The 42,637-nt window shown below is 41.2% G+C and carries 35 protein-coding genes, 1 rRNA gene and 2 riboswitches; of the genes, 30 read left to right on the top strand and 6 right to left on the bottom strand.

The features are described from left to right. Positions 1–92 (top strand): 5S ribosomal RNA (gene rrf, locus ACVBAX_RS24265); the annotation flags it as partial. Between the two features lie 600 nt (positions 93–692). On the opposite strand, the gene ACVBAX_RS24260 is transcribed toward rrf, so the two are convergent. Beyond that, positions 693–2,519, bottom strand: coding sequence for an APC family permease (locus ACVBAX_RS24260; RefSeq protein ID WP_447119447.1), 1,827 nt, complete (start codon positions 2,517–2,519; stop codon positions 693–695). Between the two features lie 114 nt (positions 2,520–2,633). After that, a riboswitch (cyclic di-AMP (ydaO/yuaA leader) is annotated at positions 2,634–2,762 on the bottom strand. Between the two features lie 158 nt (positions 2,763–2,920). On the opposite strand from ACVBAX_RS24260, the gene ACVBAX_RS24255 reads away from it, so the two are divergent. The 13 genes from ACVBAX_RS24255 (at position 2,921) to purD (ending at position 16,234) form a co-directional block, all read left to right on the top strand. After that, complete coding sequence (locus ACVBAX_RS24255) at positions 2,921–3,121, top strand: NETI motif-containing protein (protein ID WP_119706431.1); 201 nt, start codon at positions 2,921–2,923, stop codon at positions 3,119–3,121. An 85-nt stretch (positions 3,122–3,206) separates the two neighbouring features. Beyond that, positions 3,207–3,308, top strand: a riboswitch (purine riboswitch). 123 nt (positions 3,309–3,431) lie between these two features. Continuing rightward, a complete protein-coding gene (gene purE / locus ACVBAX_RS24250; RefSeq protein WP_447119444.1) occupies positions 3,432–3,920 on the top strand; it encodes a 5-(carboxyamino)imidazole ribonucleotide mutase in 489 nt (162 codons plus the stop codon). Then, complete coding sequence (gene purK / locus ACVBAX_RS24245) at positions 3,907–5,061, top strand: 5-(carboxyamino)imidazole ribonucleotide synthase (RefSeq protein ID WP_447119442.1); 1,155 nt, start codon at positions 3,907–3,909, stop codon at positions 5,059–5,061. Before purE ends, purK begins: the two co-directional genes overlap by 14 nt. Before the next feature lie 3 nt (positions 5,062–5,064). After that, positions 5,065–6,357 carry an adenylosuccinate lyase gene (purB, locus tag ACVBAX_RS24240; RefSeq protein WP_447119440.1) on the top strand — a complete coding sequence of 431 codons (1,293 nt, stop codon included), beginning with the start codon at positions 5,065–5,067 and terminating at the stop codon, positions 6,355–6,357. Positions 6,358–6,428: 71 nt separating this feature from the next. Beyond that, positions 6,429–7,148, top strand: coding sequence for a phosphoribosylaminoimidazolesuccinocarboxamide synthase (gene purC / locus ACVBAX_RS24235; RefSeq protein WP_447119451.1), 720 nt, complete (start codon positions 6,429–6,431; stop codon positions 7,146–7,148). Then, positions 7,141–7,395: a phosphoribosylformylglycinamidine synthase subunit PurS gene (gene purS / locus ACVBAX_RS24230; RefSeq protein WP_119706435.1), complete on the top strand. Its 255-nt coding sequence runs from the start codon at positions 7,141–7,143 to the stop codon at positions 7,393–7,395. Before purC ends, purS begins: the two co-directional genes overlap by 8 nt. Next, a complete protein-coding gene (gene purQ, locus ACVBAX_RS24225; protein ID WP_447119438.1) occupies positions 7,392–8,075 on the top strand; it encodes a phosphoribosylformylglycinamidine synthase subunit PurQ in 684 nt (227 codons plus the stop codon). The genes purS and purQ overlap by 4 nt, the downstream gene beginning before the upstream one ends. Next, a complete protein-coding gene (gene purL, locus ACVBAX_RS24220) occupies positions 8,059–10,278 on the top strand; it encodes a phosphoribosylformylglycinamidine synthase subunit PurL (protein ID WP_447119436.1) in 2,220 nt (739 codons plus the stop codon). Before purQ ends, purL begins: the two co-directional genes overlap by 17 nt. After that, positions 10,263–11,675: an amidophosphoribosyltransferase gene (gene purF, locus ACVBAX_RS24215; RefSeq protein WP_447119434.1), complete on the top strand. Its 1,413-nt coding sequence runs from the start codon at positions 10,263–10,265 to the stop codon at positions 11,673–11,675. Before purL ends, purF begins: the two co-directional genes overlap by 16 nt. A 104-nt stretch (positions 11,676–11,779) precedes the next feature. Then, complete coding sequence (gene purM, locus ACVBAX_RS24210; protein WP_447119432.1) at positions 11,780–12,805, top strand: phosphoribosylformylglycinamidine cyclo-ligase; 1,026 nt, start codon at positions 11,780–11,782, stop codon at positions 12,803–12,805. Positions 12,806–12,817: 12 nt separating this feature from the next. Then, positions 12,818–13,420, top strand: a complete 603-nt coding sequence (gene purN / locus ACVBAX_RS24205; RefSeq protein WP_447119430.1) for a phosphoribosylglycinamide formyltransferase — start codon at positions 12,818–12,820, stop codon at positions 13,418–13,420. Beyond that, on the top strand, positions 13,398–14,933 hold the full coding sequence (gene purH / locus ACVBAX_RS24200; protein WP_447119428.1) for a bifunctional phosphoribosylaminoimidazolecarboxamide formyltransferase/IMP cyclohydrolase: 1,536 nt from the start codon (positions 13,398–13,400) through the stop codon (positions 14,931–14,933). The genes purN and purH overlap by 23 nt, the downstream gene beginning before the upstream one ends. A gap of 23 nt (positions 14,934–14,956) precedes the next feature. Further along, the gene (gene purD, locus ACVBAX_RS24195) at positions 14,957–16,234 is read left to right on the top strand and encodes a phosphoribosylamine--glycine ligase (protein WP_447119426.1); all 1,278 of its coding nucleotides are present in this window, start codon (positions 14,957–14,959) and stop codon (positions 16,232–16,234) included. Here purD and ACVBAX_RS24190 read toward each other — a convergent pair. Both ACVBAX_RS24190 and ACVBAX_RS24185 read right to left on the bottom strand, forming a co-directional pair. After that, positions 16,206–16,292, bottom strand: coding sequence for an EYxxD motif small membrane protein (locus ACVBAX_RS24190; protein WP_377058742.1), 87 nt, complete (start codon positions 16,290–16,292; stop codon positions 16,206–16,208). The two genes, purD and ACVBAX_RS24190, sit on opposite strands and share 29 nt — an antisense overlap. 78 nt (positions 16,293–16,370) lie before the next feature. Further along, positions 16,371–16,652, bottom strand: coding sequence for a YgaP family membrane protein (locus ACVBAX_RS24185; RefSeq protein ID WP_430776334.1), 282 nt, complete (start codon positions 16,650–16,652; stop codon positions 16,371–16,373). A gap of 267 nt (positions 16,653–16,919) precedes the next feature. On the opposite strand from ACVBAX_RS24185, the gene ACVBAX_RS24180 reads away from it, so the two are divergent. The 16 genes from ACVBAX_RS24180 to gatB all read left to right on the top strand — a co-directional run bounded on the left by ACVBAX_RS24180 (position 16,920) and on the right by gatB (position 39,550). Beyond that, positions 16,920–18,662 carry an adenine deaminase C-terminal domain-containing protein gene (locus ACVBAX_RS24180; RefSeq protein WP_447119423.1) on the top strand — a complete coding sequence of 581 codons (1,743 nt, stop codon included), beginning with the start codon at positions 16,920–16,922 and terminating at the stop codon, positions 18,660–18,662. Positions 18,663–18,714: 52 nt separating this feature from the next. Next, positions 18,715–19,758 carry a DUF3048 domain-containing protein gene (locus tag ACVBAX_RS24175; RefSeq protein WP_447119421.1) on the top strand — a complete coding sequence of 348 codons (1,044 nt, stop codon included), beginning with the start codon at positions 18,715–18,717 and terminating at the stop codon, positions 19,756–19,758. 13 nt (positions 19,759–19,771) lie between these two features. After that, positions 19,772–20,086, top strand: coding sequence for a YerC/YecD family TrpR-related protein (locus tag ACVBAX_RS24170; protein ID WP_066057816.1), 315 nt, complete (start codon positions 19,772–19,774; stop codon positions 20,084–20,086). A gap of 461 nt (positions 20,087–20,547) precedes the next feature. Then, the gene (locus ACVBAX_RS24165; protein ID WP_447119419.1) at positions 20,548–21,240 is read left to right on the top strand and encodes a heptaprenylglyceryl phosphate synthase; all 693 of its coding nucleotides are present in this window, start codon (positions 20,548–20,550) and stop codon (positions 21,238–21,240) included. 52 nt (positions 21,241–21,292) lie between these two features. Beyond that, positions 21,293–23,515 (top strand): DNA helicase PcrA, encoded by a 2,223-nt coding sequence (gene pcrA, locus ACVBAX_RS24160; protein ID WP_447119417.1) that lies wholly within the window; start codon positions 21,293–21,295, stop codon positions 23,513–23,515. 311 nt (positions 23,516–23,826) lie between these two features. Then, positions 23,827–25,833, top strand: a complete 2,007-nt coding sequence (gene ligA, locus ACVBAX_RS24155; protein ID WP_447119415.1) for an NAD-dependent DNA ligase LigA — start codon at positions 23,827–23,829, stop codon at positions 25,831–25,833. Positions 25,834–25,843: 10 nt separating this feature from the next. Beyond that, positions 25,844–27,013: a CamS family sex pheromone protein gene (locus ACVBAX_RS24150; RefSeq protein ID WP_447119413.1), complete on the top strand. Its 1,170-nt coding sequence runs from the start codon at positions 25,844–25,846 to the stop codon at positions 27,011–27,013. A 299-nt stretch (positions 27,014–27,312) separates the two neighbouring features. Next, positions 27,313–28,860 carry an L-glutamate gamma-semialdehyde dehydrogenase gene (pruA, locus tag ACVBAX_RS24145; RefSeq protein ID WP_447119449.1) on the top strand — a complete coding sequence of 516 codons (1,548 nt, stop codon included), beginning with the start codon at positions 27,313–27,315 and terminating at the stop codon, positions 28,858–28,860. A 685-nt stretch (positions 28,861–29,545) separates the two neighbouring features. After that, the gene (gene putP / locus ACVBAX_RS24140) at positions 29,546–31,051 is read left to right on the top strand and encodes a sodium/proline symporter PutP (RefSeq protein WP_447119411.1); all 1,506 of its coding nucleotides are present in this window, start codon (positions 29,546–29,548) and stop codon (positions 31,049–31,051) included. Positions 31,052–31,316: 265 nt separating this feature from the next. After that, positions 31,317–32,717, top strand: coding sequence for an alkaline phosphatase (locus ACVBAX_RS24135; RefSeq protein WP_447119409.1), 1,401 nt, complete (start codon positions 31,317–31,319; stop codon positions 32,715–32,717). 63 nt (positions 32,718–32,780) lie between these two features. Further along, a complete protein-coding gene (locus tag ACVBAX_RS24130; RefSeq protein ID WP_447119407.1) occupies positions 32,781–33,446 on the top strand; it encodes a hypothetical protein in 666 nt (221 codons plus the stop codon). Between the two features lie 911 nt (positions 33,447–34,357). Continuing rightward, positions 34,358–35,641 (top strand): isocitrate lyase, encoded by a 1,284-nt coding sequence (gene aceA, locus ACVBAX_RS24125; RefSeq protein ID WP_447119405.1) that lies wholly within the window; start codon positions 34,358–34,360, stop codon positions 35,639–35,641. A gap of 163 nt (positions 35,642–35,804) precedes the next feature. Then, positions 35,805–36,230 carry a YueI family protein gene (locus tag ACVBAX_RS24120; RefSeq protein WP_447119403.1) on the top strand — a complete coding sequence of 142 codons (426 nt, stop codon included), beginning with the start codon at positions 35,805–35,807 and terminating at the stop codon, positions 36,228–36,230. Between the two features lie 121 nt (positions 36,231–36,351). Then, positions 36,352–36,642, top strand: coding sequence for an Asp-tRNA(Asn)/Glu-tRNA(Gln) amidotransferase subunit GatC (gene gatC / locus ACVBAX_RS24115; protein ID WP_251522473.1), 291 nt, complete (start codon positions 36,352–36,354; stop codon positions 36,640–36,642). Positions 36,643–36,653: 11 nt separating this feature from the next. Continuing rightward, entirely contained in the window at positions 36,654–38,111 is a 1,458-nt protein-coding gene (gene gatA / locus ACVBAX_RS24110; RefSeq protein ID WP_447119400.1) for an Asp-tRNA(Asn)/Glu-tRNA(Gln) amidotransferase subunit GatA, read from the top strand. An 11-nt stretch (positions 38,112–38,122) separates the two neighbouring features. Then, the gene (gene gatB / locus ACVBAX_RS24105; RefSeq protein WP_447119398.1) at positions 38,123–39,550 is read left to right on the top strand and encodes an Asp-tRNA(Asn)/Glu-tRNA(Gln) amidotransferase subunit GatB; all 1,428 of its coding nucleotides are present in this window, start codon (positions 38,123–38,125) and stop codon (positions 39,548–39,550) included. Positions 39,551–39,597: 47 nt separating this feature from the next. Here gatB and ACVBAX_RS24100 read toward each other — a convergent pair whose 3' ends face one another. From ACVBAX_RS24100 to putP (ACVBAX_RS24090), 3 genes are all read right to left on the bottom strand, one after another. Then, the gene (locus ACVBAX_RS24100) at positions 39,598–40,107 is read right to left on the bottom strand and encodes a DoxX family membrane protein (RefSeq protein WP_430776318.1); all 510 of its coding nucleotides are present in this window, start codon (positions 40,105–40,107) and stop codon (positions 39,598–39,600) included. Positions 40,108–40,254: 147 nt separating this feature from the next. After that, on the bottom strand, positions 40,255–40,767 hold the full coding sequence (locus tag ACVBAX_RS24095; protein WP_447119396.1) for a DoxX family protein: 513 nt from the start codon (positions 40,765–40,767) through the stop codon (positions 40,255–40,257). Between the two features lie 256 nt (positions 40,768–41,023). Continuing rightward, complete coding sequence (gene putP / locus ACVBAX_RS24090; protein ID WP_447119394.1) at positions 41,024–42,508, bottom strand: sodium/proline symporter PutP; 1,485 nt, start codon at positions 42,506–42,508, stop codon at positions 41,024–41,026. Positions 42,509–42,637: the final 129 nt, after the last annotated feature.

Genomic DNA, 42,637 nt, shown 5'->3' with positions numbered 1-42,637 from the left:
ACACCCGTTCCCATACCGAACACGGAAGTTAAGCTTTTCAGCGCCGATGGTAGTTGAGGGTTTCCCTCTGTGAGAGTAGGACGTCGCTAGGCAAAGAAAAAAGCACCTGAGTGGGTGCTTTTTTTTTTGTGTGTGTTACTAATTGACTGTATGCTCGTATTTTTTGTCTTTGAAGGTTAATTAGAAAGGCTCTATTTAACCTTAAGCAACTCTAGTTGCCTCAAATGGTCAATAGAAGGACTCTATCTGCCCGCTCTGTAATTATTTATTGAAAGGTAAGAGAAATAATAGGCGGAGTATTTCCGGCTAATGTATACAGAGGAAGCTTAAAAAGCAGAGATAAGCGGAGGAATTCCGGTTAACTGCTCTAAATAAGCCAAAATTCAAAGATTTGGATCAAATAAGCGAAAAAACTCCGCTTATTTTTAGGGAAATATGGGTATTTCCCAATTTAACCGGAATTTTTCCGGTTATTTATCAAACTCAGTAAAATCAACATCAGTTTTATAACAGTACAGTACTCTGGCCATAAAATGCTTTATTTATTAGGTGGTACTTTGTAATATTCTTACATAACAAAAAGTCCTGCATTTGGCAGGACAAAATGTATAACAAATATAAGTGGATTATCAAAATATTTTTATAAAAAGTGACAGGTATCTGAACCCGGGCTTTTTCCAACCCAACCTCACCTAATGCTTCAAATGATACGGCAGTGTCGAAACAATCACATTTTTTCTATAAAGCAAGAAGGAACGGATTAACAGGCTGGATTGGTTGTGAAGCATATTATGCCAGCCTTTTTTCGGGATGAACTGTGGGATTAACACCGTTACCCGGTAGTTGGACTCACTTGCTTTATGCTCGACAGTGTCGACAAATTTGGTGAGTGGGTGAATAATGCTTCTATAATGAGAATGTAAGGTGACCAATCGTACGTCAGGCTGCCACTTTTTCCATTTTTCCTCAAAGCGTTTTTCTTCTTCCCGGTCAAAGGCTACATACACCGCAATGACCTGGCTTGCTGATAGTGACTTAGCATAGTTAATGGAATTCTCCACTACATGAGTAATGCCAGCCACTGGTACGATGATGACATTTCCTTCGATAGGAAGTGCGGCTTCACAAGTGGTGACACGAAGCTGATCCGCAATGTTCTCATAGTGCTTATGAATTTTATGAAAGATCAGTACAATCACTGGAATAAAAACAAGTACCGGCCATACCTGGCTGAACTTTGTGATAAAGAACATTATGGTAACAACGAAACTTATTAGCGCGCCGGTTGTATTAATCGCGAGCTTTGCTATCCAGCCGGTTGGCTTTTCGCGAATCCATTTTACCATCATTCCAGTTTGAGAAAGGGTAAATGGGATAAAGACACCAACAGCATATAATGGAATTAAATTTTCAGTATGACCATGAAAAGTAATAATTAACAAGATAGATGCAAAACCTAAAATCATAATTCCATTTGAATAGCCCAATCGATCGCCTCGAAGTGTAAACATACGAGGAATAAATTTATCATTGGCTAAGTTTACAGCTAATAAAGGGAACGCTGAGTATCCTGTATTTGCTGCTAGTATTAAAATTAACGCAGTGGTCCCTTGAATGAAGAAATACATAAAGCTTCGACCAAAGGTTTGGCTAGCAATTTGTGAGACGACGGTTTCTTCTACTTTTGGTGTAATGCCGTAATAATAAGCTAAAAGGACAATCCCAGATAATAAAATCGCTAGCAATGTACCCATTAGTATGAGTGTCCTTGCTGCATTTTTTGGTGCAGGATCTTTAAAGTTTGGAATGGCATTTGATATGGCTTCGACACCTGTTAACGCAGAGCTACCTGATGCAAAGGCCTTAAGTAAAAGGAATAAGCTAATTCCTGCTACCGGTGTTCCAATGGGCGTATGCAGTTCAGGAGGTACCTGACCTGTCACCACCTTAAACAAACCCACTCCAATTAAGATAAATAAGGCTAGAACAAATAAATAAACGGGATAAGCAAGAATGGAGGCAGATTCGGTTACGCCTCTTAAGTTTAGAAGTGTTAAAAAGATAACAAATACAATCGCAATCTCCACATTATAGTCATGGAAAGCTGGGAAGGCTGAAGTAATTGCATCTGTACCTGCTGAAACACTTACAGCGACTGTTAATATATAGTCTACCAATAAGGACCCTCCGGCCACTAGCCCTGGGTTCACTCCCAGATTGGTTTTAGATACCACATATGCACCCCCACCGTGAGGGTAGGCATAAATGATTTGTCGGTAAGATAATATTAAGGCTGTTAATAAAAGAAGAACGCCAATTGCAATGGGAATAGAATACCAAAAAGCAATGGCTCCTATAGAAACGAGAACAATAAGGATTTGCTCTGGTCCATAGGCCACGGATGATAAAGCATCCGATGATAAAATCGCTAACGCTTTTGTTTTATTTAACTTTTGTTCACCTAACTGGTCAGACTTCAACGGTCTGCCAATAAGGAATCTCTTAATAGAAGAGATCATGTTTTACACCACCATCTAGCAAAATTTAATGAAAAAAATCCACAAAAAAAAGCCTACAAAGTCATCATGAAATAAGACTTGTAGACATTAGCAATTTTGCTCCACAAGCTCCACCTTCCTTCTCAAAAAACGCTTACGAGGTTAGCTGTCGGATTCGGGCCTCATGAGTAGCCCTACCTAAAAAAGGATTCACCCCAGGACGTTTTGGGTCCCCCGTACCAATGGTTTCAGCGATTTAAGAATATGAAACTTTGATTATCATACTCCCGCCATATAAAAATGTAAATAAAAATTTTGTTAACGATTTTTGTCCGCAGGTAAGCACAAAGTAGACTTCTAATCCAACGTTTAAATGGGTATAATAGGTTAACTATTAAAGGACATTGAAAGGACCATATAACATGACAAAACCAAAAAAAGCCATTTTCGAAGTTGAGGAAAACGAAACATTAAGCGATTGTCTTGAACGAATGGCGAAAGAAGGGTATACTCCTGTAAAGCGCACAGAAAAGCCAGTTTTTCAAGAGGTAAAAGAGGCTGGTGAGGTTTCTTATGAGCCGATCGCAAGGAAAATTGTATTCGAAGCACGGTTAATAGAGTAAAACACGAACATTAACTATACATAAATTATAAACGTTCGACAATTTCATTGACAGATTATATAACAGATTGTAATATAGACATGAGATTAAATTCAGAAATAGCCCTCGTATAATAATGGGAATATGGCCCATAAGTTTCTACCCGATTACCGTAAATGATCGGACTATGAGGAAATGTGATATGCCCGGAGTAAGAGGCGCTTCTTTTGTGTCTCTTCCATCTTGTATGAACAAGCCCGGACAGATTCCTTTCCTCATCATGGAAAGAATCTGTGTGGGCTTTTTATATTATTTAGCTAGGAGGGGTATAGTGGAAGCACAAGTTGGAATTATTATGGGAAGCAAATCTGATTGGGAAACTATGAAACTAGCGTGTACCGTGCTAGACGATTTAAATATACCGTACGAGAAAAAGGTGGTATCTGCCCATCGAACACCGGACTTGATGTTTGAATATGCAGAAACGGCTCGAGAACGCAGAATAAAGGTAATTATTGCAGGAGCAGGCGGAGCAGCACACCTTCCAGGAATGGTGGCAGCAAAAACGACTTTACCGGTTATTGGTGTTCCGGTTCAATCAAGGGCGTTGAACGGATTAGACTCCCTACTCTCGATTGTACAAATGCCAGGAGGAGTTCCAGTAGCAACCGTTGCAATCGGAACAGCTGGTGCGACAAATGCGGGCTTGCTTGCCGCTCAAATATTAGGAGCCTTTAACGAAGAGATAGCTTTAAAGCTTCATGAAAAAAGAGAAGAAACCAAACAAACCGTTTTGGAAAGTAGTGATGAGCTTGTCTAATCCAGTGATTTTGCCAGGACAAACGATTGGGATTATCGGTGGTGGACAGTTAGGAAAAATGATGGCCTTATCGGCAAAAGCTCAAGGATACCGAGTGGCGGTCCTTGATCCTGCAGAGGATTCACCTTGTGGCCAAGTATCAGATATGAGCATCGTGGCAGGGTATAACGATCTTGAGGCAATCAAAGAACTTGCGAGTGTGAGTGATGTCATCACGTATGAGTTTGAAAATATTGATGCAGAAGCTTTAAAATGGCTGGCAGAGCATGCGTATGTTCCACAAGGAACTCAATTGCTAGAGGTCACTCAAAATCGAATCACCGAAAAAGCGGCTATTGAAAAGGCTGGGGTGAAAGTGGCTCCTTATGCGGTCATTCTATCTGCACAAGACATTTATGATAATATAAAAAGGCTTGGATATCCTGCTGTTTTAAAGACAGCTACTGGTGGATACGATGGCAAAGGTCAACTGGTCATCAAGACAGAAAAAGATCTGCCATTGGCTGAGAAGTTACTAGAACATGGTTCATGTGTGTTAGAGAAGTGGATTCCTTTTGAAAAGGAAATTTCAGTAATTGTTGTTCGCAGTGCAAGTGGGCAGACTGAAGTGTTCCCAATTGGAGAGAATATACATCGAGACAATATTTTACATGAGACCATTGTTCCGGCTCGAATAAGTGGGGATGCAGCTGGAAAAGGATTAGAGCTTGCTGAAAAGCTAGCATCTGCCCTACAGTTGGTCGGAACTCTAGCGGTTGAGATGTTTCTTACAAAAGATGACGATATTTATATCAATGAGCTGGCACCAAGGCCTCATAATTCAGGTCATTACACGATTGAAGCTTGTGAAACGTCACAGTTTGAACAGCATGTGCGTGCGGTATGTAACTTGCCGTTAGGACGTACGACTCTCTTAAAACCAGCAGTGATGGTAAATATTTTAGGAGAACATCAGGAAGCTGTGCTTCAAGCCATTCCTTCCGTAACGGATTGGAAAATTCATCTTTATGGAAAGATTGAACCGAAGTTTAAGCGGAAAATGGGGCATATTACCTTGCTTCGTGAAAATGTAGAAGAAGCACTAGCAGAGATTGAAGACAGTGGGATCTGGAGTAAAACTGAAGAATTGATCGGAGGATAAAACATGATTGATCGTTACACACGCCCGGAAATGGGAGCTATTTGGACAGAGGAAAATCGCTTTAAGGCTTGGCTAGAAGTAGAAATCCTTGCATGTGAGGCATGGGTAGAGCTTGGTGACATTCCAAAAGAGGACGTTGAAAAAATCCGCCAAAATGCTTCTTTCAATATTGACCGTATTAATGAAATTGAACAAGAAACACGTCATGACGTAGTTGCTTTTACTAGAGCAGTTTCTGAAACGCTTGGAGAAGAGCGTAAGTGGGTACATTACGGACTAACTTCCACTGATGTGGTCGATACGGCACTATCATATATGCTTAAGCAAGCAAATGATATCCTTTTAAAAGACTTAGAGAACTTTGTGGAGATCTTAAAAAATAAAGCTCAGGAACATAAGCATACGGTTATGATGGGACGTACACACGGAGTACACGCAGAACCTACGACATTTGGTTTAAAGCTTGCTCTTTGGTACGAAGAGATGAAGCGTAATCTGGATCGCTTTAAGCAGGCAGCTGAAGGCATCGAATATGGGAAAATTTCTGGTGCAGTTGGAACGTATGCAAACATTGATCCGTTCGTTGAAAAATATGTTTGTGAAAAGCTTGGCATTAAGCCAGCTCCAATCTCTACTCAAACCTTGCAACGTGACCGTCATGCACATTATATGAGCACGATTGCTCTTATTGCCACTTCGATTGAAAAATTTGCAACTGAAGTTCGTGGATTACAAAAGAGTGAAACGCGTGAAGTGGAAGAATTTTTCGCAAAAGGTCAAAAAGGATCTTCGGCTATGCCGCATAAGAGAAACCCAATTGGGTCTGAAAATATGACAGGACTTGCTCGTGTGATTCGTGGATACATGATGACGGCTTACGAAAATGTTTCGCTTTGGCATGAAAGAGATATTTCACACTCATCTGCTGAAAGAGTCATTCTTCCAGATGCAACAATCGCACTCAACTACATGTTGAACCGTTTTGGAAATATTGTGAAGAACTTAACGGTCTTCCCTGAAAATATGAAGAGAAACATGGATCGTACACTTGGCTTGATTTACTCACAACGTGTTCTTCTTGCACTAATTGACAAAGGATTAACTCGTGAAGAAGCATACGATACGGTTCAGCCAAGAGCAATGGAAGCATGGGAAAAGCAAGTTCATTTCCGCTCACTTATCGAAAGTGACGAACTGATTACAAGCAAGCTAAGCCCAGCTGAAATCGATGATTGCTTCGACTACAACTACCATATCAAGTACGTAGATACCATTTTTGAAAGACTAGGTTTATAAGAAAGAAGCGTCCCCGCGGCGCTTCTACTCAAAAAATTGCCAATATTCCGATTCAGGAGGTACGATTGCTAATGGAAAAAGGTTCCTTATTATACGAAGGCAAGGCGAAACGGGTGTACAAAACGGATGATGAACAAATTGTTTGGATTGAGTACAAGGATTCAGCTACTGCTTTTAATGGTGAAAAAAAGGCAACGATTGATGGGAAAGGTCGCTTGAATAACGAGATTACTAGTTTGTTATTTTTAAAGCTTCATGACGCGGGTATACCTTCTCACTTTGTAAAGCGCCTTTCTGAGACTGAGCAGCTTGTTCAAAAGGTGGAGATTGTTCCTATTGAAGTAGTCGTTCGTAATGTGGCAGCTGGAAGCTTTTCAAAACGCCTTGGAGTAGAAGAAGGCAAGGAGCTGTCAAAGCCATTAGTGGAGTTTTATTTAAAGGATGATGCATTAGGTGATCCGCTTATCACAGATGATCATGTAGAAGAATTAAAGCTTGCCACTCCTGAAGAGGTAGCGCAATTAAAGGAAAAAGCACTGACTGTAAATGCGACTTTATCAAGCTTTTTCAAAGAGCTAGGAATTCGCTTAATCGATTTCAAACTAGAATTCGGGAAGAATGCTGCAGGAGAATTATTACTTGCTGATGAAATCTCGCCTGACACATGCCGCCTTTGGGATGCAGTCACAAATGAAAAGTTTGATAAGGATGTATTTCGCCGCGATTTAGGAAGTTTAACGGATGCATATGAAACAATTCTTGAAAAATTAGGAGGACCACAACATGTATAAAGTTAAAGTGTTTGTAACGTTAAGAGAGAGTGTATTAGACCCACAAGGAACAGCTGTTGTTCATTCACTACATTCGTTAAATTATCAGGCGGTATCAGATGTTCGTATCGGAAAATATATGGAATTAACAGTAGAAAAATCAGATCGTGATGTAGAAGAAGTAGTAAAAGAAGTATGTGAAAAAATCCTAGCTAACACGGTTATTGAAGACTATCGCTATGAGATTGAGGAGTGTGTTGCACAGTGAAATTTGCGGTAATCGTGTTTCCTGGCTCAAACTGTGATATCGATATGTATCACGCGATTAAGGATGAACTAGGAGAAGAAGTAGAATACGTATGGCATGACGCAACAAGCTTAGACGGATTTGATGCTATCCTTTTACCAGGTGGATTTTCTTACGGTGACTACCTTCGTACAGGTGCCATCGCTCGCTTCAGTAATGTGATGAAGGAAGTTGTGAAGGCAGCTGAAGCTGGGAAGCCAGTATTAGGCGTGTGTAACGGATTCCAGATTTTATTAGAAGCAGGTTTACTACCAGGAGCTATGCGTCGTAACGAAAGCTTAAAGTTCATTTGTAAAAATGTTGAACTTCGTGTGGAAAACAATGAAACGATGTTCTCTGGTAGCTATAAGCAAGGAGAAACCATCCAAATTCCTGTCGCTCATGGTGAAGGAAACTATTATTGTGATGAAGAAACATTAGCTAGATTAAAAGAAAACAAGCAGATCGTTTTCACATATACAAACAATCCAAACGGTAGCTTAGAGGATATCGCTGGAATTATGAACGAACAAGGAAATGTACTAGGAATGATGCCACACCCTGAAAGAGCTGTTGATGAGCTATTAGGTGGAGCAGACGGAGTAAAGCTATTCCAATCGATCGTTAAACAATGGAGGGACTCACATGTTGTTAAAGCTTGAGCCAAGTCCGGAGCAAATTAAACAAGAGAAAATCTATTCACAAATGGGCTTGTCTGACGAAGAATTTCAAATGGTAGAAGACATTCTTGGACGCACGCCGAACTACACAGAAACAGGTTTGTTCTCTGTTATGTGGTCAGAGCATTGTAGCTACAAGAACTCAAAGCCGGTTCTTCGCAAGTTCCCAACATCAGGTCCACGTGTTCTTCAAGGTCCTGGAGAAGGTGCAGGGATCGTGGATATCGGTGACGAACAAGCGGTAGTTTTTAAGATTGAAAGTCATAACCACCCATCAGCCATCGAGCCTTACCAGGGAGCAGCTACAGGGGTTGGCGGAATTATCCGTGACGTGTTCTCTATGGGTGCTAGACCAATCGCGTTGTTAAATTCACTACGTTTCGGTGAGTTAGATGCATCGAGCCGTGTTCAATATTTATTTAAAGAAGTGGTTGCAGGGATCGCGGGTTACGGAAACTGTATCGGTATTCCAACGGTAGGTGGAGAAATTCAGTTTGATGCTTGCTACGAAGGTAACCCACTAGTTAACGCTATGTGTGTCGGCTTAATTGACCATAAGGATATTAAAAAAGGTCAAGCGCATGGTGTTGGTAACACGGTTATGTATATAGGAGCAAAAACAGGTCGTGATGGAATTCATGGTGCTACGTTCGCATCAGAAGAACTAACGGAGACATCAGATGAGAAGCGTCCAGCCGTTCAAGTAGGAGATCCATTTATGGAGAAGCTGCTTTTAGAAGCTTGCCTTGAGTTGGTCAAATGTGATGCTCTTGTTGGGATTCAAGACATGGGGGCTGCGGGTCTTACTAGCTCATCAGCGGAGATGGCTAGTAAAGCGGGATCTGGTATCGAAATGAATATGGATCTTGTACCACAGCGTGAAAAAGGTATGACAGCTTACGAAATGATGCTTTCTGAATCTCAAGAGCGTATGCTTATCGTTGTTGAAAAGGGCCGCGAACAAGAAATTGTGGATATCGTTGCTAAGTACGATTTAGATGCAGTTGCGATCGGTGTTGTGACAGATGACAAAATGCTTCGTTTAATTCATAACGGTGAAGTGGTTGCGAATGTTCCTGCAGATGCTCTTGCAGAAGAAGCACCAGTTTACCACAAGCCATCAGCTGAACCTGCGTATTTCCGTGAGTTCCAAGCGATGGAGAACACAGTACCAGAAGTTAAAGATCATAACGAAACGTTAGTGAACCTTCTTAAGCAAGCGACGATCGCAAGCAAAGAATGGGTTTACGATCAATACGACTATATGGTTCGTACAAGTACGGTTGTAGCACCAGGAAGCGATGCAGCAGTCGTTCGTATTCGCGGAACTAGAAAAGCATTAGCCATGACAACGGACTGTAACTCTCGCTACATTTACTTGGATCCAGAAACAGGAGGAAAAATCGCAGTGGCTGAAGCGGCACGTAATATCGTTGCTTCTGGTGGGGTACCACTTGCGATCACGGACTGCTTAAACTTCGGAAATCCAGAGAAGCCAGAAATTTTCTGGCAGATTGAAAAATCGGTTGATGGAATGAGCGAAGCGTGTAACGTGTTAAGCACACCAGTAATCGGTGGGAACGTATCACTATACAATGAAAGAAGTGGAACGGCTGTTTACCCAACACCGGTTGTTGGAATGGTTGGATTAGTTGAAGATATCGATCATATTACGACACAGAGCTTTAAAGAAGCGGGAGACCTAATCTATTTAATAGGGGAAACGAAGCCAGAATTCGGTGGAAGTGAGCTGCAAAAGCTTACAAACGGCGAAATCTTTGGTAAAGCACCTGAACTGAACCTAGAAGTAGAAGAGAAGGCTCAAAAGCAAGTTCTTTCAGCGATTCGTGCAGGAGTAGTAGCATCTGCTCATGACGTGTCTGAAGGTGGAGTGGCAGTCGCACTTGCTGAAAGCTTAATGGGTAGCGAAAACCTAGGAGCAGAGGTGACCCTTCAAGGCGAAGCAACAACCGCACTATTTAGTGAGTCACAATCTCGCTTCGTATTAACAGTGAAAAAAGAACATCAAGCTCAATTTGAGAGCTTAGTAGATGCAACTTATATCGGTACAGTAACAAAGACTTCTGATTTAAAAATAACTTGTGGCGATGAATTGGTCGTTTCACAACCAGTTTCTACGCTAGAAAAGGCTTGGAAAGGGGCAATCCCATGCTTGCTGAGCTAAAGGGGTTAAATGAAGAGTGTGGTATCTTCGGTATTTGGGGCCATACGGACGCTGCACAACTCACGTATTACGGATTGCATAGCCTTCAACATCGTGGTCAGGAAGGAACGGGAATGGTCGTTTCTGATCAACAGAGATTGAAGGGCTTAAAAGGCGAAGGTCTTGTTGCGGAGATCTTTACGGCCAAGGCGATGGAAGAAATGACGGGAAATGCGGCAATTGGACATGTTCGTTATGCGACAGCTGGAGGAGGCGGTTATGAGAATGTTCAACCGCTTCTCTTCAACTCACAGACGGGCAGTCTTGCTCTTGCACACAATGGAAACCTTGTGAATGCGAATCAGCTGAAGCTTCAACTTGAGGGACAAGGAAGTATTTTTCAAACGAGTTCCGATACAGAAGTGCTTGCACATTTAATTCGTCGCGGTGGATTTTCATCCATTAGAGACCGTGTGAAAACGGCTTTAACGATGTTGAAAGGGGCATATGCCTTCTTAATCATGACGGAAAATGAATTAATGGTTGCCCTTGATCCGAACGGTATGCGACCATTATCCATTGCCAAATTGGGTGACGCGTATGTGGTTGCATCAGAGACTTGTGCTTTTGATGTAGTAGGTGCCGAGTTCGTTCGCGATGTATTGCCAGGTGAGTTAATTACGATTAATGCAAATGGCTTACATTCAGAAATGTATTCACATGCATCGAACCAAGCAATGTGTACGATGGAATATGTGTATTTTTCAAGACCGGATAGCAATATTCAAGGAATTAATGTGCATACGGCAAGAAAAGCAATGGGGAAAAAGCTTGCCTTAGAAGTGCCGATTGAAGCGGATGTCGTAACGGGTGTGCCTGATTCTAGTATTTCAGCCGCGATTGGATATGCAGAACAATCGGGTATTCCTTATGAAATGGGCTTAATTAAAAACCGTTATGTGGGCCGAACGTTTATTCAGCCATCACAAACTTTGCGTGAACAGGGAGTGAAGATGAAGCTTTCTCCTGTTCGTGGAGTGGTTGAGGGCAAGCGAGTCATTATGGTGGATGATTCGATTGTTAGAGGGACAACAAGCCGTAGAATCGTCACGATGTTGAAGGAAGCGGGAGCGAAGGAAGTACATGTGGTCATTAGTTCTCCTCCGATTCAAAATCCGTGTTTCTATGGAATTGATACATCTACAAAAGAAGAGTTAATTGCTTCTAAGCTTTCGCCTGAAGAAATTCGAGAGATGATTGGTGCGGATTCGCTCACATTCTTGAGTGTGGAGGGAATGCTTGGAGCGATCGGGAAGGATCCACGAGAGGATCAATGCGGACAGTGCTTAGCTTGCTTTACTGGTAAATACCCAACGGAAATTTATCCAACGGAACTAACACTAGAAACGGTCAAATAATGGCAGCAGCACATGCTGCCTTTTCTTTGGAACATATTTTTAATTCGAAACTAGCACCGGCGTCTAAATAAGACGCTTGCGCTTTTCTATGGAGGGTTTTTACAATGGCAAATGCTTATAAACAAGCTGGGGTAGATATTGAGGCTGGATACGAAGCTGTTTCCCGTATGAAAAAGCATGTAGAGCGTACCATTCGTCCAGGCGTGCTTGGAGGCTTAGGTGGGTTTGGCGGTATGTTCGATCTTTCGAGTCTAAACCTGAAGGAGCCGGTGCTCGTCTCTGGAACGGATGGCGTGGGAACGAAATTAATGCTTGCGTTCATGCTCGATAAGCATGACACAATTGGGATTGATGCTGTGGCCATGTGTGTGAACGATATTGTTGTTCAAGGGGCAGAGCCACTTTACTTTTTAGATTATATTGCTTGCGGAAAAGCAGAACCTAGTAAGATTGAAGCAATTGTTAAGGGAATTGCGGACGGTTGTGAACAAGCGGGTTGCGCACTTGTTGGTGGAGAAACAGCTGAAATGCCTGGTATGTACAGCGAAGAAGAATATGATCTTGCTGGATTCTCAGTCGGTGCTTGTGAAAAGTCGGCTTTGGTTAATGGAGCTTCGATTCAACCAGGTGACGTGCTAATTGGACTTGCATCAAGCGGTTTACACAGCAATGGCTTTTCGTTAGTTCGTAAAGTATTGTTAGAAAAAGCAGGACTTGACCTTACTCAGTACGTGGAAGAGCTTGGACGGACTCTTGGTGAGGAATTGCTACAGCCAACAAAAATTTATGTGAAGCCTCTACTAGCGGCATTGAAAAAGTTTGAACTTAAGGGAATGGCTCATATTACTGGCGGTGGTTTTGTAGAAAACGTCCCGCGTATGCTTCCAGAAGGATTAGGAGCAGACTTAGAAGAGTCAAACTGGACGGTACCAGCGATTTTTAATTTGCTTGAAAAGTATGGTGAGCTTGATCGCAAGGAAATGTATAATATTTTTAATATGGGTACGGGTATGGTAGTAGCAGTGAATAAGGAGATTGCAGATGACGTGATTCGTTTCTTTAACGAAAGTGGAGAAAAAGCTTATGCAATCGGAACGGTATCAAGCCAAGAGGGAATACACATTAGGTAAGCGAGGGACAGTATGAAAAATATTGCTGTATTTGCATCAGGCTCGGGCAGTAATTTTGGTGCGATTTTAGAAGCGGTTCAATGTGGCGAGCTCGTGGCAAAGGTGCAGCTGTTAGTATGTGACCAACCGAGTGCGTACGCCATTCAAAGAGCAGAAGAGGCAGGCGTTCCGACGTTTGTGTTTCGGGCGAAGGACTATCCTTCAAAGATGGAGTATGAGCAAGAGATTTGTGCTCTTCTTACAGAGAAAAACATTGATCTTGTGGTATTAGCGGGATATATGAGATTAATTGGTCCTACCTTGTTAACTGATTTTGAGGGAAAAATCATCAATATCCATCCATCGATGCTGCCAGCTTTTCCAGGTAAAGATGCGATCGGTCAAGCATTGGCAGCCAATGTGAAAGAGAGCGGAGTAACGGTACATTACGTGGATGCAGGGATGGATACGGGTCCTATTATCGCTCAGCAGGCAGTTGTTGTTGATGAGGGAGAAACAAAGGAAAGTTTACAGAAAAAAATACATGAGGTGGAGCACAAGCTCTATCCAGCAGTAATCAGCGAGCTTTTAAAGGGTGAAAGGAGAACGGAAAGTGAAAAAACGAGCATTAATTAGTGTATCTGATAAAACTGGGGTTGTTGAGTTTGCCCGTCATTTAAGTGAATTAGGATATGAATTGATTTCTACTGGAGGAACAAAGAATGCCTTACAGGCAGCGGGTGTTCCGGTTATTAGCGTAAGCGATGTAACAGGGTTTCCAGAGATTCTTGAGGGCCGGGTAAAAACACTTAACCCATACATTCACGGAGGCCTTTTAGCCAAGTTTTCAGATGAAAACCACCAAAAGCAACTAGCTGAGCATAAAATTGATCCAATCCAAATCGTATGTGTGAACCTTTATCCGTTCCAACAAACGATTGCAAAACCGGATGTAACAGTAGAAGATGCAATCGAAAACATTGATATCGGTGGACCAACGATGCTTCGTGCTTCAGCCAAAAATCATGAGTTTGTAACTGTAGTTGTTGACCCTACTGATTACGAAGTGGTACTAGAAGAGCTAAAAGCTTCTGGTGATGTAGAGAAAGCGACACGTCGTAAGCTTGCTGCCAAGGTATTTAGACATACAGCTGCATATGATGCGATGATCGCTGAATATATGACAGATCTTGCTGGTGAAGAAAATCCAGAAAAAATGACGGTTACTTATGAATTAAAGCAAAGCCTTCGTTATGGAGAGAATCCACATCAAAAGGCAGCTTTTTATCGTAAGCCACTTGGCTCTGTTTTCTCGATTGCTAATGCCACTCAGCTTCATGGCAAAGAGTTATCATATAACAATATTAATGATGCGGATGCAGCTCTACAAATCGTAAAAGAATTTACGGAGCCTGCAGCTGTTGCTGTTAAGCATATGAACCCTTGTGGTGTTGGAACAGGAACGGATGTTTATGATGCATTCACAAAGGCGTTTGCTGCTGACCCTGTATCGATCTTTGGTGGAATTATTGCCTTGAATCGTGAAGTGGATAAACAAACCGCTGAAAAGCTTCATGAAATCTTCTTAGAAATTATCATTGCTCCTTCTTATTCAAAGGAAGCTTTAGAGGTATTAACTAGCAAAAAGAATCTTCGCTTGTTAACGATTCCGTTTGATGAAAAAGTAAAGGTAGAAAACAAGCATGTGTCGATTGAAGGCGGATTACTTGTTCAAGATCAAGACCGTTTTACACTAGAAGATGCGACTGTATCGGTAGCAACGAAGCGTGAGCCAAGTGAAGAGGAATGGAAAGCACTTAAGCTTGGTTGGAAGGTTGTTAAGCATGTGAAATCAAATGCGATCGTGGTGAACGATGCTGACATGACCCTTGGAATTGGTGCTGGTCAGATGAACCGTGTAGGTGCAGCGAAAATTGCTTTAGAACAAGCAGGAGAAAAGGCAACAGGTGCGGTACTTGCTTCGGATGCATTCTTCCCAATGGATGACACCGTTGAAGCAGCGGCAAAGGCTGGAATCACAGCGATTATTCAACCGGGTGGATCGATTCGTGATGAAGATTCAGTGAAAAAAGCAGATGAGTACGGAATTGCGATGGTATTCACTGGAGTTAGACATTTCAAACACTAATTTTCAGGATGGGGGTACAAACTATGAACGTTCTAGTAGTAGGTCGTGGAGGACGAGAGCACGCTATTTGCTGGAAGGTAAGCCAAAGTCCTTCTGTAGAAAAAGTGTTCGTCGCTCCTGGGAATGTAGGAATGACAGACGTAGCTTTGCGTGTGGATATTTCTGAAGAGGAACAAGACAAGCTGATTGATTTTATAAAAAAAGAAAAGATCGGTCTCACGATCATTGGACCTGAAGCACCATTACAAGCGGGACTTGCTGATCGAATTCGTGCGGAAGGACTAGCCGTTTTTGGTCCAGACCAAAAAGCAGCAGTAATTGAAGGCAGCAAATCGTTTGCGAAAGAGCTAATGGAAAAGTACCAAATTCCAACAGCTGCTTATCAATCCTTCACAGATTTTGAAGAAGCGAAAGCGTATGTGGAGGAAAAAGGAGCTCCTATTGTCATCAAGGCGGATGGTCTTGCGGCAGGCAAAGGAGTGACCGTTGCTTTAACATTAGAAGAAGCGATTGACAGCCTGAAAGAAATGCTTGTGAACAGTAAGTTTGGTGCAGCTTCGGCGAAAGTTGTTATTGAGGAGTTTTTAGAGGGAGAAGAATTCTCTCTGATGGCATTTGTGAATGGTGACGTTGTGGTGCCAATGGAAATTGCTCAAGATCATAAGCGTGCGTATGATGGCGATCAAGGACCAAACACGGGTGGAATGGGGGCTTATTCTCCAGTTCCGCAAATCAGCAGTGAAGCTGTTCAAACAGCTGTTGAAACGGTGTTAAAGCCTGCAGCAAACGCGATGATAGAAGAAGGAAGAAGCTTCTGTGGAATTCTTTATGCGGGTCTGATTCAAACAACTGCTGGTCCAAAGGTCATTGAGTTCAATGCTCGATTCGGTGATCCAGAAACACAAGTGGTTCTTCCAAGAATGGAATCTGACTTAGTAGAGGTCATTCTTTCCGTGTTAAACGGAGAACAGCCAACTATCGAGTGGTCATCAAATGCCGTGGTGGGTGTCGTTTGCGCAGCAAAAGGCTACCCGGAACAGCCTGAAAAGGGCAGCGTCATCGAAGGACTTGATTCTGTGAAGGAAGCACTTGTCTTCCATGCAGGAACAGAGCAGAACGAAGATGGAAAAATTGTTACGGCAGGTGGACGTGTATTGCTTGCAGCTGCTAAGGCAGACACTCTTCAAGCAGCACAAGAGCGTGTGTATGCCGAGTTATCAAATGTGACGAGCGATGGACTTTTCTACAGAAAAGATATTGGACATAAAGCCATTACGTTTGCCGCTTGCCAGACTTCTTAATATAGACAAATAGAAGGGCAATAATACTTCCAATTAAAGCAATTAGAACGAAGGACATATCGCTCACATACTCCCAAAACATCATGTGATGCTCCTTTCTATAGTGATTCCCCCTCTCAGCGGAGGGGGAATTTTCTTATTGAGTGCTATACGGTAAAAACTGTTCCGGCATTGATTTTTCATTAGACGATTGATTTTGATTGCTTCTCAAATTTTGTTCTCTTTCATAAAGGGCAGTGACTGGACAAAAACGAACAATCCCCTCTGCCACCTTCATTGCACCTAAAATTCCAAGCAAAACATAAGAGTCTCTCCAAGGCATTTTTGTATGTTTCGCTGTACTCCATGCTAAGACGCTTAAACCAATGGTAATACGAACAAGGGCATTCACGATTCCAATATTGGGCTTTACATTCATGGAATTGTCACTCCTCTTACATATTTTTAAAAAATTTAGTACTTCTTTACTGCGTTAAACAGTGAAATATGATACTATAAAAACCAAACCTATAAAATGTAAGGGTTTTCATTTTGCGTTGATAGGGTTGTATTTCTAACAAGATATTTAAAAACAATGTGAAAGAATCTTACAAACTAATGGTAGATTTTTGATATTTCATCTATTGTTACCGGTAATATGACAAAATTTTTCTAAGATAACAACACTGCGTAAGGAGGGACATTCATGCTGGATCAGCGATATCGATGGAAAAATAAACATATTAGAGAACATATTTCCGTTCTAGATGGAAATGTTTCTCCCTCTATTTTATTAACAAATGCCAAGTACTTAAATCAAACGTTTCGTACTTGGATGACTGCAAATATATGGATATACGATGACCGTATTATTTACGTTGGCGACAAATATCCCGACAATGTCGAGCATTGTGAGATCGTGGATTGCACAGGTCTTTTATTGGTGCCAGGCTATATTGAGCCACATGCCCATCCCTTTCAAATATATAATCCCCATTCGCTTGCACACTATGCATCGCAGGGTGGAACGACCACACTCATAAATGACAATATGGTGCTTGCTTTGCAAATGGAAAAAAATAAAGCGTTCTCATTTATGAGGGAGATGCGTAAATCGCCCACCTCCATGTACTGGTGGTGCCGCTTTGATGCCCAAACAGAGATTCGAGACGAGGAACAAATTTTTTCACATAGCAATGTGAAATCCTGGCTCGAACACGATGCGGTCATTCAAGGAGGAGAGCTTACCGGTTGGCCGAAACTTCTTGATGGTGATGATATGATGCTTCATTGGATGCAAGAAGCCAAACGAATGAGAAAGAAAGTCGAAGGTCATTTTCCAGGCGCATCTGAAAAAACATTAGCGAAAATGATGTTATTTGGTGCGGACTGTGACCATGAAGCGATGACAGGAGAAGAAATTTATAATCGTCTGATGCAGGGGTATATGGTTTCTCTAAGACATTCATCTATTCGTCCGGATTTACCTGTCCTACTAGATGAAATTCATCAGCTAGGAATCACGATGTACGATAAATTTATGTTTACTACGGACGGGTCATCTGCTCACTTTTACGAAAATGGAATCATTGATGAAATGATTCGTATTGCCATTGAAAAAGGCGTACCAGTCATGGATGCCTACAATATGGGAACGATTAATGTTGCACGCTACTATAATGTAGAACATCTTCATGGAAATATCGCGACAGGAAGAGTAGCGAATATTAACTTTTTAACAGATGAACGTAATCCAACTCCTGTATCTGTTCTTGCCAAAGGACAGTGGGTAAAAAGAGACGGAGAAGACACCAATGCCTATGAGTCGCTCAATTGGGTGGACATGGGGTTTGAACCGTTAAAGTTAGACTGGGAACTAACTATGGATGATTTTCAGTTCTCGATGCCTTTTGGAATTAAAATGGAGAATGCGGTTATTACCAAGCCATATTCTGTATCTATTGATGCCAATTATGATGAGCTTTCATGTGATCATGATGAGTGCTTCTTCATGCTAATTGATAAACATGGCAAATGGAGAATCAACACGATGTTAAAGGGATTCTCTAACAAGGTGCAGGGCCTAGCTAGCTCGTACTCGACTACAGGAGATATTATTTTAATTGGAAAAAACAAATATGAAATGATGAACGCTTTTCATCGAATGGTCGAGTTAGGTGGAGGAATTGTCATCAGTGAGGAAAGAAGAATCGTGTTGGAAATTCCACTGCCATTAAGTGGCGTGATGAGTGATCACTCCATAGAGAGTCTGGTGGAGGAAGATAAGGAATTACTTGCTTATTTGAAAACAAAAGGATACGCGTACGCTGATCCATTTTATACCTTGCTTTTCTTCTCATCCACTCATCTGCCGTATATCCGAATCACACAGCAAGGGATGTACGATGTGATGAACAAAATGATACTCTTTCCAACGATAATGCGTTAAAATATAAAAGGACATTATAGAATGAACATATAAAAAGATTATTAGGGGTGTAATGATGCTTAGGAAATGGATAACAGTCGGGCTGGCATCTGCCTTATTAGTAACTGGCTGTAATAAAGTAGAAGAGGTTCAAAAGGAAAGTGAAAAACCAGTGGAAGAGGAAGATACAGTCGTAGAAGAAGTATCCCAAACTTTTGAAGCTCCTTTAACTGGTGTGGAACTATCAGAAGAACCAACTGGTCGAGCGTTTGGTGTGATGATCAACAATGATCCAAAAGCAAGACCGCAGTCCGCACTAAACCAGGCAGATATCGTTTACGAAGTGTTAGCAGAAGGCAATGTAACGAGATTTCTGGCCATTTTTCAAAGCGAACATCCTGAAAATATGGGTCCAGTAAGAAGTGCAAGGGATTATTATATCGACCTTGCCAGCGGGTATGATTCATTATATATCGCTCATGGGTACAGTCCTGAGGCACAGGAAATGCTTACGAGTGGTGTCATCGATAATTTAAATGGAATGCATTATGATGGTACGCTTTTTAAACGTGCAAGCTTTAGACAGGCACCACATAACAGCTATATTTCATACGAAAATATTGCAAAGGGAGCAGAACAAGTCGGTTATGACATGACAGAAGCTCCAGAGGCTTTACCTTTTTATGAGGAAGAAGAGTTAGCCAGTATCGCAGGTGACGCTGCTGAGCAGGTGACAGTTGCTTATTTAAAGAGTAATCTGTTTAAGGTCGACTACAAATACGATAACAGTAGCAAAAAATATGCTAGATATTCAAATGATGAACAAACGATAGATTTAGATTCAGAGGAGCCTGTTCTACTCGACAATATCTTTATTGCTGAGATGGAGCACACCGTATTAGATGACTCTGGAAGAAGAGAGATTGATTTAACCTCTGGTGGAAAAGGGTATTTATTGCAGCAAGGAAAGCTTCTTCAGGTAGAGTGGAAAAATGTAGATGGAAGAATCCTTCCTTTCTTAAATGGTGAAGAAGTCAAGTTTGTTCCAGGAAAAACATGGATCAACATCGTTCCAACAAATCCAGGATTGGAACAAACCGTTACGATACAATCATAAAGGAGTCTAGATCATGCAAATTGATAAATTAAGGGGCAAAGAGCTCGACCAGCTATTTAAGGCGGTTTTAACATTAAAGGATTTAGAAGAGTGCTATAAGTTTTTTGATGATTTATGTACGGTCAATGAAATCCAATCATTAGCTCAACGGTTAGAAGTAGCCCGTATGCTACGTGAAGGGAAAACCTATCATAAAATCGAAACAGAAACAGGTGCTAGTACTGCAACCATTTCACGTGTAAAGCGTTGCTTGAATTATGGCAACGATGCGTATGAAATGGCGCTAGAGCGCGTAAAGGAAGAAGAAGCTGGGACGATTTCGGAATAATAACTTTCGTGTATATAAAAGGATTAGAGATGCCAATATCTCTAATCCTTTTTTCTTTTACAAAAGGTAATAATACGAGTTTGAAAAATAAGCGGAGAAATTTCTCTTAATTAGGAAATTGCACTAAAAATAGCTTAGATAGACGGAGAGAATCCGTCTATTGACTCAAAAAACGAGAAAATGGTTAATTTTGCTTTGCTTAATCGGAAAATCTCCGCTTATATACCCCAAAACAAGCTGGATTCTGGAGTCTAACCGGAAAACCTCCGCTTATTACTGGTTCCTCAAAAAACGAGATGAACCTTATTTCAATTAAATTTGCCAAAATGACAATAAAAAACGCACTATGAATGATAACTTGAATTCAAGTGCTTTTTCATAAGAATTCTTCGGTTTTATTTTTTAGAAACTTTCGCTAGTGCTATAATGGTGTAATGTGATAGTAGATGGGAGGTTACAGCATGTACGATGCAAGAGAATGGCGTCATGCTTTTAAATTAGATCCTGATAAGGAAATCTCTGATGAAGCTCTAGAGAGAATATGTGAGTCAGGCACAGATGCCGTCATTGTTGGTGGGACGGATGGAGTAACGGATGAAAAGGTACTGGAATTGATGGCAAGAATTAGAAGATACACGGTGCCTTGTGTGCTGGAAATCTCAAACCTTGAGTCGATTACGCCCGGTTTTGATCTTTATTTTATCCCTACGGTCTTAAATAGTCCTGAAGCGAAATGGATTGTTGATTTACATCATCAAGCAGTGAAGGAATATGGGGAGATTATGAATTGGGATGAAATTCTTGTTGCAGGATATTGTATCTTGAACGAAAATTGTAAAGCAGCGAAACTAACCCATGCCCAAACATCTTTAACAAAGGAAGATGTGGTTGCTTATGCGCAAATTGCTGAAAAGATGTTTCATCTGCCTATTTTTTATTTAGAATACAGTGGAGCCTATGGGGACCCTGAGATCGTGAAGGCCGTTAGCCAAGCAACGCAGGAGACAACCGTGTTTTACGGTGGAGGTATTCATTCATTAGAGCAGGCGAAGGAAATGGCTGAACTAGCTGATGTGATTGTTGTGGGAAATGCAGTTTATGACAATTTAGAAGAAGCCCTTCAAACGGTCGAAATTAAATTGATAAAACGATAGTATAAAGGTAAAATAGAATAAGAACATATGTTTGTATGGTGGTGAAAATATAGTGCAATACTTAACAGATAAATTATTAAATGGTTTAAATCCTGAACAACAGCGAGCGGTGAAAACGACGGATGGTCCTCTGTTATTGATGGCTGGTGCGGGTAGTGGTAAGACGAGAGTACTAACGCATCGTATTGCCTATTTGATGGTAGAGAAACAAGTGAATCCGTACAATATTTTGGCGATCACGTTTACAAATAAAGCGGCGCGTGAAATGAAGGAACGTATTTACTCCATGATGGGTGGAGTGGCCGATGAAATCTGGGTATCTACCTTTCACTCGATGTGTGTACGTATTTTAAGAAGAGATATTGACCGATTAGGATACAATCGTAATTTTACGATTCTTGATACAACGGACCAACAATCCGTGGTAAAGACGATTTTAAAAGAGAAAAACCTTGATCCGAAAAAGTATGATCCACGTGCGATTCTTGGGGCTATAAGTTCAGCGAAAAACGAACTGATTGGTCCGGAAGAATTCGCGAAAAATGCGGGCGGTCATATGGATCAAATTGTTGCTGATGTGTACGAGCTATATCAGAAGCGACTGCGCAAAAATCAAGCCCTTGATTTTGATGATTTGATCATGACGACAATTCAGCTGTTTCAGCGTGTTCCAGAAGTACTAACTTTTTATCAACGAAAGTTTCAATACATTCATGTGGATGAGTACCAAGATACAAACCGTGCTCAATACATGCTGGTTAAACTTATGGCACAACGATTCCAAAATCTATGTGTCGTGGGTGACTCGGATCAATCGATTTATCGCTGGCGTGGGGCAGATATTGCCAATATCCTTTCTTTTGAAAAGGATTATCCGCGGTCAGAGGTTATTCTTCTAGAACAAAACTACCGCTCTACGAAGAGAATTCTTTTTGCCGCAAATGAAGTGATTAAAAACAATCTTAACCGTAGAGACAAGAATCTTTGGACCGAAAATGCAGAGGGAAATAAAATCTTCTATTATCGTGCGGACAGTGAGCAAAGTGAAGCACAGTTCGTAGCAGGGAAAATTAAGGAAGCTATTCAAAGCGGAAAACGAAAATACTCCGACTTTGCCATTCTGTATCGAACGAATGCCCAGTCCCGTGTAATGGAGGAAGTGTTACTAAAGTCGAACATTGAATACTCCATCGTCGGAGGGGTGAAGTTCTATGACAGAAAAGAAATCAAAGATACACTTGCTTACTTACGCTTGATTGCAAACCCTGATGATGATATCAGCTTAACACGTGTCATCAACGTTCCAAAAAGAGGGGTCGGGTCTAGCTCAGTTGATAAAATTGCCAACTTTGCGGACATGCATGATATGTCCATGTTCCAAGCACTTGGATCGATAGAGTTAATTGGCTTAAGCCCGAAAATCACAAAGGCTTGTCGCGAGTTTTACGATTTGATTAATAACTATACACATATGCAAGAGTATTTATCAGTAACAGAGCTTGTAGAAGAAGTGTTAGAGAAAACAGGCTATTATGAAATGTTAAAAGCAGAAAAATCGATTGAAGCACAAAGTCGACTAGAAAACTTGGATGAATTCTTGTCTGTTACAAAAAACTTTGAAGAAGGAAATGAAGATAAAAGTCTGATTGCCTTCTTGACGGATCTTGCCCTCGTTGCCGATATCGATAAGTTGGATGAAGATGGGAAGCAAGTCGATACGGTCGTGTTGATGACGTTGCACTCGGCAAAAGGTCTTGAATTTCCTGTCGTGTTCCTATTAGGACTAGAGGAAGGAGTTTTCCCTCATAGTCGATCTCTTATGGAAGAAGCGGAGATGGAGGAAGAGCGTCGCCTTGCTTATGTGGGAATCACAAGAGCGGAGGAAGAATTGTTTATCACGAATGCACAAATGAGGACCTTATTTGGGCGTACGAATATGAACCCGCCTTCTCGATTTATAGGAGAGATTCCAGCCGATCTGATCGATGGTCTAGAGCCAAGGAAGTCGCCACTACAATCACAGTCAGCTAGTCCTTTCGCCGCTAGACAAGCAGCCGCTGTACGCAAACCAGTACTCCGTCCAATGACGAACTCAACGGGTGGAGAAGAGCATGGATGGAAGGTCGGCGACAAAGCCGTTCACGGAAAATGGGGCACAGGAACAGTTGTTAGCGTAAAAGGCGAAGGAGAAGGAATCGAACTTGATATCGCATTCCCTAAACCAGTTGGGATCAAACGACTGTTAGCGAAGTTTGCTCCTATAACAAAAGGATAATAGAAATGCGTAAGCACCCGTTTAGCAACGTATGGACTCCTCGAAAAAGCATACGCTTTTCCTTCGTGCGATGCTAAGCTGACGAAGCCTTACTTGTGGAGAGGATCGAAGTACACTAGTTGCTGGGTGCTGGAGCTGGACAGTTTTCAAAGATAAATTTGTTATACTGATTTATCTTGAAAAAATCAATCAAACGATTGATTGAAATTGCTTGAAACCTTGATGCAAAAGGCGCGAAGGCAATTCAATCAAACGTTTGATTGAAAATGATATTTCTATTTTAAAATAATTCTGATGGAAGGGTTGAGTATATGGATCAACAAGCTGCGGAAAAAAGGGTACAAGAGCTGCATGTCCAGTTAAATCAGTTAAACTACGAATATCACGTATTAGACCAACCAACCGCTTCAGATGCTGAATATGATCGATTATTAAGAGAATTAATCAATTTGGAAGAAACGTTTCCTGAACTAAAAAGTCCGGACTCCCCTACACAACGCGTAGGTGGAGCCGTCTTAGATATGTTTGAAAAGGTACAGCATCAATCGCCAATGCTTAGTCTCGGCAATGCCTTTGGAGAACAGGATTTATTGGATTTTGACCGACGTGTACGCCAAGCGGTAGGAGACCATATTTCTTATGTGTGTGAATTGAAAATTGATGGCCTAGCGGTTTCGCTGCGCTACGAAAATGGTTTATTTATTCGAGGAGCGACTAGAGGAGATGGAACCATTGGAGAGGATATTACGTCTAATTTACGTACAATCAAATCCATTCCTCTAAGATTAAAAGAACCTGTCTCAATTGAAGTTCGTGGAGAAGTGTTCATGCCTCGGAAATCGTTTGAAGCATTAAACTTATTGAAGACAGAACGTGGGGAAGAGCTGGCAGCAAACCCTCGTAATGCAGCGGCTGGTTCACTCAGACAGCTAGATCCGCGAATAGCAGCTTCTCGAAATCTCGATATTTTTCTCTACAATATTGCGGATGTAGGGGAGACTGGTGTGGTTTCGCACAGTGCAGGTCTAGATTTGTTAGAAAGTCTAGGATTTAAGACGAATAAGGAAAGAAGAAAATGTGCTTCTATCGAGGAAGTCATTTCTTACGTCAATGAGTGGACGGAACAGCGCCCGAACCTCCCGTATGATATTGACGGTATCGTTATTAAGGTAGACTCTCTTTCACAGCAGGAGGAGCTTGGTACAACGGCCAAAAGTCCACGCTGGGCCATCGCATACAAATTTCCTGCTGAGGAAGTGGTCACGACATTAAAATCGATTGAATTAAGTGTAGGACGTACAGGGGTCGTTACACCAACGGCTATTTTAGAACCTGTCCGTGTAGCTGGAACAACCGTACAACGTGCCTCTTTACATAACGAAGATTTGATTCGTGAAAAAGATATCAAAATTGGCGATCAGGTGGTTGTCAAAAAAGCAGGAGATATTATTCCAGAGGTCGTAAATGTTCTCGTTGAGAAACGAACAGGAGCAGAGGAAGAATTCCGTATGCCAACACATTGTCCAGAATGTGAAAGCGAGCTGGTGAGGCTTGAAGAGGAAGTGGCGCTGCGTTGTATTAATCCAAAATGTCCGGCACAAATCAGAGAAGGATTGATTCACTTCGTATCTAGAACCGCTATGAATATTGATGGTCTTGGTGAAAAGGTGATCAGTCAGTTGTTTGCCGAACAATTGATTGAAGATGTGGCGGATATTTATAAACTTACGTTTGATCAGTTGATTCAATTAGAGAGAATGGGAGAAAAGTCCGTTAACAATCTGATTGATGCCATTGAAGCATCAAAAGCCAATTCTCTTGAAAAGTTGCTGTTCGGATTAGGCATTCGTCATGTGGGAGCCAAAGCGGCAAAAACTCTTGCTCAAGAATTTGAAACGATTGACCGATTAGCGTTGGCAACTGCTGAAGAATTAACAGCCATCAACGAAATCGGAGAAAAAATGGCCGAATCGGTGGTCGCTTATTTTGAGCTCGAAGAAGTGAAAGAGTTAATTGAAGAGCTAAAAGAAGCCGGAGTTAACACGATTTATAATGGACCGAAAAAGGTTGCTGTGGAAAACATTGATCATTTCTTTGCTGGAAAAACGATTGTCCTAACAGGTAAGCTAGAGCAGCTATCTCGTAATGAAGCGAAGGAAAGAATAGAAGCGTTTGGCGGGAAAGTCGCAGGAAGTGTAAGTAAAAAGACAGATTTAGTTATCGCTGGGGAAGAGGCTGGATCCAAATTAACTAAAGCAGAACAGCTTGGAATTGAAGTGTGGAATGAAGAGAGATTAGTGGAAGAATTGAAGAAATAGAGGTGATACCATGAGGAAGATTCTAATGGTTGCTCTTACCGTTCTCTTGAGTTTAACGGCCTGTGCTCCTAACCTTCAGAAGCAAGAAGAGGTGGTACAGGAAAACGATGATACAAAGGAAAAGGCCATTATCCCGAAGTATCAGATTTCTGATCAATACTATCGGACGATCCTACCTTTCGAGCCTTCGCAAGCAAGGGGATTAATCGTAAATAACTTAAACACAAGATACGATATTAGTGAGTTTGAAACAGGGTTAATGAGGCTTGCGCAAACGTCCTTTGGGCCAGATAAGTACCTTTTTAAGGAAGGGCAAAATCTTGACCGGGAAACGGTTGGTTTATGGCTGAACCGGAAAATGACGGAGACGCAGCTACAAGATGCTGGTTTAAAAGAAGAGGAAAACATTGGTTTGAATCCGCAAATTCCTGAAGGCGGAGATATAGCAGCGAATAATGAACAAAACCCGATTTATTTAGCGCATCTTTTAGAGCATAACTATCTTCTTAAAGATGAAGACGGTACGGTTCGTCTCGGAGGAGTGGTGATCGGACTGGCATTAAACTCTGTGCACTATTACCAAAAAGAAGCTTACGGTGCCACGTTTGAGTCTGAAATTTCACAAGCCAAACTTGAAGAAGAAGGAAAAAGAATCGCTGGTGAAGTACTGACTAGACTTCGTGGGATGAAGAGCTTAGCGAATGTCCCCATTACGATTGCACTTTTTAAACAGAAAAGTCGATCTTCTGTTGTTCCAGGGAATTTTATCGCTTACGCCTCAGCAGATAAAGGAAGTTCAAAATTGGGAGCTTGGCAAAGCGTAAACGAAAATTATTTCCTGTTTCCGTCCACAGAAGCGACAAATGCCCATCGTGACGATGTGACTTTCTTCTTGAATTTTAAACAGGATGTGGAAACGTATTTTCCGAACTTTAACGGTGTTATTGGTCAGGCATTTTATGTTGGAGATCAGCTTCAAGAGTTGAAAATCGATATCCCGATCCAGTTTTACGGAAAAGCAGAGGCAGTTGGCTTTACACAATACGTAACAGGGTTAGTGATGGAACATTTCCCTGACTATTATTCAGTAGAGGTGAACATCACTTCCGTCAATGGACAAGAAGGCCTCATCGTAAAAGAGGCGGGAGACAAAGAACCGTTTGTTCATATTTATCAATAATTAAGGTTCTTTTCTTAAACTTTGTTGCTTTTTGGAACATAATTGTGACGATTGTGCTAAGTTTCCGCAGAAAACAGCATTAATTAATAAGAAAAGAGCCTGCAAACTAAATTCTTAAGCGCAAAATAGCTATTTCCACGTTAAAATCGGCTTTAAGATTTTAACAACAATCTTTACCAAAACAGCCATAGTCTAAAGACAAGGTGGATGCCTTGTCTTTTTTCTGTTCATTTGAAGGTACGTTTGTTGTCGTGCTAAAATGGGATGTGGAACGTTTTCATCATAAGGAGGCGGAAGAATTGGTACAAAAGTATAAACATGAACCATTCACAGACTTTTCTAATGATCATGAACGCGAAGGATTTTTATTAGGCTTACAAACAGTAGAAGGATATCTTGGCCAAGACTATGACTTAATCATTGGTGGCGAGCGAATTTCAACAGAAGATAAAATAGTATCATACAATCCATCACATAAAATAGAAGTCGTTGGACGCGTCTCTAAGGCGAATCGTGAATTAGCAGAAAAAGCGATGCAAGCGGCAGTGGAGGCATTTAAGAACTGGAGAAAAGCAAAGCCAGAATTACGTGCAGATGTGCTCTTTAAAGCAGCTGCCATCATACGCCGTCGCAAGCACGAATTCTCCGCCTTGTTAACAAAAGAAGCGGGGAAACCTTGGAGAGAAGCAGATGCGGATACAGCAGAAGCGATCGACTTCTTAGAATATTACGCACGTCAAATGCTGTTGCTGAAGGACGGCGTGCCGGTAAATAGCCGACCAAATGAATTTAATCGTTATGACTATATTCCATTGGGAGTAGGAATAATTATCTCTCCTTGGAATTTTCCACTAGCCATCATGGCTGGAACAACCGTAGCCGCGATCGTAGCTGGAAATACGGTTCTTTTAAAACCAGCTTCCACCACTCCTGTTGTAGCAGCGAAGTTTGTGGAAGTAATGGAAGAAGCGGGATTACCGAAGGGTGTATTGAACTTTGTACCTGGTAGCGGAGGGGAAGTGGGTGACTACTTGGTAGATCACAAGGATACACGTTTTATCTCCTTTACAGGATCAAGAGATGTGGGACTTCGAATTTTCGAGCGTGCCTCTAAACTAAATGAAGGCCAAATCTGGTTAAAGCGTGTGATTGCGGAGATGGGTGGAAAAGACACGATCGTCGTTGATAAGGAAGCGGATCTTGAATTAGCGGCACAGTCCATTGTTGCCTCAGCATTTGGCTTCTCTGGTCAAAAATGTTCGGCATGCTCCCGTGCAGTCATCGTGGAGGATGTTTATGATACCGTATTAAAGCGAGTAGTGGAACTAACGAATCAGTTAACTCTTGGCAATCCTGAAGAGCAAAGTACGTATATGGGGCCAGTGATTGATCAAAGTGCTTTTAATAAAATCATGCGTTATATTGATATTGGAAAGCAGGAAGGTCGTCTAGTCGCTGGAGGAGGGGGAGATAACTCTAAAGGCTTTTTCATCAAACCTACCGTATTCGCTGATTTAGCTCCAAATGCTCGACTCATGCAAGAAGAAATCTTTGGCCCGGTTGTTGGTTTTACAAAAGCGAAGGACTTTACAGAAGCAATTGAGATAGCCAATAACACGGAATATGGATTAACAGGAGCGGTTATCACCACCAACCGTGAACATATGCAACAAGCCCGCGAAGACTTCCACGTAGGAAATCTATACTTTAACCGCGGCTGTACAGGAGCAATTGTCGGATACCAGCCATTCGGAGGCTTTAATATGTCAGGAACCGACTCAAAAGCGGGCGGCCCTGATTACTTATTGCTCCATTTGCAGGCAAAAACAACATCTGAATTGTATTAATTAGTTTGCAAGCACCACTCCAGGTTTGGGGTGGTGTTTTTTGGTGAGTTGAGTGCTCTGGAGCAAGGGGTGGTGGTGGTTATAACGCGAGAGTGAAGGTTGAAGGGAGGAGAGGAGTCATAAGCAGCGGTTTATGACGCGAGAGTGAAGGATGGAGTGTAGAGAGGAGTCATAAGCAGCAGGTTATGACGCGAGAATGAAGGTTGAAGGGAGGAGAGGAGTCATAAGAAGCAGTTTATGACGCGAGAGCGAAGGATGGAGGGAGGAGAGGAGTCATAAGAAGCCGGTTATGACATGAAAGCAAGGGGAAACGAGTGCAAGAAGTCATAAAATCAGAGTTATGACATCAGACCAAGGAAAACACAACTCGAGAAGTCATAACAACAAGAAAATGTAGGTGCTAGTTCACTAGAATTCACCCAAAAAAGCCCACTTTCCCAACTTAATTTTATAAATTTCAGTGTATACATATCAGTAAATGGAGGGTTGAGCCCTATAAACATATCAATACTATGAATATTTATAAATTAACAGGTTTATTTTCAGATAATTCAGTTAGATAGAACCCAGTATGTATGCTACGCTTGTTATGTTGGTTCGGTCACGGTAAGAAATCATGTGTATAATATTACAAATAAATTGTATGAGCCAATAAAATCGTTGAGAGGGGAAATGTGAAAAAAATATGGAAACTGCTACGTTAGTTACTTTTATTGTGTATCTAGTTGGCATGCTGATCATTGGTTTGATCTCATTTAAGCTAACTAGCAATCTATCGGATTATGTCTTAGGAGGAAGAAGTCTTGGACCAGGTGTAACAGCTTTAAGTGCTGGTGCCTCTGATATGAGTTCATGGCTGCTACTTGGATTACCTGGGCTTGCTTATGCCACTGGATTAGATTCCATTTGGATGTGTGTGGGTTTAATTATTGGTGCCTATTTAAACTGGAAATTTGTTGCATCAAGATTAAGATCGTACACTGAGGTGGCGAATGATTCGATTACGGTCCCCGATTTTTTTGAAAATCGCTTCAAAGATCAATCACGTTTACTACGAGTTATCTCCGCGTTAGTCATATTAATCTTTTTCACCTTTTACGCGTCCTCAGGTTTAGTAGGAGGAGCACTGTTATTCCAAGAAACGTTTGGAATGTCTTATAATACAGCTCTCTTTATCGGAGCCATTGTTATTATTTCGTATACTTTCTTAGGAGGCTACTTAGCGGTCAGTTGGACGGACTTTTTCCAAGGATTGTTAATGTTCTTAGCATTGGTGATTGTTCCGATTGTCGCTATATTTAAATTAGGTGGTTGGGGTGAATCGATGGACGCCATCCGCAGTATTGATCCTTCCTATCTCAATGCATTTGATTCAGTGACGGCAATGGGGACGATCTCATTACTTGCGTGGGGATTAGGCTACTTCGGTCAACCGCATATTATCACCCGCTTTATGGGCATTCGTTCCACGGAGGAAGTAAGAAAAGCCAGATGGATTGGGATGGGTTGGATGACCATTTCGGTAGTTGGAGCGATCATTGTTGGGTTGGTCGGAATCGCTTATTTTGCTGATAATCCATTAATTACAGCGGATGTAAATAATAGCGAGAAAGTGTTTATCTTTTTCTCAGACATCTTGTTTAATCCTTGGGTATCAGGAATTCTGCTTGCTGCCATTCTTTCGGCCATTATGAGTACCATTGATTCACAGCTATTAGTATCTTCCAGTGCGTTAGCCGAAGACTTTTACAAAGCGCTGTTCCGAAAGAATGCTAGTGATGCAGAATTGGTGTGGGTTGGTCGAGCAGGAGTCATCGTGATTGCTCTTGTTGCCATTGCACTTGCTTATACAGGCAATCCTGAAAATGGAGGAGCGTCTATATTAGACCTTGTTAGTTATGCTTGGGGTGGATTTGGAGCGGCATTCGGTCCGGTAATCATTCTGTCTCTTTATTGGAAGCGAATGAACCGAAATGGTGCTCTAGCGGGTATGATTACAGGTGCTGTTACCGTGGTTGTGTGGAAGCAGTTAACTGCGGCTGGCATTATCCCGTTTGAGTTATATGAAATTGTGCCTGGGTTTATCTTAGCGACGATTGCCATTATCGTGTTCAGCTTAACAGGAAACGAACCGCGAAAAATCATTAAAGAAGAATTTGTTGAAGCGGTTGAGAATGATAACGAGAAATAATAGAACGGCCACTCGCGAGTTTAGCGAGTGGTTTTTACATATATTAATAATTTGTAAAGGTTAAAAACCAGAGAATAGGGCGAATTTTAGGTCTGATGACACAGAAAAAGGAATATTTCGGTTAGTGAATTACTTTATTTGTCGAAAAATAGTACTATTTTACTGAAATTGTAAATTTACAAAACTAGAAAACTAGCTTAATGATAGCTTCATACTTTTTTCATAACATATTCCTTGTGAGAAAACGTTATGAGGGGGAAATTCAATGTTTAATAAATCTTTCAAAAAGAAGATCATTCCATTTGCAGCAGTCACAACATTGGCTTTAACCAGCTTAGTAGGATCATTCTCTACTACAGAGGTAGAAGCAAATTCTAGTAAAAGCAACAATGCAGAAATCAAAAATGTTATCTTCCTTATTGGAGATGGAATGGGAGTTTCCTATACTTCAGCCTACCGTTATATGACGGATAGTGATAACTCAAAATTCGTAGGGAAATCTGAATTTGATAATTACCTTGTTGGTCAACAAATGACCTATCCGGAAGACCCTGCTCAAAACGTAACAGACTCCGCGTCTGCAGCTACGGCAATGTCAGCTGGTATTAAAACGTACAACAATGCGATCGCAGTCGATAATGACGGTTCAGAAGTAAAAACGGTGTTAGAAGCAGCGAAAGAAAGAGGTAAAGCGACTGGATTAGTAGCAACTTCTGAAATTACGCATGCAACACCAGCATCATTCGGTTCACATGATGAAAGCAGAAAAAACATGAATGCCATCGCAGATGATTATTTTGATGATGTGATTAATGGCAAGCAAAAGGTAGACGTTCTACTTGGTGGTGGTACAAGCCTATTTGATCGTGCAGATCGTGATTTAACAGCAGAATTTCAGGAAGCTGGATATAGCTACGTAACAAATAAAGAAGATCTCTTAAATGATACAAATGATCGGATTCTAGGATTGTTTGCGGAAGGTGGGCTTCCAAAGATGATTGACCGCACGGAGGATGTTCCTTCATTAGAAGATATGACAAATACAGCAATTGATCGTTTATCAAAAGATAAAGATGGCTTCTTCTTAATGATTGAGGGTAGCCAAATTGACTGGGCTGGCCATGATAATGACATTGTTGGCGCCATGAGTGAAATGGAAGACTTTGAAAAGGCATTTAAAGCAGCTATTGAGTTTGCTAAGAAGGATAAGCACACGTTAGTCGTTGCTACAGCTGACCATTCAACGGGTGGATATTCAATTGGTGCGGATGGAGTCTATAACTGGTTCGGTGAGCCAATTAAAGCAGCAACGCGCACACCTGACTTTATGGCAGCTGAAATCGTAGCAGGAGCAAACGTAAGAGAGACACTAACCAAATATATCGACCAAAGTATCCTTGCCTTAACAGATGCTGAAATAGCTTCAGTAGAGGCAGTAGCTTCTAAGAAAGCTGTGGATATTGATAATGCCATTGAGGAAATTTTTAACGAGCGTTCTCACACTGGATGGACAACGGGTGGACATACAGGAGAAGACGTACCTGTATATGCATACGGTCCTGCTAGTGATCGTTTTGCTGGTCAAATCGACAACACCGATCATGCGAAAATCATCTTTGACTTATTAGAAAAAGGGAAAAATAAGACGGTTATTAATGATAAGTAAGAAGCAAGAAGAATCCCGTTGGAAAGCAGCGGGTTCTTTTTCTTAAAAGGAGGCTAACTAACTATGAAAAGAATGTCTATAGCACTTATTATCTTACTTTTATCTGTTGTTACAGCTTGCAATAACGAAGATAAGCTAAGCGGGGAAAAGGTATCAGGAACAGCAACAGCAACAGCTACTGCGAAAGAACCAACAAAAGGCACAACCGAGTATGTTCCAAACCCACAAGTACCAGATGATCGTGAACTGGATGAAGTAGGGGAGGTTCTTACTGATCGTAAAGGAGAAATTACGCTCCTTAGCCAGCTGACACCAAATGAAGTGGTAAAGCTTGGACCTATTCAATTGGTTGTAAAAGATGTAAAGACCATTCATCTACGTCCGGATTATGGAATGATTGATTATTTTCATATGTTAACTCATGATGAAGAATTTGATTTTGTTAAGGTGTATTTTGAAGTAACAAACACATCCAACGAAGAAGTGAACTTTGGTCCTGTTGCACTTGTTGAAACAAGTGAAGGAGAAAAGGTCACATGGGAAAAGGATATTTACTTAGACGGGTTGCACGGTGTGTATGCTCCTGGTGAAAAGAAGCAGGGGAATGTTGGATTTATTTTAGAGAACTCTAATATCCAATCAGTAAAAGTACTAACTAGTGATGTCTACGATGTGAACGAAAAGCTAATCCAAAAGGCTACGGAGCTTGAGTATATGTTTAGTGAATAATGATGTGTGTGCCACTCTTTGGAGTGGTTTTTTGTTGTTTAGGAGTAAAAGTGTCGGATCGCAAATAAAGTTTGAAAATCGCAAATAAGAGTGGCGGATCGCAAATAAAGTTTGAGAATCGCAAATAAAAGTGTCGGATCGCAAATAAAGTTTGAGAATCGCAAATAAAAGTGTCGGATCGCAAATAAAGTTTTAGAATCGCAAATAAGAGTGTCGGATCGCAAATAAAGTTTGAGAATCGCAAATAAAAGTGGCGGATCGCAAATAAAGTTTGAGAATCGCAAATAAGAGTGTCGGATCGCAAATAAAGTTTGAGAATCGCAAATAAAAGTGTCGGATCGCAAATAAAGTTTGAGAATCGCAAATAAAAATTCAGGATCGCAAATATATTTCTGGAATCGCAAATAAAAATTCAGAATCGCAAATATATCCTGGAAATCGTAGATAATCATCTAAAAAGAGAGCTCGATGGAAAATATTTTCTTCAAAATTGATCGAGTTTCGTTGAAATAACCTCTCGAGCATCAAAAAATGCTGGCCGAATGCTGATTCGGCCAGTTTTTTGTTGATTAACTTCCGATTTTGAATCACCTCCGATCCTATCCGCCTCCATTTTTGGAATCGTCTAGTTCCATCGGCTCGCCTTCCGCTTTGGGATTCGTCTAGCTCCAGCGGCTAGGGGCTCGGGGTCATAAGCCAAAGCCCTCCAGAGGTCAGGACCTCTTGCGGTCTTCGTCTTATACCTGTCGCCCCTGACCAAGCCGCTTCCGCTTTTGAAATTTGTCGAAAAAATAATCTGAAAATTTTAGAAAAAGTGGTTCCTATCTCCAAAACTCTGTTATATAATACAACATGTAAATATAACTGTATTATAACAACTGGGACAAAAAATGAAGGGAGAGGTTTTTACAATGACAAATGAAAGAGTAAGAGAGTTACAGGAAAGCTGGGAAATGGATGCGCGTTGGCAGGGGATTGAAAGACCGTATTCTGCCGAAGAGGTGATTAAATTAAGAGGTTCGATTGATATTGAACATACACTGGCTCGTCGGGGAGCAGAAAAACTGTGGAAGCTTGTGAAGGAAGAAGACTTCGTCAATGCACTTGGCGCATTAACGGGGAATCAAGCGGTTCAACAGGTGAAGGCAGGTTTGAAGGCGATATACTTAAGCGGCTGGCAGGTAGCAGCAGATGCTAACCTTTCTGGACATATGTATCCGGATCAAAGCTTGTATCCAGCAAACTCTGTACCAAGTGTGGTAAAGAGGATTAATCAAGCATTACAACGCGCGGACCAAATTACTTACTCGGAAGGGGACGACTCGATCGATTGGTTTGCACCGATTGTAGCGGATGCGGAGGCTGGATTTGGTGGCCAATTAAACTGTTTTGAATTGATGAAAGGTATGATTGAAGCGGGTGCTGCTGGTGTGCACTTCGAAGATCAACTGTCTTCAGAGAAAAAATGTGGTCATTTAGGTGGAAAAGTACTACTTCCAACGCAAACGGCTGTACGCAACTTAATTGCGGCACGTCTTGCTGCTGATGTAATGGGTGTTCCAACTGTACTAGTGGCAAGAACGGATGCCAATGCGGCTGACCTTATTACAAGTGATGTGGATCCGGTTGATGCTCCGTTTATAACAGGTGAAAGAACACCAGAAGGATTTTTCCGAACGAATGCTGGACTCGACCAAGCCATTGCTAGAGGGTTAGCATACGCACCATACGCCGATCTGATTTGGTGCGAAACCTCGGAGCCTAATATTGAAGAAGCACGTCGATTTGCCGAAGCGATCCATGAGAAGTTCCCTGGAAAGCTTTTAGCATATAATTGTTCTCCATCGTTTAACTGGAAAAAGAAGCTTGATGATGACACGATTGCAAAGTTCCAAATGGAGCTTGGTAAAATGGGTTACAAATTCCAGTTTGTCACTCTAGCTGGTTTCCATGCGCTAAACCACAGCATGTTTGAACTTGCTCGTGGTTATAAAGATCGTGGAATGGCAGCGTATTCAGAGCTTCAGCAAGCAGAGTTTGCTAGCGAAGAAAAAGGCTATACGGCTACAAGACATCAACGAGAAGTGGGTACAGGTTACTTTGACCAAGTCTCAATGGTGATTTCTGGTGGTACTTCTTCCACCACTGCTTTAAAAGGGTCAACGGAAGAAGAGCAGTTTACAGCATCAAAGTAAGGGGATTCAAACTTGTTTTACACCTTTATTTGTAAACCTCCATTTTGTCCTTCTCTTTCTAATGAAAGGGAAGGAATTTTTTTGGCCTTACGATTGGGTTATACTTTATATACGAACAATTATAAGGGGATCATCATACAAATTTAAGGAGGAGGAATGATATATGCGACCTGATATTGATGAATATCTTCAGCAAGGGATTCACGGGAAAAAGGAAACCAATCCGGATGAAAGACGCCGATTTTTAGGAACCTTACGAGAACGTGTCGTCATAGCTTTAAAACAACCACAGTTGATAGAGCCAGGCATCTATCCAGAGGTGGAGACCGCTTTAAAAGAAAATAAAAAAGCCCATCTCTATTTGAATGGCAATATGAGTTACGAGTTTTTGTCTAAGTATAAAAAAGTAGCCGATCAGTATGATGTTGAATATACGCTTGTGACAAACAAAGAATATGACTCGGAACTCGGGCTGGTTCTAGCCTATGATCACGCAATAGATAAGGAAAGCATCTATGTCGAAAAGAAAGTAAGCATAGAACCAACTCCAAAGAAAAAGGGCTTCTTTGAAAAGCTATTTGGCAATTAACTTGGCAGTCACGAAAAGTGTACTGCTTTTTCTGTGGAATACTTTGCCCAAAGCCTAAAACTTTGATATCATCAGTGTATTATTGTGTGAAAAGTTCAAAAAAATTTATGGAGGTGAGAGGATGTCAAGAATATCCATCGAAGAGGTAAAGCATGTGGCGCATTTAGCGAGACTTGCGATTACTGAAGAAGAAGCTGTGAATTTTCAAAAACAGCTTGATGCCATCATTACATTCTCGGAGCAATTGAACGAGCTTGATACAGAAAATGTGGAACCGACATCCCATGTTTTAGATATTAAGAATGTTTTAAGAGAAGATGTTTCAAAAGAAGGCTTGCCACAAGAGCTTGTCTTAAAAAATGCACCAGATCAACAGGACGGACAAATCAAAGTTCCGCCGATTATTGAGTAAGGAGGGACCATATGAGCTTATTCGATCAAAAAGTATCTGATCTTCATGAACAGTTACATAAAAAAGAAATTAGTGTTTCAGATCTTGTAGATGAGTCGTATAAAAGAATAGCACAAGTCGACGACCAGGTAGCCGCATTTTTAACATTAGATGAAGAGCGAGCACGAAGCCAAGCCAAAAAACTAGATGAAAAACTAGGAACCGACCAAGCAAAAGGTTTGCTGTTCGGTATGCCGGTAGGGGTTAAAGACAATATTGTCACGAAGGATTTGCGGACAACAGCAGCAAGTCAAATTCTACATAATTTTGATCCCATTTATGATGCTACTGTTGTGAAAAAGCTTCAGGAAGCAGAAACGATTACGATTGGGAAATTAAATATGGACGAGTTCGCCATGGGATCATCCACGGAAAACTCCAGTTTTAAAAAGACGAAAAATCCTTGGAATATTGAGACCGTCCCTGGAGGATCTTCAGGTGGTTCAGCAGCAGCTGTAGCAGCAGGTGAGGTTCCATTCTCATTAGGATCGGATACGGGCGGGTCTATTCGTCAGCCAGCAAGTTTTTGTGGAGTGGTTGGGTTAAAGCCTACATATGGACGAGTATCTCGTTTTGGGTTAATTGCCTTTGCTTCTTCGCTAGACCAAATTGGTCCAATTACTAGAACCGTTGAAGACAACGCATACGTATTACAGGCCATTGCCGGTGTGGATCCAATGGATTCAACGTCTGCCAATGTTGAAGTTCCTTCATATGTGAATGCCTTAACAGGTGATGTAAAAGGGTTAAAGATTGGGGTACCGAAGGAATATATTGGAGAAGGTGTAAACCCAGAGGTTCGTGAATCAGTCCTGAAAGCTCTTGCGACACTTGAAAAGTTAGGAGCCTCTTGGGAGGAAGTTTCTTTACCTCACTCAAAGTATGCACTTTCAACGTATTACCTACTAAGTTCTTCCGAAGCGTCTGCTAACCTAGCGCGCTTTGACGGAGTCAGATATGGCTATCGTTCTCCGAATTCGAACAACTTAATGGATCTGTATAAAAACTCTAGAGCAGAGGGCTTTGGAGATGAAGTGAAACGCAGAATCATGCTTGGTACCTTTGCATTAAGCTCAGGGTATTATGATGCGTATTATAAAAAAGCACAAAAGGCACGTACATTGATTAAAAAGGATTTCGAAGATGTATTTGCGAAGTATGATGTAATCGTTGGACCAACGACACCAACACCTGCTTTTAAAATCGGTGAAAAAACAAGCGATCCATTAACAATGTATGCTAACGATATTTTAACCATTCCAGTTAATCTTGCTGGGGTACCTGGAATTTCTGTTCCATGTGGTTTTGATCAAGGACTGCCATTAGGTTTACAAATTATCGGTAAGCACTTTGACGAAGCAACTGTCTACCGTGTAGCTCATGCATTTGAGCAGGCGACAGACTTCCACAAGCAAAAGCCAGGTCTGTAAGGGGGATAAGAATGGAATTCGAAACGGTAATTGGACTTGAAGTCCATGTAGAGTTAAAAACAGAATCAAAAATCTTCTCTGCAAGTCCCAACCATTTTGGTGCGGAACCCAATACCAATACGACGGTAATCGACCTTGGATACCCAGGGGTGTTGCCAGTATTAAATAAAAAGGTAGTCGACTACGGGATGAAGGCTTGTATGGCCTTAAACTGTAACGTCGCAACTCATACGAAGTTTGATCGGAAAAACTACTTTTATCCAGATAACCCAAAGGCGTACCAGATTTCTCAATTTGACCAGCCGATTGGTGAACACGGGTTTATCGAAATTGAAGTCGATGGCTATAAGAAAAAAATCGGCATCACAAGAATTCATTTAGAAGAGGATGCTGGGAAGCTGAATCATGAAAATGGATATTCACTGTGTGACTACAATCGTCAAGGAACGCCTTTGATTGAGATTGTATCAGAGCCGGATATTCGTACAGCGAATGAAGCCTATGCTTATTTAGAAAAATTAAAATCGATTATTCAATATACTGGAGTTTCTGATTGTAAGATGGAGGAAGGCTCCTTACGTTGTGATGCGAATATTTCGATTCGTCCAGTGGGACAAGAGGAATTTGGGACAAAGACGGAGTTAAAGAATTTAAACTCCTTTAACTTTGTTCGCAAAGGTATCGAATATGAAGAGAAGCGTCAGGAAGAAGTGGTTCGTGCAGGTGGAGAGATTCAGCAGGAAACACGTCGTTACGATGAGGCATCCAATACGACTTTATTAATGAGGGTCAAAGAAGGTTCGGAAGATTATCGTTATTTCCCTGAACCAGATTTAACGGATCTGTACATTGATGAAGATTGGAAGGCTCGCATTCGTGCTGAAATTCCAGAGCTTCCAGATTCAAGACAAAAGCGTTATACCGAAGAGTGGGGATTACCTGCGTACGATGCGGCTGTTTTAACAGTGGTAAAGGAAACAGCTGACTTTTTTGAAGCAACGGTTGCAGCTGGGGCGGATCCGAAACAAGCATCCAACTGGATAATGGGTGAATTATCGGCCTATTTAAATTCCGAACAAAAGGAACTGGCTGATGTAGCCCTAACACCTGAAGGTCTTGCGGGAATGATTAAGCTTATTACTGACGGAACCATTTCTTCTAAGATTGCGAAGAAGGTGTTTAAAGAACTTGTTGAAAAAGGCGGAAGTGCTGAGAAAATTGTCAAAGACCAAGGTCTAGTACAAATTTCTGATGAAGGTGCTCTACTAACAGTAATCGCTGAAGTTCTTGATGCCAATCCACAATCCATTGACGACTTTAAAAATGGGAAGGAAAAGGCGATTGGTTTCCTTGTTGGTCAGATCATGAAAGCTACAAAGGGCCAAGCAAACCCACCACTAGTAAATAAGTTATTGCAACAAGAAATCAGAAAACGCTAATAAAAAAGATTCCCTTGCTTAAATGTAGCAAGGGAATCTCTTTATAGTTAGGCTTTTTGTTGGAGTAGGTCTGCTCCTTTTTTGAAAACTGTTTTGCGAAGGAAAGGAACAACCCAATAGTCTAAGCCGTAACGTCCTGCATTGAATCCGGCAGTAAGAATGATGACACCCATTAGAATGTCTGTAGGGTTATGAGAAACTGTACCAGCAAGCATGAAAGAGAAGTTCATGACTAATCCAAAGAACATTGCTGCACTTGTAAAGCAACCAAGAATTAATCCTAAACCTACTAGAAACTCGCCCCAAGGTACAAGGAAGTTAAATAAATCCACGTTCGGTAGTGCCACACCTTCAAGGAAAGATACATACCAGCCATAAACAATGCCATCTGGACCAGCGACAGGGTTTGCTATAGAACCTTTTAAAAATCCAGCAGCATCAAACCCGCCAGTTATTTTGCCCCAGCCTCCCGTCATCCAAGCATAACCGAGATATACCCGTAATACAGTAAGAAGTGCTGCAGAAATCTTGTTTTCTCTTAAAAATTGATTAAACATAAATGATTCCGCCTTTCAAAAGTTATTTAATAAATGATTACACTCATAATATACAATGTTCTGATAGTGAAAAGAATAGTTTTGTGAAACAGTTCACAAATTGATCGAAATCTTTTGAACGAATTGTTAACAAAGTCCATTTTTGACTTAAGCCTTTTTCGGAAGAATGTTTGTATCCTTCTTAGTAAACGTTTTACGAAGGAAAGGAACAACCCAATAGTCTAAACCATAACGTCCTGCATTGAATCCGGCAGTAAGAATAATCACACCCATTAGAATGTCTGTAGGGTTATGAGATACCGTACCAGCAAGCATGAAAGAGAAGTTCATGACTAAACCAAAGAACATTGCTGCACTTGTAAAGCAACCAAGAATTAATCCTAAACCGACTAAAAACTCGCCCCAAGGTACAAGGAAATTAAATAGATCCACATTCGGCAGTGCTACACCTTCAAGGAAAGATACATACCAGCTGTAAACAATTCCATCTGGACCAGCCACAGGGTTTGCAATAGAACCTTTTAAAAATCCAGCAGCATCAAAACCACCACCAGTTATTTTGCCCCAGCCTGCTGTCATCCAAGCGTAACCGAGATACACACGTAATAATGTAAGAAGCGCTGCAGAAATCTTGTTTTCTCTTAAAAATTGATTAAACATAAATGATTCCGCCTTTCGAAAATGATTTAATTAATGATTACACTCATAATATACGACGTGACCATAGTAATAACCACAGGGATATACGTTAGTTCACAGTTTGTTAAAAGCTTATTGACCGAAGTGTGAACTATGTCACTTTTATGAACAACAGGAATAGACAAGTTTGGTGGAAATAAGTATGTATTTCCCAGGAAAAGAGTATTTCCGACAAAAAAACAACCCATTCGTTGTCGAATGAGTTGTTCAGTAAGGATTATTTCTCTTCCTTTAATAAGGCGATAGATTCATTAAATTCTTTTTCAATTTGATCATTGTGTTTAAATGTAAGGATGCTGACGATAATTGCAACAATCGCATTAAGGAGGAAGCCTGGAACAATTTCGTATAAGTCAAAGATGCCACCTTCTGCTTGTTTCCAAAGAATCACCGTGATGGCACCCGTGATAATACCTGAAATGGCACCCCAGTTCGTCATCTTTCTCCAGAAGAGACTGAGGATAATGACCGGACCAAAGGACGCGCCAAATCCTGCCCAAGCGTATGCAACGAGTGACAGAATCGTATTATCTTGATCGAGTGCTAATAAAAGGGCAATAACAGCCACTGTTAATACAGCTAATCTTCCCAATAATACATAATGCTTGTCGGAAGCTTCTTTCTTTAATAATACTTTATATAAATCTTCAATAAGAGCACTTGAAGTAACAATAAGCTGAGATGAAATCGTGCTCATGATTGCGGCTAAGACCGCAGCTAATAGGAAACCGGCAATGATCGGATGAAACAAATATTGTCCAAGTTCAATAAAGACGGCTTCTGGATTGGAAAGGGTTAATTCAGGATTCTTCTTAAAATAAGCAATCCCAATCATTGCTGTTAGAATGGTTCCAATGAGAGAGAAAATCATCCAAGTCATCCCAATACGACGGGCACTCTTGATTTCTTTAACCGTCGTGATGGCCATAAAACGGACAATGATATGTGGTTGGCCAAAGTATCCTAATCCCCATGCCATAGCCGAAATAACTCCGATGAAGCTAGCTCCTTTTAATAAATCCAAAAAATTTGGATTTACGAGTCGAACCGTTTCAAACGTTTCAGCAGGTCCACCTGTGGCAAATACCCCGATAATAGGGACAAAAATAAGTGCAAGTAGCATCATAAGACCTTGAATAAAGTCGGTATAACTGACGGCCAAAAACCCACCAAATAAGGTATAGGCAACCACAACTGCCGATACAATCAGTAACCCCGTATGATAGCTAACACCGAAAGAGCTCTGAAAAAATACGCCTCCTGAGACCATTCCGGAAGAAACATAAAAGGTAAAGAAAACAAGAATAACAATTCCAGAAACAATTCGAAGAAGCATCGTACGATCTTTAAATCGGTTCTCTAAGTAACCAGGAATTGTGATTGAGTCATTTGCCACCTGAGTATAGGAACGAAGTCTTGGAGCAACAAGAACCCAGTTGAGGTAGGCACCTATGGTGAGTCCGATGGCAATCCAAGCATCGACCATGCCATTCACATAAATGGCTCCAGGTAACCCCATTAAAAGCCAGCCACTCATGTCGGCTGCACCTGCACTGAGTGCGGTTACGGCAGGACCTAGTGAACGCCCTCCTAACATATAGTCTGTTAGATTATTAGTTTTTCTATAAGAATACCAACCAATGAAAAGCATCCCCGCCATGTAGACCGCGATGGAGATCGCTTGATAAAATTCATTCGACATAACTTTCCTCCCTCTATAAATGTTGATTTATCAACGGTTTGACCCGTTCGTGGGGTGTCAAAAAAATTTTTTTCGACACGATCCCTAACAATATTTTTATTTTATGTGAATCTATTCCAACACATGGGT

The organism is Robertmurraya sp. GLU-23 (assembly GCF_052983275.1).
The sequence above is the reverse complement of the archived record's forward strand: the minus strand, read 5'-3'. Positions and strand labels throughout refer to the sequence as shown.

Coding starts and splice junctions, on each gene's coding strand:
- ACVBAX_RS24170 (WP_066057816.1), top strand. CDS start 19,772: ATGCAAATTGATAAATTAAGGGGCAAAGAGCTCGACCAGCTATTTAAG.
- gatC (WP_251522473.1), top strand. CDS start 36,352: ATGTCAAGAATATCCATCGAAGAGGTAAAGCATGTGGCGCATTTAGCG.
- purF (WP_447119434.1), top strand. CDS start 10,263: ATGCTTGCTGAGCTAAAGGGGTTAAATGAAGAGTGTGGTATCTTCGGT.
- ligA (WP_447119415.1), top strand. CDS start 23,827: ATGGATCAACAAGCTGCGGAAAAAAGGGTACAAGAGCTGCATGTCCAG.
- ACVBAX_RS24120 (WP_447119403.1), top strand. CDS start 35,805: ATGCGACCTGATATTGATGAATATCTTCAGCAAGGGATTCACGGGAAA.
- putP (WP_447119394.1), bottom strand. CDS start 42,508: ATGTCGAATGAATTTTATCAAGCGATCTCCATCGCGGTCTACATGGCG.
- ACVBAX_RS24130 (WP_447119407.1), top strand. CDS start 32,781: ATGAAAAGAATGTCTATAGCACTTATTATCTTACTTTTATCTGTTGTT.
- ACVBAX_RS24185 (WP_430776334.1), bottom strand. CDS start 16,652: ATGAATGTAAAGCCCAATATTGGAATCGTGAATGCCCTTGTTCGTATT.
- ACVBAX_RS24150 (WP_447119413.1), top strand. CDS start 25,844: ATGAGGAAGATTCTAATGGTTGCTCTTACCGTTCTCTTGAGTTTAACG.
- ACVBAX_RS24255 (WP_119706431.1), top strand. CDS start 2,921: ATGACAAAACCAAAAAAAGCCATTTTCGAAGTTGAGGAAAACGAAACA.
- purN (WP_447119430.1), top strand. CDS start 12,818: ATGAAAAATATTGCTGTATTTGCATCAGGCTCGGGCAGTAATTTTGGT.
- purL (WP_447119436.1), top strand. CDS start 8,059: ATGTTGTTAAAGCTTGAGCCAAGTCCGGAGCAAATTAAACAAGAGAAA.
- purC (WP_447119451.1), top strand. CDS start 6,429: ATGGAAAAAGGTTCCTTATTATACGAAGGCAAGGCGAAACGGGTGTAC.
- ACVBAX_RS24180 (WP_447119423.1), top strand. CDS start 16,920: ATGCTGGATCAGCGATATCGATGGAAAAATAAACATATTAGAGAACAT.
- putP (WP_447119411.1), top strand. CDS start 29,546: ATGGAAACTGCTACGTTAGTTACTTTTATTGTGTATCTAGTTGGCATG.
- ACVBAX_RS24260 (WP_447119447.1), bottom strand. CDS start 2,519: ATGATCTCTTCTATTAAGAGATTCCTTATTGGCAGACCGTTGAAGTCT.
- purD (WP_447119426.1), top strand. CDS start 14,957: ATGAACGTTCTAGTAGTAGGTCGTGGAGGACGAGAGCACGCTATTTGC.
- purB (WP_447119440.1), top strand. CDS start 5,065: ATGATTGATCGTTACACACGCCCGGAAATGGGAGCTATTTGGACAGAG.
- purS (WP_119706435.1), top strand. CDS start 7,141: ATGTATAAAGTTAAAGTGTTTGTAACGTTAAGAGAGAGTGTATTAGAC.
- purM (WP_447119432.1), top strand. CDS start 11,780: ATGGCAAATGCTTATAAACAAGCTGGGGTAGATATTGAGGCTGGATAC.
- gatB (WP_447119398.1), top strand. CDS start 38,123: ATGGAATTCGAAACGGTAATTGGACTTGAAGTCCATGTAGAGTTAAAA.
- ACVBAX_RS24100 (WP_430776318.1), bottom strand. CDS start 40,107: ATGTTTAATCAATTTTTAAGAGAAAACAAGATTTCTGCAGCACTTCTT.
- aceA (WP_447119405.1), top strand. CDS start 34,358: ATGACAAATGAAAGAGTAAGAGAGTTACAGGAAAGCTGGGAAATGGAT.
- ACVBAX_RS24165 (WP_447119419.1), top strand. CDS start 20,548: ATGTACGATGCAAGAGAATGGCGTCATGCTTTTAAATTAGATCCTGAT.
- purK (WP_447119442.1), top strand. CDS start 3,907: ATGAGCTTGTCTAATCCAGTGATTTTGCCAGGACAAACGATTGGGATT.
- ACVBAX_RS24095 (WP_447119396.1), bottom strand. CDS start 40,767: ATGTTTAATCAATTTTTAAGAGAAAACAAGATTTCTGCAGCGCTTCTT.
- ACVBAX_RS24175 (WP_447119421.1), top strand. CDS start 18,715: ATGATGCTTAGGAAATGGATAACAGTCGGGCTGGCATCTGCCTTATTA.
- gatA (WP_447119400.1), top strand. CDS start 36,654: ATGAGCTTATTCGATCAAAAAGTATCTGATCTTCATGAACAGTTACAT.
- ACVBAX_RS24190 (WP_377058742.1), bottom strand. CDS start 16,292: ATGTCCTTCGTTCTAATTGCTTTAATTGGAAGTATTATTGCCCTTCTA.
- ACVBAX_RS24135 (WP_447119409.1), top strand. CDS start 31,317: ATGTTTAATAAATCTTTCAAAAAGAAGATCATTCCATTTGCAGCAGTC.